A 57,671-nucleotide genomic window follows, 5' to 3' on the forward strand; every position below is an offset into this window, starting at 1 on the left:
AACCGAACCAAGCAGAAGCTGTCAGGCGTCCCCGGCTCATCTGGCCGGTGTTAAGCGGCGTTGCCCTTGCCGCACTGCTCGCCGCGGCCGCGTTTCTGATGTCCTATAAAGTCGAGCAGCCGCCGGATAACGCCAAGGTCATCGCCGACGATCTGCGGATGACTTACGCCAGCACGCCATGCGTGGTGTTCAACACGCTGGACCGGGAACTGATCGCCAACCGCGCCGAGATCAGCGACTCATCGAAACCGCTGCAGCTCTATTCCTATGCGAGCGAGAAGACCTTTGCCGATGTCAGGGCCGACGCGAAGTGGAAGCGCGACAAGGCCTGCGATTATGTGACCGGGTTCGACCAGATCGTGACCCGCTGGATGCGTCTTGTCGGCCACCGCTCCCGCTGGACGGCCGACGGCCAGTGGCGCTGGTAGCAAATCCCTGTTCAAGCCGCTTTCATTGGACCACATTCCGGCTTCATATCGCGTGCCTGCCGGTCCATTAATGATCCAGCTCTTTCGGGGATTTCTGTTTTGAATACGACGACCGACAAGCCCGCCAAACGATCCCTGCTGTCGGCCGACGGTATTGCAGCCCCCCTGCGCCACGCGGTGTTCCGGCGGATCTGGCTGGCCAGCCTGCTGACCAATCTCGGCCTGATGATCAACGGCGTCGGCGCCGCCTGGTCCATGACGCAGATGACATCGTCGGCCAGCATGGTGGCGCTGGTCCAGACTGCGCTGATGCTGCCGATCATGCTGCTGTCGCTGGCGGCGGGCGCCATCGCCGACATGTACGACCGCCGCATCGTCGGCCTCACCGCGCTGTCGCTCGGGTTGCTGGGCGGCGTGACGCTGGCCGGGCTCGCCTATCTCAACGCGATCACGCCCCACAGTCTGCTGCTGTTCTGTTTCCTGATCGGCAGCAGCATGGCGCTGTTCGGCCCGGCGTGGCAGGCCTCGGTCAGCGAGCAGGTGCCCGCCGAAACGCTGCCCTCGGCGGTCGCGCTGAACGGCATCAGCTACAACATCGCGCGCAGTTTCGGCCCGGCGCTGGGCGGCATCATCGTCGCGGCGGCGGGTGCGGTGGCCGCGTTCATCTGCAACGTGCTGCTTTATGTTCCACTCATTGTGGTGCTCTACTTCTGGCAGCGCACGCTGGAACCATCGCGATTGCCGCCGGAGCGGCTGCGCCGCGCGGTCGTGTCGGGCGTGCGCTATATCATTCACTCTCCGCCGATCCGTATCGTGCTCTACCGGACACTTGTGACCGGCATCGCGGGCGGTTCGGTGCTGGCACTGCTGCCGCTGGTGGCACGCGACATCCTGCACGGCAGCGCCCAGACCTACGGCATCATGCTGGGCTGTTTCGGCATGGGCGGCGTGCTCGGCGCCCTCAACATATCGAGTGTGCGCGCGCATCTGAGCGGTGAATACGCGGTTCGCCTGTGCGCGCTGACCATGGGCGTTGCGATCGGGGTCCTCGCGCTCAGCCGGTGGCCAGCGCTGACCGGCGCGGCGCTGGTTGTAGCCGGCGCGTCATGGATGATTGCGGTCACGCTGTTCAACATCGGCGTGCAGCTTTCGACACCGCGCTGGGTCGCGGGCCGCGCGCTGGCCGCGTATCAGGCTGCGATCGCGGGCGGCGTCGCGATCGGTAGCTGGCTGTGGGGATATGTCGCCAACGGCGTCGGCGTGGACAAGGCGCTCATGATTGCCGGTGCGGTGATGTTCGTCTCGCCGATCCTTGCGATCTGGCTGCGCATGCCGTCGACCGAAGGCGCCAACAACGACGCGGTGGATGCGCTGGCCGAGCCGGAGGTGAATTTGTCGATCACACCGCGCAGCGGACCGATCGTCATCGAGGTCGAGTATCGCGTGGCCACCGAACGGGCACGTGAATTCTACGACGTCATGCTGAAAGTCCAGGCGACCCGCCAGCGCAACGGGGCCTACGACTGGTCTCTTTCCCGCGACATCGCCGATCCTGAGCTATGGACCGAGCGATACCACTGCCCGACCTGGCTCGACTATCTGCGCCAGCGCAACCGCTCGACCCAGTCCGAGCGCGATCTGCATCTGCGCGCGATCGAATTTCACACCGGGCCGGAGCCGATCAAGGTTCATCGCATGCTGGAACGGCCGCTGGGATCGGTGCGGTGGAAGGACGAGACGCCGGATCGCACCCGTACGAACGATGTGCAGATCGAGACGCCAGCCAGCAGCGGCGTGTGAGCGCGGCTGCTCCGAGGCGCGGGCAGGGATTTAAACAGCGTCATTGCAAGCGAAGCGAAGCAATCCTTCAGAAGCAAGGATTGGATTGCGTCGTCGCTTCGCTCCTCGCAGTGACGAGCAGAAACATCAGTCCTTCGAGGAGGACGACTTGCTCTCGTGCCAGCGGTTGGCGCGCTCGAACATGCGCCAGTGAATGGCTTCGGTCTCTGCGAATTTTTCCGGGCTGAGCCACGGCTTGAGCGCCTTGAGTGTCTTCTCCCACTCGGCGCGGTCCGGCTTCGGTACGTCGCCGAACAACTTCGACAACTCGTTCGAAACAAAACCTTTCGGCGAAACAATTTTGTTCATGATCGTCGCCCCGCACACGAACGCTACAGTCACGCAAGCGTCACATCTGAAACCATCTCCTATCGCGAAGCGAGAATGATTCGAAAGAGTCGCTCAAACGCCTGTTGATAACTTGATTCGGTCAGCTTTACTGACCGATTGAGTCTGCGGTGAGTCCAAGCGACATTGCGCGAGAAGTTCTGCTGCGCGATTCGCAAGATTGAGCGATCATGGCAGCCATGCCCGCGGCTCGCGGCGCGGTTTTGAGGAGCAGGCGCAGCACGATGATCGATTTCACCGCACTGATGGACACCATAACGGTCAGCGGCGAGACCTGTTCGGTCACGGCAACAGAGGACTGGCTTCAGGGCCGCACCATCTATGGCGGCCTGTCCGCGGCCTTCTGCCTTGAGAGCGTGGCGCGCCAGTTCGGGGAACTGCCGCCGTTGCGCTCTGCACAATTCGGGTTCGTCGGCCCGGCAACCGGCACGGTCACGATCAAGCCGGCCGTTCTGCGCAAGGGCAAGTCGACGATCTTCGTCGGCGTCGACCTGTTCGGCGAAGCCGGCCTCGCGACGAGGGCCACGCTTTGCTACGCCACAGCCCGTCCGTCGGCCGCGGCATACAGCAGCCTGGCAGCGCCTGCGGTGCCGGAACCGGACACGTGTCCGCCGTTCTTCCGCAAGATTCCCGGATTGAACTTCATCCAGCACTTCGAGGGACGTTTCGCGGGAGGCAGCCCTCCGTTCAGCCAGAGCCAGCAGCCGAACTTTTCGATCTGGCTGCGGCATCAGGATGAAGCAAAACCGGCGTCGATCGCGGCTCTGGTCGCGCTCACCGACGCGCCGCCGCCCGCGGCGCTGGTGCTGTTCGAGCGGCCAGGACCGATGAGCACCATGACCTGGACAATCGATCTGCTGACCGACAGGCCGGAGACCAGAGACGGCTGGTGGTTGCTCCAGACCAAGGCCGAAAACGTGGTGGGCGGATATTCCAGTCAATCCACGACCCTGTGGAATGCGGATCGACAGCCGGTGCTGGTCAGCCGGCAGAACGTCGCGGTGTTTATGTGAGACCTCTCCGGCGGACGATGTCATGGATTTCCATCGCCCTGCTCGCGGCGACGCTGTCGTCCGGTTCCGTCGCGCAGACGCCGCAGGCGATGGCGGAGTACCGCCGCAAGCTTGCCGAATACAACGCCGTGCGCCAGCCGTTCGATGAAAAGGCGTCCGCCTACTGGACATCGATCAGCGACAAGCGGCGGGCGCGGAACGCCAAGCGGCGCAGCGGCGAGACCATCGTCGCCGAGGACTATGTGCTGACCCAGCCGCCGGTCTATAACGGCCCGCCAAAGCCAATCGATCCCTCGGCACCGGCCAAGCCGCCGTCAGAGCGCAAGCCGCTTCCCGTCGTCGCGGATTTTCTGAGCAACGCGCAGGAGCATTTCCAGTTCGCGCCCCGCAAGCCCGCCTCCGAGATCGAATACAAGCGCGCCTACGCGCAGGTGGCGTCGAGCTTCGGCCTGACCAAAGATCAGGCTGTGCGGATCTACAGCTTCGAATCCGGCGGCAACGGCAAGTACGACGTGCAGGCCGGACTGGAGAGCCCTCGCCCGGGCGCCCGCGCGATCTCCACCGCACTCGGCTACAACCAGTTGCTCACCACCAACACCATCGACCTGCTCGCAGAACATGGCGGCCTTATCCTGAAGACCCTCGGCGAAAAGATCCGTCAGGCATCAGGCCCGCAGAAGGCCGCGCTTGAGCGCAAGACCGCGATCGTCCAGCAGATGATCGCCTTCTGCAAAACCGTGCCCAATGAATGGAGCGCCCACGAAAAACTCGGCGTCACGCCGCGCGGCATCGCCGTTCATGCGCTCAATCTCGATGTCGATGTCGGGCCGCTGTTGCAGACGCTGAAACTGATGGACTCGGTCAATTTCGCCAGGCGCAAGGGCTACACCGCGCCGCTCACCGCCGCCGAACTCGAGATGATGAACCTGACCGGCGACGGCAACGGGTTCGACATGGTGTCGATGCCGCAGGCGATGCGCGCTGTCGTCCCGACGTCGAATTTCTTCCAGCGCAACGGCTATGAGCGCAATCCGGTGGCGATCCGCAACAACACCGTCGCCAAGCTGCTGGCGGCGACGGATGCGCGGATGGACAACCAGGTCAACCTTCAGGGCGCCAAGGATCTGGCCGCGGCGTTCTGACCATCGATTGCACGGTTTCCAATCACCTGACTCTTTGACCCGCGTACGAATGAACCCGCGGACGAATGCGTACCCCAAATGGGGTACGTGAATCGGAAGTAGCATTTCAAGATCATCGCGTTGGTCGAGCGTGCATTAATCGAAAAGTACCATTTTGCCGGTAACGTGGTCCGCATCATTTAAGTGCATATACGCTTCGGCATTCACGGACCGATTTCAAAGTCAGTCACTGTTTTTTAAGATTCACCGTCCGCGCAATGCCGGCCAAGAGATTGCCGGTCATGCAAAGCCCCGCGTCATCCTTGTTTGATGAACTCGACGCCGCATTGCAAAGCGGATCGTCGGAAAAGCGCATCGCTATCCTTCGTCGCGTCACCGACCTTTTTCTCTACGACGCAAATCGCCTTAATGAGGACCAGATCCGCGTATTCGACGATGTACTCGGGCATCTGATCCTGAAGGTCGAAACCAGAGCGCTGGCGCAACTCAGCACGCGCCTTGCTCCGGTCGACAACTCCCCGCGCGAGATCACCCTGAAGCTGGCGCAACATGATGAAATTACGGTCGCCGGTCCCATTCTCACAAACTCCACGCGCCTGACAACGCATGAACTTGTTGAAATCGCAAAAACGAAAAGTCAGGGCCACCTGTTCGCGATTTCGGAACGCGCCAATGTCGAGCCTGCAATTACCGATATCCTGCTCGATCGCGGCAACCGGGCAGTCAGGCACAGCGTCGTCAACAACGCAGGCGCACAAATATCAGAGCATGGCTTTGCGACGCTGCTGAAAGCAGCCGAAACCGATGACGCGCTGGCCGAGAAAACCAGCCTGCGTCTCGATTTGCCGTTGCAGCTCCTGCGCGAACTCCTACTGCGGGCCACCGAAGCCGTTCGCGCGCGGCTGATGGCCAAAATGCCGCCCGAGCTTCAGGACGAGGTCGACCGCACGCTCAAGGAAATCGCCGAAAAGGTCGCGCGCGACTCCAACAAGATTCATAACTTCGATACTGCTCTGCGTCTGACGAAACTTCTGAAAGAGCGCGGCGAACTGACCGACGGCAAGCTGCGGGCATTCGCTGCGGACCGTCAATACGAAGAGGTTGTGGCTGGCCTTTCAGTTCTGTGCGCGGCGTCCATCGAAATCATCAAACCCCTCATGGAAAGCCCGCGCGACGAGGGACTTCTGATCGCGTGCAAGGGAGCGGGTCTCAGCTGGCAAACGACCCACGCGGTTCTGGCGTGCAAATATCCGCCCGAATCCATGCCGCTAAACCTGACGGATAAACTGGAAACCGAATTTGCAAAATTGACCAGACCGAATGCGGAACGACTGCTTCGATTCTGGCAAATCAGGCAATCCTGAAAGCACCTTCCGGATATCGAAGACCTGTTACACCCCATCCAGAATGATGACCGTCGGCTTCTTCGGCAGCGTGTCGCGCGAGACCGACAGCGAGCGCTCCGGCCGGATGTCCATCTCGAACTGCCCGTTCATCCGCGAGATGAAATCGCTCAGCGGCGTCGAGAAGCGATGCATCGGCAGCACGATGGAGGAGCGCAGCCGCCGCGTGATCTCCGACATGCCGTCGAGCGACAGGGTGTAGGTGCCGTCGATCGGTACCATCACGATGTCGAGGCGGCCGATCGCGGCATAATGCGTCTCGTCGAGTGGATGATGCAGATGGCCGAGATGGCCGATGCACAGGCCCGCCACCTCGAAAATGAAAATCGAGTTGCCGTCCTTCTGCATCACCGTGTCAGGTCCGGAACGCCAGCCGCCGCGAATGTCGGTCGGCACATTGCGGATCAGGGTGTCTCCGACGATCAGCGCGTGACGGGCCGGACCTTCGCCGTCGTTCCAGCCGCGCAGCACATGAGCGATGCGCGGATCGGGATTGAGGGTGTAGTGCGTCGAATGCGCGCGGTTCATCGTCACGACGTTGGGTGACTTGCCCGCAGTGTAGGCGCCGCTGAAATCGGTGGCGATGGTGACGTTGCCCGGCGTCTCGATGATGTAGGTCGAGTGACCGGCGTAGGTGATCGTCACCTCACCCTTCTCCGCAGCGACGGTGGACAGGCTCGCGAACATGACACGGGGAATGGACTTCGCGATCGCGAGACACTCGCTCGGCGGCGGTTTGACCTGCGCGACGCCGGTATCGATCGGCAGGACGATGCCAATCAACGCGAGGATCAGGCGCAATCGAACCATCGAAAGACTCCCGGCAAGGCTCAGGATTTCGCCGATCTTTTCAGGAAGCTGCGGCAATCGCAATACGTTGCGATGCGGCACATCCGCCGTGCGATGAGTGAAGCTCGCCGCGCAACGCTGCTCGTCCCTATCAACGGGCACGTTCGTGCTTTATGAATTTCAGCAAGGAAACACCTATGGGAGAAACTTTGTATGAAACAGGCTCACGCGTACGTCCCGCGAACCACCAACTACAGCCTCAACCCGGGCGATGAACTGAACGATCTGCGCATGTCGGATCAGGTCCGGCCGCTGTTTGAACACGTCAAGAAGTTCATCCGCGAGACCGTCGATCCGATGCTGGTCGAATACACCCGGCACGGCGAGGGCAAGACCGACCGCTGGAGCTTCACACCCGGACAGATCGAGGTGCTGGAAAAAGCGAAGGCGAAGGCCAAGCAGGAAGGTCTCTGGAACTTCTTCCTGCCGGACAGCGAAACCGGCGAAGGCCTGAAGAATCTCGATTACGCCTATATCGCGGTCGAGCTCGCGAAAAATCCGCTGGCGTCCGAAACCATGAACTGCTCCGCGCCGGACACCGGCAACATGGAAGTGCTGGAGCGGGTCGGCACCAGGGAGCAAAAGGAAAAGTGGCTGAAGCCGCTCCTGAACGGCGAAATCCGTTCGGCCTATGCCATGACCGAGCCGGGCGTTGCATCCTCGGACGCCAAGAACATCACGACCACCGCAAAGCTCGACGGCAACGAGTGGGTGATCAACGGCGAGAAGTATTACATCTCCGGCCTCGGCGATCCGCGCTGCAAGATCATGATCGCGATGGTGCAGACCAATCCCGATGCACCGCGGGGCAAGCAGCAATCCCAGATTCTGGTGCCGGTCGACACACCCGGCGTTGAAATCATCGGGCCGATGCATGTGTTCGGCGCCGACCACGCACCGCGCGGCCACATGCATATGCGGTTCAACAACGTCCGCGTGCCGAAAGAGAATATCCTGCTCGGCGAAGGCCGCGGCTTCGAAATTTCTCAGGTCCGTCTCGGACCGGGCCGCATCCATCACTGCATGCGCACGATCGGCAAGGCTGAAAAGGCGCTCGACCTGATGGTGTCGCGCGGCCTGACGCGGGAAGCCTTCGGCAAGCCGATCGCGCATCTCGGCGGCAACATGCAGATCATCGCGCAGGCCCGCTGCGAGATCGAGGCGATGCGGCTGATGGTGCTGAAGGCCGCCAAGGCGATGGACGTGCTCGGCAACAAGGAGGCCCGCGTCTGGGTCAGCATGGTCAAGGCCATGGTGCCCGAGCGCACCTGCAAGATTATCGACCAGGCGATCCAGATTCACGGCGCGACCGGTATTTCGGAATGGACACCGCTCGCCGACATGTACGCCGACGTTCGGCATCTGCGCTTCGCCGACGGCCCCGATGAAGTGCACTGGATGGTTGTCGGCCGCCACGAACTGAGCATGGCGTAAGCCGGGATCGGAGCGCGGTAATTTACCGTTATCGCGCTCCGCGCTTGCGGCGTTTGCGCAGAAGCGCAAATGCCGTTCTTCCGATCGGCGGACAGGACCGCTCAATCCCGGCCGGGACGGGACCAAGCGTCGATCAATCAGCTGATCTTCGAAGCCAGATCGATCCAGACCGGCGATTCCCGTGCATACAGCGCACGGGTGGCCGCAAGGTCCATCGCGCCTTCATCAATGCCAAACATCTTGAACATCTCGAGAGCCTTCTCGCTCTTTCCGCCCTGAACGAGAATCTGGGACAGGCGCTCAATGACCTCTTGCGGCGTTCCCTTGGGAACGGCGCAGCACTGATACGTCGTGAGATCGAACAGCGGAGCGGTCGCCCCCTGCTCCTTGAATGTCTTGACGTCGGGAAGAACAGTCAGCCGCTTGCGCGGCACCGCGATCGCAACTCCCGCGCCGCTCTGAAGAACGGATTGGGCGCCGATATAACTTCCGATGCCGCCGTCGATGACCTGCCCGACGATATCGGTAAACATCGGAGCTTCGCCGCGATAGTGAACCGGCTCGATCTTAAGATCGTACTGCTTGTTGAGTTCGATGATCGTCAGGTGTCCCGGAGATCCGACGCCGAACGTGCCAAGGCTGACGCGGGGCGCGGACTTCGCATACTGAACAAACTCACCGAGTGTTTTGACCCCGAGCTTGCTGCTCGCGAACATTGGAAGACCACCGGTCGGCATCGCGGCCACCAGTTCGAAATCGCGGTCCGTATCGTAGGCAAGGTCCTTGATCAGAACCCGGTTCACCGTCATCGCGCCGGAGGTATTGAAGAGCAGCGTGTATCCATCCGCCGCGGAGCGCTTGACCTCCGTTGCAGCCAGCGCGCCCAAGGCTCCGGTTTTATTTTCGACAACGACCGACGCGCCGGTCTGCTTGCCGATGAATTCGCCGTAGGTTCTCGCGAAAATGTCGGTCTGTCCTCCCGGAGCAAACCCGACAACGATCCGGATGGCCCGCTCAGGCCATTGAGGCGCCGCATACGCAGCAGCCGGCAGCAGAACGGAGGCTGCGCCAGCGCGCAGGATTTGACGGCGATTGAACTGCAAGACGTATCTCCGTGACAACGCATAATCATTAAGTTCTTTAATAGAACTACATGGTGCTGCACAACAACCGCTGCGGCGACAAACGCCTGATGCAATATGTCGCATGCATCGAGGCCATTCGTCACGAGTGAGTATTGAAAAGGAATGTTTGCAGGCTATCCGCTGCGGCGGCGGGATGACGGCTTATTGTGTTGATGATCCGGAACGGAAGCGGGATGCTCCTCCCGGAAGTCACCTGAGCAGCGGTCGCACATGTCCCGACGGAGGTCCGCATGCGAACATTCCTGACGCAGGCAATCGCGATCATGCTGTCCCTTGCGCCGGTCCATGCAGCGCCGCCCGATAATGCGGACCCGACACTGGCGCCCTGGTTCAAGGGTTTGAGACAGCCGGGAACGGGTGCGGAATGTTGCTCGGTCGCCGATTGCCGCGCCGCCGAGGTGGGGCGGGATGGCCAGGGCTATGAGGTCAAGGTCGACCACAAGTGGCATGTCTCGTCGACGTTCTGGCTCCGGGTGCCGGCGGAGAGAATTCTTGACGAACGCAACAACCCGACCGGGGGCGCGGTGCTCTGCTACACCCCCGAGGCAGGCATCCTCTGCTTCGTTCCGCCGCCCGAAAGCTGAGATTTCCCGGAGCGCAGCATGACTCTCGCAAACGATGTCGATCTGCTTCTTCAGGATCTCGGCGTTCCGCGCCATCTCTATAGCCAGGGTTCACGCGCAGTGCGCTCGCCGCTCACCGGCGAGACGATTGCCCGCGTGCTGGACGCAACCGTCAGCAGCGCGACCGAAGCGATCGCCCGGGCGCAACATGCATTCCTCGAATGGCGAACCATTCCTGCGCCGCAACGCGGCGAGCTCGTTCGTGTTCTCGGCAATGAACTGCGCAGCGCCAAGACCGCATTGGGGCGCCTCGTCACCATCGAGGCCGGAAAGATTCTTTCGGAGGGACAGGGCGAAGTTCAGGAGATGATCGACATCTGCGACTTCGCCGTCGGTCTCTCCCGCCAGCTTTACGGTCTCACGATCGCAAGCGAGCGGCCCAACCACCGGATGATGGAGCAGTGGCATCCGCTTGGTCCCGTGGGAATCATCACGTCGTTCAATTTCCCCGTTGCGGTCTGGTCGTGGAACGCCGCCCTCGCCCTTGTCTGCGGCAATCCGGTGATCTGGAAACCGTCGGAAAAGACGCCGCTGACGGCGCTCGCCGTGCAGGCGCTGTTCGAGCGCGCAGCGGCAAAACTCGACGGCATACCGGCCGGGCTTTCGGCGGTGCTGATCGGCGGGCGGGATGCCGGCGAGCTGCTGGTCGATGATCCGCGCGTCGCGCTGGTCTCGGCAACCGGCTCCATTGCCATGGGACGCATGGTCGGCCCGCGCCTCGCCGCGCGGTTTGCCCGGAGCATTCTGGAACTTGGCGGCAACAACGCCTCGATCGTGTGCCCGTCGGCAGATCTTGACCTCGCCGTTCGCGCCATCGCCTTCGCCGCCATCGGCACCGCCGGCCAGCGCTGCACATCGCTGCGCAGACTGTTCGTTCATTACAGTATTTATGATGCTTTTGTCGGGAGGCTGAAGCAGGTCTATGCATCAGTCCGGATCGGCAATCCTCTCGCGAAGGATGACGTGCTCGTCGGTCCGCTGATCGATGAGATGGCTTTTCAGAAAATGCAGGAAACGCTGGCGGAGGCGCGGACATTCGGCGGAATAGTTTTTGGCGGCGCGCGCGTCGAAGAGAAACAGGATCCCGCCGCGTATTATGTCACGCCCGCGCTCGTTGAAATGCCGGCGCAGACCGGGCCGGTGCTGCGCGAGACATTCGCGCCAATTCTCTACGTCATGAAATATTCGGAGTTCGACGAGGCGCTGGCGCTGCACAACGACGTGCCGCAAGGGCTGTCGTCCTCGATCTTCTCAACCAACATGCATGAAGTGGAAAAATTTCTCTCGGCGAGAGGCTCCGACTGCGGCATCGCCAATGTCAACATCGGCCCGTCCGGCGCGGAGATCGGCGGCGCATTCGGCGGCGAGAAGGAAACCGGCGGCGGACGCGAGGCCGGCTCGGATTCATGGAAGGCCTATATGCGCCGGGTCACCAGCACCATCAATTTCGGCCACGACCTTCCGCTCGCACAGGGCGTGAGGTTCGATATCGATTGATCTATCCACTTGACGCATACGGGCAAAGTGAAGCCGCATAGTGAGCGACAGACATCTGCTCGCACGGTCTATTCCGGTACTCATCGGAACGGGGTGACTATGAAAAGCCTTTCACCGCTGCAGCTCTGGGGCCAGTTTACGGCGGTTCAGGCGGCGGACAGCAGTATCCGATCGACGAGTGCAAGTAACGCACGGATGCGCTCAATAGCGCATTATCTGCGTGATGATCGGGAAACGCCGTGCGTGGGGAGAAATGGTGCCCAGGGGCGGGATGCGCAACAAAACCCGTTATACATTGAAATCATTAACGTTTTTTGTTCGGACGTCAAGAATGTTTACCACCCCTGTTGCACGCCCAGACCAAGGCATCCCGATGGTTGATCATTTGAAGATGTCCCTTGATCTCGCCCGCCCCCCTTGATACTCACCTGCTAGCCATTACCTATTGGGTAACGAATCGGAGTCATCATGCAAATCCGATTCGCGAATGCCAAGCTTCAAAAAACTGTCAGCGTCGAAAAAACGTTGACCAAGGCATTTGGTCCGCAAATGGCCAAACGAATCAAAGCTGGCCTGGCCGTTCTGCAGGCTGCTGATGATCTTGCGCGAGTGCCGACAACGGGCTCGATCCGGTGCCACCAGTTATCGAACAATCGTGACGAACAGTTCGCGATTGATTTAGTGCATCCTAAGCGCTTGGTCTTTGAAGCGGACCACGATCCGATACCACGTAGGGAAGACGGTGGCATCGAGAAGGACAAAGTCTCTCGGATCGTCGTCATTGAAATTATAGACTACCATTGAGGAACGACATGAATCAGTCTGACACTACGATCTTTCGTCCGGACTATGCCGTTCATCCGGGATTGCTTCTTGAGCAAGAGCTTGAGCACCACGAGCTAACTCAAGCTGAATTCGCTCGCCGTATTGCACGTACCCCGAAGCTGGTTAGCGAAATCATCTCTGGGAAAAATCCAATTGAGCCCGAAACTGCGATCCAGTTCGAGCACGTGCTAGGTATAGGTGCAGACGTTTGGCTCCGAATGGAGGCTGATTATCGATTGTATCAGGCGCGTCTTGCTGAAGTCGAGCGACTCGCCGCCTCCGAGACCTGGCTGAAGGCCTTTCCAGTCAAAGAACTCTCAGAATGGGGCGCGGTGCGCCGAACCGGCAGCACTGCACAGAAAGCCCACGACCTGCTAGCTCTCTTTGGCGTAGCGTCCCCCGCTGCTTTCCAGAAACGATACGCTAGCGTTTCCGTGCATTATCGGAGGTCGAAGAAGTTGCGTGCCTCTCGGGAAGCGCTTCTAACTTGGCTTAGATACGGTGAAATCGTTGCCGCCTCTGAGCAAGCCGAAGAGTACAACAAAGATCGCTTTCAAAAGATCCTCCTGAAAATTAAAGGGCTCACAAACGAAAAGATCGAGGAGTTTCACCCCAAGCTGAAAAGTCTGTGCGCTGAGTCTGGCGTCGTTTTCGTTCTAATTCCATCTCTTCCAAAGACGTGCCTAAGTGGCGCGGCCTACTGGACACGTGGCAAGACCCCCGTCATTCAACAAAGCCTAAGGCATAAGACTAACGATCACTTTTGGTTCACGTTCTTCCATGAAGCTGGTCACATCCTCCTTCACAACTCAAAAACAGTTTATGCCGACGATGAAAATGGGACTGAAGATGGGATAGAAAAGGAAGCGAACGATTTTGCTACGGAATTGTTGGTTGGCAAGAAGCGCTTGCGAGAATTTATTGCAAAGGGCCCAGCAACCGGCCAAGAAGTAACGAAGTTTGCAAATGACTGCGGAATTCACCCCGGAATCATCGTGGGAATGTTACAACATCACGGGGCTATATCCTGGGCGCAGTTGAATTTTTTGAAAGCAAAGTCCGAATGGACGAAATGAAATGGCGGATGTTTTGTTCAAGCAAATCGCGATCGACTTAACTGTCCCTCGGTAATCCATCTCATGGAAGAGGCTACGACGCCTCAAGTCTCTAATTAATGCCGCGCATAAGCCCTTTGCGAAAGACCCCAGCTATCATTTTATGAAATTTCGAGGACGCGATGCCAGGTATCCCAATTCGGGTGAGCGAGGTCGGCGAGTTTATTCGATTCCAGAGTTGTGAACGGCGTTTCAAGCTTGGATTAAATAACCGCGAACTTGCTAGGGCCATCCCTTTTTCGGAGCGCTTGTTTAATACGCTTGACCCGGTTCTGCAGGAAATTGGTAGGGAGGCAGAGAATCGATGGGAGTTAGCGCTACAAAATCGAGGCGTCGAGGATCTACTAGGAAGCTCTCCTGAGGAAAACACTTGGGCCGCGTTCAGGGCTGCCTTGGAAGGATTAGCTGAGAATACCAATAAATACGGAAGAGAGATTTCGATAACTGGTACGATTGGTGAGTTCGAGATAAGCGGAAGAATCGATTTCCTGCTAGTGCTTTGGGATCGAGGGACACCTCGCCTCAGAGTTGTTGAGGGAAAGGCCAGCCGCAAAGATCGTACTTATCATAGAATACAGCTGGCAGTTTACGTCTTAATGCTAAGGCGCATCTTGCGTGAAGATCCAATTACAATTGGTGATCACGTACTCGACGCTGATTCTGTTGAGGGTTGCGTCGCCCGAATCGACGAAGACACTAACGAGCCACAGCGAATTCTTGATCTTCAAGCGCTTAACTTAGATAGTGAATTTGCAGACATTACTCGATTGCTTGCATTCGACGGACTCCTTTTTTCCATAAGCGCACGCAACCTTGAGGTGCTTGATTTTCAACTGGATCAGAAGTGCGACAGTTGTGTTTTTTCTGTCCATTGTCTCCCGGAGAGCGCACGAGAACGTCGGCTTGAGCTAATAGGACTTTCTCCATCTACCTGTCGTGCTATTCGTGCAGCGGGCATTAGCAACCTTGATGAATTAGCAAGACTGCAAGTAACAGATGATGCGGCGATTAGAATTCGACAGGCAGAGGGGTTTGACAGAAATTTAGAACAGCTTATCGCGCTTGCTTCTGCTCGTCGATCTACGTTGCCGCGCGGCGATGAAGATCCGGATAATTTCCAGGTTCGACCACTGGCGAACTCCGGCGCTGGCCAATTACCTCTTCACGAGATCGATGGACGGCGACTAGTCCGGGTCTACTTATCGGTTGACTATGACTACTCAGAGAACCGAGTGGGAGCAATTGCGGCCCATGTCACTACAAGTGACTTTGAGGTTCACACTCCATTCGAGCTGAACGATGCGACCGGACGATTCCGGCCATCGCCGGTTTGTGTTGAGCGAAAACCCAATGGGGCAGCCGCCGAAGGGGGAGCCCCGCAATACGATACAAGGCCTCTCTCTGTTGCTGGAAGAGACATTCTGCATTTCCAAACTCAGGAGTGGTCCGGAACCAACGCAGAAGATACCGCGTCCGAGAGGCAACTAATTCAACAGTTTTTGTTTGACCTAATTGACGCTATCGCCGAAACGGCAGCGGCCCCGGAGGCGCCAATACATTTTTACGTCTACTCTCGATCTGAGATGACTCAACTAATTGAAGCATGCACGCGCGTTGGCTCGCGATTACTAAGTCACCTTAGAGAATTATTGGGCTGCCGTGATGGACTAGAGCAATTGATATTCTCATGCGTGCAGCAAGAAATTGACAACCGATACGCGCTCGGCTGGACCGGTCGAGGATTATCGGTAGCCTCGTCATTGACATGGTTTGGTCAGCGGTATCACTGGAATAGGCGCATTTCCGGTACACCAGTCGAGCTTGATCGTGTCTTTGAGCAAGACATATTTGATTTTAAGTCAACGCTCGGAATGACAGAGGAGGGTTCGTGGGCTCGTGATAATCGAAGCGCGAACTCAACGCATCGTTTCGAGATCAGGAGTCGATTTCATGACTCTCTAACTGCGCCCTATTGGAGGGCAGTCTGGAATTCTCTCCCGGAAGCAGACGATCCGCAAATTCGAGATCAACGGACAAAAGCGGCAATCGAGCGATATAAGCGAGTTACCGAGCGACCTGGTTTAATGAGAGCGTATCAAGCTGCCCGCGTTCATGCTCTGCGTTGGCTCGATGAAAGGATCCGCTACAAGAACGCAGAGATAGAAAAACCACTGCTCAACATAGCTGGCCTGAATGAGTTCGAACTTGGAATCGACACCACTGCCCGAGCTGCGATCGACTTCTTACTGTTAGATCACCACGTACGCGTAGCCGATTGGATCACAACACACATCCAGCCTCCCGCTGCTAGGGTGCAAACTGGGCTAACCATACCGGTTAGAAATGTAAGGTCTCTCTCGGATAAATCGCTCGTCGCAGATTTTGACCTAGCGCCCTTTGGTTTAACTACAGCAGAGCTTTCTTTACGCAGTTCCGTCGACGCGTCTTCCTTCGTACGCCTAAGCCCCCGGGACGGAGACCCCAATCGAGGTCAAACTTTTCGGCAGCTCACTCGGGGCGGGATAACTTGCGTTGTACAATCCGTGAATTGGACTTCGGGTACAATTCAACTCGATCCAATTCCTGGCGCAACATCAACCTATGTCCTTGGTAGTTGGAAGCCGGATGCTAACTCTGACGTATTTGACTTTGCAACTATTGACGATAGTCCATCGGATTTCATTGCTGGCAGAGTTGAGGCTCGCCTGAGAGGTGGGCACGGGAGACATGTTTATGACTGGTTTGAACCACAGGACGCACAGATCCCAGTTCAGCCTCCAGTGCCTCCGGCTCGAGAAGCGAGGCTCGCAAGGGTTCTAACAGAGTGGCTCGTTCCACATGCGGGTATCCGTAGCAGGCTACTTGATGATCAAAGTCGCGCTGTAATTCAAGGACTGTCTACACGCGTGCAGCTGTTGAAAGGCCCTCCTGGCACTGGAAAAACAGTCACAACCGCGACTTCGATCCTTACGAAGGCCGCGTCCAGTTTGCGCCCGGGATCGGTGGTCCTGATGGCAGCAAATACCCATCAAGCTATGGACACATTGCTCCGACGAATCGCCCGCTTCACAGACTCGTATCGCCAAGAAGCTCTCCGGCAGGGTTTGGAGCCATCACCCATCATCCTGACGCAGGTTCACTCCAGCAATCCCCCCGCGGATCAAAATGGCATCATTAACTTCGTAGCCAAACCGTGTGCGACAAAGGTAAACCGGTGGATGCAAGAAGGAGTGCTCCTTATCGGAGGCACGACCGGCGCAATTCTAAAAATGGCTCAAGAGCTTTCGCTTCGCAAACCGTTCGCACAACACCCCGGCGGGTTTCAAGCAGACGTTCTGATCGTTGATGAAGCAAGCATGATGCTCTTCCCGCACTTCTTGTCGTTGGCAAGCATTCTGACAGTCAACGGACAAATCATGCTTGCAGGTGATAATCGACAATTAGCTCCTATTGTCGCACACGACTGGGAAGCAGAAGATCGACCGCCAGCTCAATTCTACCAACCTTTTAACAGCGCATATGAAGGTGTACTAAGAATTATTACTGACTCGGGACTAGATTTGGCGGCAGCTCGGCAATCTGCCCTAACGTACACCTTTCGACTACCTCCCTTGATAAGAGAACTTATTGCTCGCGTTTATGACCTCGATGAGATCGAATTGCAGGGTGCTGACGACTTTGCCCCAGTTCGCCCCCGCGAGCCGATGCAAGATAATGGAGAGTGGGATAGGGTCTGGAATGAGCCAACCGGGCTTCTGTTGGTAGTGCACTCTGAGCGGTCGTCGCGGCGGAGCAATGCAGTCGAAGCTTCAATCATTCAACGAATATTGGCTGCCGCGCCCGAGCATCCTGCGGACTCAATCGCAATAATTACCCCGCATCGAGCCCAACGCGCCTTGTTGCGAACAGTCCTTAACCAAGACACCGTTGTTGTAGATCTTATTGATACCGTTGAACGCCTTCAGGGCGGCGAGCGCCCAACGATCCTAGTATCGGGCACCGAGAGCGATCCACACGCAATCGGTGCCTCCGCTAGCTTTATTCTCAATCTTAACCGCGCGAATGTTGCCTTCTCCCGCACTCAGGAACGATTGATCGTTGTCTGCGCAGAAACGCTGCTCGATCATATCCCATCCGATTTAGAAGATTACGATTCCGCGATGCTATGGAAATCTCTCAGAAATTTATGCAGCCGACCGATTTTGGCGACGACCGTTGATGATTTTTCGGTTCGCGTTATGGCCCCGCCGATTCGTACGAATGTTTAGTTTGCGGACACTATTCGATTTCGGCTTGCGCTTGATGAGCAACCCGCGGGGCCCTTTCCCTGTGCCGGGATGCTCGTCAAATCTTTTATCAAGTTTTAGATATTGAGCTTTAACGGGCCCAACTCTATTCGCCTTCGGTGGAGGGAGTCGCTTCAACTTAGTGGAAAACTTCAAATCGCGAGTCGAACAAGTTCTTCCTTCTAGGCTGGCGGCAATTGATCGAGCCACAGCTTCTGCAAGCGCAGGTGGAACAGCATTTCCGACTTGCCGACGAGCTGCGAGATAATCTCCCTCAATAATCCAATCCTTAGGGAAGCTCTGAAGGCTGCACATTTCGCCCACTGACAAGAGGCGGTTATCCCAGTGGAATGGTCCGGTCGCTGGTCCGGGGCTTGCTTGAATGGTCCAGGAAGGTTGATCCTTTGCAAGCTTCAGAAGAAACGACCAATACCGAGTCCGCCACCCAAATAGCGGTAGTCCAGCCCCACGCGCAGTGTGGTGAAGATAGTTTTGTCCCTCTGGAATGGATGAAATAAGGCCAGCCCACTTTCCGCTTGGTTGAAGTTGTTGATCGCGACTCTTAATCGACGTTCCTATAGCGTCCCAAGCAGTCGCAAAACGACGACGATCAGTGCCATGCGTTTTATGGGGCGCAATGAATTTCTGGCCGTCGCGAAATGCAATGATGAATATTCTCTCCCGATACTGCGCAACTCCATAGTCAACTGCGTTGAGGCACACCACAACGGGCGCATAACTTGTTGCACAACGCTTGTTAATAGCCCGAAATCTACTGCGAAGAAGTTTTAGCCCTTCATCTTTTTTTGAGTACGAGATTCCGCGTACGTTCTCGATTACGACAACTTTGGGAAGAACCTCCTCTACGGCGGAGAGCATCGCATTAAGAGTGTCCGCCCGCTCGTCCTTGAGACGTTTTGTGCTGCCCGTAGCCCAATAAGCAGATTTTGAGAAAGGCTGGCAGGGAGGACCACCAAGAATCACGTCCGCTTCACGTCTGCGAAAACCTGACGCTAGCCTCAATGCCTTCGGAGATATCTTGTGAATATCGCCTTCCGCGAGAAGCTTCCATCTCGGGCGATTGCGCTTGATTGTCTTTCGAGCAAGTGGATCAAACTCCACCGCGACAGCCATCGAAAAACCAGCAGCCTCGAAACCCAAATCCAGGCCGCCAGCGCCAGTGAATAATGAGATTACCTTGAACTTCTTTTTCGACAACAGCACACCCAGCGCACGCTTCAATAATCTTCGAACAAAACCACGTCGGATAAAAATTGTCGAGCTCGTTGTGAGCTACGCCCAGACAATTTGAGCTGGAAGGCCAGGCTCCTTGATGCAACACCGAATGCCGGTCCGGCGGATGGATCTGAAGTGACGAGTCCCGGCGTGAAACACCGTGAGGATCGAAAATGCGAGTGGCCACTTCGTTGCGACGGCATTCCGATTTCCCCCGTACCCTTCGGTCGATCCGGCTATGCCTCACTCTCGTTGCGATAATACCGCAACCCGCGCCAGCTATGCGACGCATGTGTTCCTTAGCCACTATCTTTTTGATTCCAAGCCTTTCAGTCAGCTTCGGCTGGATAAGACGTCAAACCGGAGGCTTATGTCTCTGCCATTACGCGGAAGCCCCAGAGACAAAACGCACCTACGGGCTACGAATTCGAATGCAATTATCTCAGCTTTAGTCGCCTCCATTTGGCGAACATTGTTCAACACCAATATCTTCTTCTTCAAGTACCCCCCCAATTTTATACCGCACCTTCCTCGTAACCCATGTGTTCGACTCCGTCCCGATCGAGATAGATTGTTGTAAACCCATCGTCGAGAAACTTGAATTTCTTCATGAAAAGAGAGGCAAGTTTCGAATTTGCCGTAGCGAAGAATATCTGCCGGTCGCCTCTAATTGCCAGTTCCCGCAAATAGTCTAAGAAGGATAGCGAATTTAGATCATCAATGTGAGCGATTGGATCATCAATAAGCATGACCGGAGGCGCGGTCTCCAGTTGAGCATTCTGCGCAAGAAAAATTGCGAGCGCTAAAGCTGCACGCTGCCCCGTACTGACCTCGCTCAATTTCACCTCAGATTGGTCGATGGCCTTCGTCAGTGTTAGCAACGTAGAACCGATACCGGAAAATTCGCGCGGAGAATGGATCGTCGAAAATATCCTCTCAATGGCAGCTTTGCTCGACATCAAAGCATTCTCCACCTCCGACGAAAGTGAACTCTCCTTCATCAATTTATCTAGGGCGTCATAAGCAATCGAAAATCGTTGCAGCTTAAGAAGCAGCGCTTGAAGCTCCTTATCAACTTTCTCGCGTGACGCTAGCGCCTCTTGCAGTAAGCGATTGTTCTGCAACTCTTCGGACAGCGCCTGTTGGAGATCGGTTGCTAGCCGCTGAACAGTTTTCGCTGCGACAATGAGATCAGATAGTGGGGCTTTCCGGGGCCACCTAAAGCGCAAAAATAGCTTATCCAAATTGCGCTTTATTCGCTCCGTTGTGGCCACCTTCTCTTTGAGGTTGGAAATTTCAACTCGATAACCTGCCAAACTTCCATTCGTTTCCGGAAACTCGGCCCTAAGCCGATCGGTGCAACCAGCCAGATCGTCATTGCTGACGGCAAGTTGAGCGCGGGCTGCTACTGCACGCTCCTCGCAGCTTCGGATTGCATTTGATAATTCCTCAGAATTTGCGTTATCAAAGGTCACGCCATAGACACCGAGCCTCTCCATGATCTCGCTAAGATCAGGATAACTTAATCCGCTCGCCGCTAGGAAGGCCAACCTGCGGTCAATTTCTGCTAGGCGATTACGGATTACAACTTCATTATCAAGTTGAGCGCTGATTAAGTTCCGCAGTTCTAGAACTTGAACGTCCGTTCCAAGGGAGCTTCGTCTACAGTAGTTGGTTAACCAAATATGGTCTGCTTCAACGACTCTGATTTTATCCAAGAGAGTCGAACATCGCTGAACTTCCGCCAAATACTGTTGACCAAGATTCTCCTGCAAAACATCAAGATCCCCAGCTATATGAGACGCTAGCTTCCCGGGAGCGAACTTCGTATGGCATAGAGGACATTCGTCTCTTTCGTCTGCCGTAGATATGAGCTCAGAGGCGATGTGGCGGAGTTGCTGCAACCATCGTTCCGATTGCTCCTTAAGACGGCTAAACGATTGATATACGCCTTCAGCATCTGAAAGTTGAATTTCCGCTTGATACTTAGCTCGCTGAGTAGCATTGATTAACTCATCGAGCGTTTGGCCTTGAAGACCGTCAGTTGCAATCCGCGCCAGCAGTGCCGATGGCATTTGAGGCATCCGATCGGTGATTTCGTCGAGATCTTGCACCAAGGCTGTACGTTCTCTCATCAAGCCGGGTACATTTGCATCGATAATTGCTGCAGCCTTTTCAAGAAGATTGAGAGTCGTCGCGGCCAGCCGCATTTCTTCTTGCCAATGCGCTCGCTGAAGGAGCGCATTTTGCATCTCCGACAAAACCGGCTCACACCTATCTGTCGTTGCACGGCTTTCGTCTAAATACTCATCCACGGCAGCCGCAGTTACTGGAGACGCAATCCAGCCAGCCGCCACGATCTGATCTAACAACGACACAAACTCTGCAAGAGATGAGGCGAGCGCCGATAGAAATTCTCGCTCTTGTCCAGGAGGATTGTACTGCCAGCGATATTCCCTAAATAACTCTAGCATTCTTGGTTGCAGATTTTTGGAACGAGGCTGGAATTCTTGAACCGTATTTAGGTGCTGTCTAATCTCGAAGAGATTCTTCTCCAGTTCAGACTGCGTTTGCCTGCCGCGCTTCAACTCTAGTCTTAAGGCTTCATGCACGCGCTCCATGTCGTGCCAAGTTCGTGCCGCATCGGGACCTATCAGGAGCTTAGATAGATTCTCCGTTAGCCCATCTGCGGAAGATGCTATTGCGACGGCCGCATCGGTATTTAAAAAATTGAATCGCGAGAAGCTTTGATAGAGATTATTCGCCTTTTCTTCGGCCTGACCGTACCAATTTAAATTACGATCACGAAAGATCTGCAACTTCCTACTTTGAGTTGCCGTTTCAGTTCGTCCATCTGACAGGACACCTTCAATCTTATACCGTATATCCGCAATCGGATTTCGATTGTTTCTGCCGCAATAGAATAACTCAATTGCTTCAAGAAGAGACGTCTTGCCCGAAGCGTTTGGGCCATAGATGAGGTTGACCCCAGAAAAGCTAAAGTGTCTCCTGACTGGGAAGCGCCGATATTGAACAAGACTCATTTTAGCCAATCGCGCCGCTCGCTGCTTATCGATAACGGACTGCGTAGGCCGATGGTATTGTTCAGTGGGACTAACGATCCTCTCCAATTTCCGTGGAAGATCCTGCTCGCCTACAACAGCAGCGTACAGCCCCGCTTCCGTCAAACGCTGTATCCAGAGCGAAAGAACGCTGGCATCACGCGCGTTAGGTACTGCCGTCGTGGTCGGCGGAGCCAGTACACTTGAAATCTGGGAGGCGTAGACAACAAATTTTCGCGCATAGGCACGATCCGCCTCAATAAGCGCTTTCGCTTGCTGCAGATCCTCCTTCGAGACCCCATCGTCAACCACAAGATAGAAGTAGATATTCCATTGTAGATTGACGCTCTCCTTGAAGAATTGAGGAGCGAGCCTGCTCTCCTGATAAGAGTCTAGCGCCTTCTGATCGGCGGGTAATTCATTTGCGGCGTCGAATAGATAGATAGCAAACGCCTTTCCATTTTGACTTCTTTCGTACCGGATAAGGGATTCCGTTGTGGTCTTGGCTTCTGGAAAATGCCGCTGCACTTCCGCCAAAAGCTGATCAGAATTCATCATGCTTCTCCTGCGATATCGAAGGCAGGACCACTTTCAACGCGATCGATGTATGTGTACTCTTTGAGATCGAGTAGTTTCACTGCGCCATCGGCGTCTTGGTACCAAACCGCTATTCGCTGTTTCGCATTGCGACTATCTTCTTCATTTTTCGAACTCTGGTGTAAGTGATTTGCAATACGCTTGGCGGCTGCAATTACTTCAATTACACTTTTGTCGTCGCCGAAATTCACAAGCGTCGCTCGCCCGCGATCCGATTTCGCATTTTGGTAAGGTGCCGAGGACTGCCAATCCAAGATTAGGTTTTTGCTCAGATCCGAGAGCGCCTCCGGCACCTGATTGCTCTCGACATATCGAAAAATCTGACCACACCGCCTCAAGCGAATTCCTCTGAATTGCGCTGCGTTAGGATCCTGACAGTAAGTGATCCTATTCACCACTTCCGTCTCGTCCAATTTGCAGGAAGAAAGGTGAGCAACGTTGTACCAACTTGGATGCACACCGAAGTCACCAGCACACAGAGTTATCGCTCTCTCAGCCGCTATCGGGCTTCGATCCGCAAAATCGAGCAACTGCGCCTTCGCCTTACCCGCTTCCGATGCCTGAATAGCGAATCCGCCATCAACCACGATCTGTTCGACCCAATCGCCTACCGCATCATTCCAAGCGAGTGTTCTTGTCAGCCGTGGGCCAAGCCTAGGAGAAATCGGTCCTTTCACGCCGTAATGGTAGACTTTACTAGAAATCAACTCGTAAACGCTTGGATCATAATTGAAGAAGAGGGAATGGGTCCGACTGCACTCAAGCCAGGTGTAGTACAGTCCCCGTCGGTGGTTCTCATTGACAGATTCATCATCGACCGCGCACTGGCGTGACTTAGTATACCATGCGCTCCCGCCTATATTCTTCCATAGGATTCTCTGCTCACTCTCCCAATGACAAATACCACTCGCCCAGTTTAAGCAGACGATCTCCGTCTCATCATTTTGATAGTCAAGGAAGTGATTTTTATAAGTTCGAAAAGTGTGATTACGGGGATCTGGATTCAGCTGAATGTGAATTATCAATGCGCGGTCGTAGAGTTCTTGAGCGTGATCTGAAAAAGCAAAAGCGTCCGAGCAAATGATAGCGGCCATCTTGATGTCGCGGGCCGCATTACCAAATACATAAACGGTGGTTCCCCGTTGGAGGTTGTTAACTTCGAAGTTCTCTTTGTCGCCCATCGGCACGGTTTTAAATTGCACAAGTACAACAAGCCTCTGAGCCCCGTCTGAAGACGTCGCTTGAAAAACGTAAGCAAGCGGGTCCAGGAAGCGTCCTGGAGCCGAACTCAAGTCTTCAAAAATGATCGACATAGACTTTTCGTTATCGACCTTGAGCTGGACGAGATCCTGATAGCTAATACTTTCGCATCCCAAGACCCAAATCTTACCCGCTGCGGGAGAAACATTACTTTTCAGAGAAGCCAAAAGCACTGACCAAGGCATCGAGTATTCAGGAGTAACACAAATATCCGCTGCAGAATTCCGGGCACATCGAAGAAAAGCGGAGAACTGACTATCGGCTTTAGCAGCATGCCTATGGCTAACGCCATCTCGGCTCACATCAAGTTCGCCATGCGGCTGTAGGAGAAGCGACTTATAGCTATCGAGATTGGGTTGAAGGGCAATAAGGCCTGGCTCTTTAAGGCCGTACTTTTCTAAGACTGAAGTAACCGGTACCACGCGCATTGCTGTGTATTCTCATGCAAAAGTTTGAGCGTAAACGAGCCCGCTGATAATCGCGGTCAGATTCGTACATTGTGCAGATATGAATGCGTGCGCCAAGCCCGCGACGTACGCACGCTCTAATGTAGTTGAATCGGACCGTGTAGCCCCGAATATCTTTGCTGCAGGGCAACAAATGCAGGTTTAGCTCTCTCATGCACGCAGTTCTCGGAAGTGAATTGTCCAGATAGGAAGACGAGGCCCTGGACGATATCCGCTAGGGTCGAAAGTTCGTGAATTCACCTCATGGCAACGGCTCGGCAATTTCCCCCCGTGCCCTAGCGGCCGTGGCCTTCGCCTGAAGTCAGTCGAACATGCGAAGTGCGGTGCCGATTACTCGGTGGCTGTTGGTGTTCCGAAATCTCGCCGCAAATTCGGTTGATCCAGCGCCCATTTCATAGACGTTTTGGTACCCGTTACCTCTGTTTCGTAACCATTGCTTATCCGAACCCCGGCCACAAAATTTTGGGTCACCCAGCGGAGCGGTCACCCTGTAGCAGCAGCGCGATAAACTCCCCCGTGGGGTTACATTGATAGGGCGAGCCTCTTTGCAGCGCAGGCGATCCCGACACGAACGGTCTCATCAACGCGGGAAGAATGAGTCAATTTGACTCACTTGAATGCATTGGAGATGTCCTCAGAGAGCCCTAACATTTGTGTCAACGGTCGTTGGCTCAAACGTAAAGGGACGACAGAATGGCTACCAAATGTGTCGCATACTATCGCGTATCGACCATGAAGCAGGGAACGTCGGGGCTCGGTCTTGAGGCGCAGCGGTTCGCTGTAAATAGCTACCTTCTCTCGCTTGGCGGGGAGATCGTTGTCGAATTTACGGAGATTGAGAGCGGTCGAAAGGATGATCGACCCAAATTAGATCAAGCTATAGCCGCAGCGCGTCTACGTCGGCTCCCTCTCCTCGTGGCTAAGGTTGATCGCTTAACTCGGTCCGTAAGTTTTTTGTCGAGATTGCTGGAAGCGGGGGTTGACGTTCGGTTCGCAGACTTGCCCCAAATCGAAGGCCCCACGGGGCGTTTTATTCTTCAACAGATGGTCGCTGTGGCGGAGTTGGAAGCGGGTTTAATATCATCACGAACAAAGACGGCTTTAGCTGCTGCGAAGGCAAGAGGCCAACGGCTCGGTGGCTTTCGCGGAACTCGTGTTTCCGAATCAGCAAGAGCCACCAGTATCCAAACCCGGGTGGAAAACGCGAAGCAACGAGCTTTCGATCTTCGAGCGATAATAGACCAACTTGATGCAGCGGGAATTCGCTCCGCCAACGCGCTGGCCAAGGAGCTAACAACCCTAGGCATCCCAACAGCATCTGGCCTACCTAGTTGGACAGCGACTCAGGTTATCAGGATGCAAAATATTCTACGATCAAAGTAGGTAGAAGTGCGATGCGCACGCCAACTTCAGACCGGCAGCAAGAAGGTGGAAGACAACATCTCACAAAGGAGGAGCGACGCCGGAAGCAGCACCTTAGGAAAAACCGCAAGCGAAAATTGGAAGGGCTGAAGCCGCTCGCCGATCCCAAAAAGGAAAAGCAGCGAATGAAGCGCAAGCGCCTCAAACGACGAAAGCTTCGGTGGTCGAAACAGCGCAGGCGCGTCAAGCAAGCAGACGGAAGACGGAAGTGGGTAAAGGCGCGAAAAGCCGCCGGAACGTGGATCAACTTCGATAAATGAAAATACGCAATAAAACCAATACACTATATGCGCCATACTAGCGCGATATTCTTGTTAAGATTCAGATAGTTAATCGAGCCACCCCATTACGAATACAGAAGCCGTTCGTTAGTGCTTCGATATTCCCCGCCCCAAAACCACATGCCGAGCCAACACTGCGTGTCGCACGCAGCGCGAACTCGTGCGCATTTAGGAGACGAATGATGACACGAACGATTTGGCCAAAACAATTGCCACGACTATCGCGCGGTCACTTTGTTGGATGGATTTTGTCGACAGACCGCCCCAGCTTGTCTGAATGCCCGTCGGCCTGCACTTGGCTTATCCACCCTCTGGACGACAGCACTGAGCCGCATGCTGACGTCAAAATAAGTCAGGGCAACTACAGTGACGAAAAGCGAGCAAACTTGGCGGGCGCTATAGGGGCAGTTGAAGACCTCGAACCGGAATCGTCAATAATTCTATTCACTAGAGAAACCTACGTTAGCGATGGGCTCATTTTAGTCGGGGAGTGGCGTGACAATGGTTGGAAAAATGCAAAAGGAGAGCTGATTAAGAACGACCGCCTCTGGGCGCGCCTTTTGGAAGTTATCGAAGAAAGAGAACTCGATGTCACTGCACGACATTGGCAAGCCGATGAATATCGAGCGACGCACATCAAGTTAAAAAAACTCGCGCAGGCCGCGCTCAACAAGCGGGGCAGATCGTCGTGAGATCGCAAGGGACATCCTCCGCTAGGTCCTTAACGCGGAGAATAGCATCGCGGTCAAATCAAAGTGCACCGGTATGTGCGATACTTGGTTGCGGTAGACCGACAACCGGCGCAGTAGGGAAGGGCCTAGCAGCCTTCCACTGTCGTCGTCATTTGGAGCACCGCTCTCGACACGGCAGCCATTGGCACGGGACTTACCGCGCGGCGGAGTTGAAACCTTATTTAGCGGCAGCACGCTCGTACGTCCGGCTGAGAATGGAATCAGACAGGTTCATTAAGTCTGCCATCGCGGGCATACAATCGATCCTAGAAACGGCAGGCCCCACCGAGCTCGCCACGCGTCTTCGAGGAATGTCGGCGGCCAAGCGTGCAAAGATTGCGCTGGCACGCCTCCGAGTCGCGGGAATCAAACCCGAGCGGTTCATCATTATCGCGCTGGCAATCACCGCATTGATTGAGGACGATCCCGGCTCCCACCGAACCAAAGAGTTTCGAATCGTGCAAACCGCGAAGGCCCTGCATCGGCTTGCGAGCGGCACACATAAGCGTTGGCCCTATCACGATGCCCAAGGCCGCCCCCGCCAAACCGAGATGCACGCCTTTCCTAGGTCCTCTGGTCAGGTCTTACGCATCCTGGGCGGCGCAGTGAATGAGCAGTGCGAGTGGGTTATCGAGAAGCACTTGCCGGGCGTTCTAGCTCTCAAGGTCGAACGCTATGGCCCGCATCCCGCATGTGTCAGCGCTGCGGCACCGCGACGATGATTTGGCACATCGCCCCCTCCCGCGAAAGATCAGGTATCATCCGCGTGGTGTGCGCATGTTGAGCGTCGTGGCCGGTCACTTCGCGCACCAGACACCGGAAGCTTCGGACGGCGTGCAATGACAAGACACTTCCAACCGCTTTGGTTCGATCCTCAATACCGCGCGAGATCGCCTGAGCTCAAGAACTTGATCCGGGAGTTTGCAAAGCATCTCGCGGAAGCGGAGCTCTCGGACGGCTTGCGAGAGAGGGCCCGAACAGACATAGCGCGAAGGAATTTCTTCGAGAGCATAGAGGCCCTCGCCTGCAATCTGATGCTGCTGTCCTTGATGAGTGATGACGTGGCCCTCGCCGTTCCAAGATCGCATGGCTTCATCTGGGCCAAAGGCCGCTATGGCAATCCGGTCTTCGGTCAACACTTTCTAGATGCAGTCGATCTCATGGCGAAGCTGGGAATGCTGCGGAAGATCAGCACCGGCTATCGACGTTCAGCAATGGTGAAAGCTCCGTCGCTCATCGTCCCGATTACACGACTGGCAAAATTCCTCCCGCTTCAAGGCTTCGATCCGAAGGTGGTCAAGCGGCTCGATGAGCCTGAGGTTCTCATCCTGAAGACAGGCAAGGATTCAGAGGGACAATCCAACCCTGTTGATTACCGGGACACGGCGCGAACAAGGCTGATGCGGAGGCAGGTCAATCGTATCAACAAATGGCTCCAAAATGCCGACATAGAAGTTCTGGACGGCGGCGCTGGGGTGCACCTTGGGAAAGATGGTCAGCTTGTCATACTTCACCGGCGATCATTGAGACGTATCTTCAACAACGGCACATGGCAAAACGGCGGACGTCTCGCAGGAGGGTTCTGGATGTCTGCGAGCCGCACGGAACGCTTCGAGCGAATTCGGCTTGATGGTGAGCCCATTGCAGACGTGGACTACCGGCAGCTTTTCCCCCGGCTAGCTTACGTGAGGGCGCAAGCCGAACAACCCGAGGATGACATTTACAATGTGGCTGGCGATGGGAACGGACGCGACGGATGGAAGATGCTGCTCAACGCTATGCTGTTCGCTGACGGCCGCCTTGGGAATTGGCCAAAGGGTGCGCGTGAGCATTTTCCCGCTGGGATGAAACTTCGTGACGCCATCGACATGCTGAAACGAAAGCACGCTCCGATTGCCCATCTCTTCGGAACGGGCCTTGGCTTTGAGCTGATGCGGATCGAGAGCGACATGCTGATCGCGGTGGTCTCGTCCCTGTTCAAACGGGGCATCACCGCGCTCCCTCTGCACGATGCCGTTCTCGTGGCCCATTCCCATGCCGAGACCGCAAAGCAACTGATGCAGGACGAATTTACTCTCCGAACCGGCTCCCGCTGCGCGATTGTTTCCGTCGAGCTTGAGCCCAATTGACGGGCATTTCCTCGCTTACGGCTCCTCTAATGGAAGGGGGGTTTAGGAGGGGTGAGCTTTAAGATCGCGGCTTAGCGGAGTGCCCTTAGGCGGTGATGGTAATCAAGCATTCTATCCTAAAGTTAGTCCCCCACTGTGGATCAACCTAAGCTAAGGCACAGATTGGCATGCCTCTCCAACTGCATGACTTACTTAATGCAAGAACGAGCTGCGATTCCGACTTTGCGGCGATCGCCCGTCAAATTGAACGAAAGCCAGTACGCGAGATTGCCCTCGTTTCTAGAGAACAAGTCGCTACGAAGCTCCAAACGATTTGCATTCTGAATGTCGTACATCGAAGCGCCCACAACCATGGACGACGCCTGAACCATTTGTTTCGCTTCCTTTGGGCTTGTCACCATCGCAAGTTGGAGGGGGAAAACTTTCTCTCCCTTATCGCTTACCAACGCTATCGAGGATTTCTTGAGAATATCGCTCAAAGCTTCGCTTAAATACTCCGCATCTTTGGGATTTTCGTTTGATAGAAAAGCAACAAACGCTTTGTCTGCAACTCCTCGACAGTAAAGTCGTAGCCTGAACGTGTAATAGACGGAGCGGCTTACCGTTTCGACGTAGGCCCCGGATGCGCCAAAGGGCTCCACGCTAAGCGGGGTAAACGACGTTTCCGAATTATCAATTTTGAGATCGATCAACTCAGAACTCGACAGCCATCTCATTTCTCCCCATGGAGGAATTGTACCGGCTAAACTTACAAGCCGCGGATCGATTCCCATTCTCACGATGTATTCAAGAAGAAGGGCTGTAAGCAACTGATCGGCTGAACGATCGACTGAGCTAGCGGTTTTTGCTAACGGTTCAGATACCGACCGCTCATCATAAAACTGGTGAATGCCGATCTTTGATTTGGCCGCGAAGCGCGTTACCCCGCCAACAAATGCGTAGACACAAGCGGACGCACATACTCCGTTTCTTACCTCGTAACTCGTGCCATCAAGCACTTTTTCTAGGATCGTTTCCGGATCAAATGAAGATTCTTCACCGACCGTCTTTCCCACCGAAGTGAAAAGTCCAGCCGCACGAATTACCTCCCCAAGTTTTATGCCTGACAGAAGATTCCCGCCTGGCGAATTGAGCCGCAACGAGGAGCCACGTGGAATCTTTTTTTGATCAATAAACTTTTTCAGCTTTTCTGGCGTATCATTCTCAATCGCGCCTTCTGCGATAATCCATTCGCATCCATTGCAGTTACCGCCGTTGAACGCACTTCGAAAGATCATCGGCCCCTTGATGTCATAGTTGAAAGACTTGCCTGCGGCCGCTTCGTGCGCGGACAACGATCCAAGCGTGACAAAGATGCAAACGAGATTGCGAATATTGGACATCATTTGCGGCTGCTCATGGGTAAAGAATAGTCCTTGCGCCAGATTATATCTTGAAGTTTGGAAATTTAGCGATGGCATTTGCCTTCGCCTTGATCGTCACCTCACCGTAGCCTTCTGAGATATTACGCGGTGCATGGCCTTGTATCGCATCCAACACGCGCATCTCGACGCCTTCGTCGATTCCCACGGTCTTGAAGCGATGACGCCAGCCGTGGCTCGGATCAACGTGCGGGTCCGGTACGACCTCGCGGACGAACATGTTGACCTTGTTCCGCGCGGTCTTCACTGCCTTGCGGACTCCTAGCTCGTCGTTGCTGGGTGAGATGAAAAGGTGGCCTTCGTTGGATCCCTTGACGAAATTCAGAAAGCCCGACTCGACGATCTGCCGATGCAGCACCACGTCTCTCGCCTCATCGGTTTTCACCGGGCCAGCTTCAGGCGTGACGTGAACTATCCAATACTTCCCCTCGCGTCGGACATCCTGTTTCCGTAACTGAAGCATCTCGCCAACACGAGCGCCCGTGAAGGCGCACAGCCACGGCACCCACCGCTTTGCCGCCGCAAGTTTTTGCGCTTCACCACCGGCTTTGTAATTCTTGGCATGCTTCAATATCTGTGCGGCTTCTTTGTGCGATAAACCCTTGGCCCGGAGCTTGCGCGGCTTGGAGGTCTTGATGGTGAGGCCTTCAGCGGGATTGATGGACATCCTCCTGTTCATCACGGCCCAACCAAAAACTGTCTTGAGGCCTGCGAGGTCGCTATCCTTGACGGTCTTCGGACTCACGCCGCTCCCGATACGCACATCCTTGAAACGCACGATATCTTCCGGAGTGACCCTGCTGGCGTCATCATGCTTCAAAACAACAACCAGCTTCGCCATCGTGTTGCGATAGCTTTCGTAAGTGCTGGGCTTGCGGCCCGCTGCCTTAGCTTCCTTCCACCATTCCTCGACCAGTTCTTTTAGCGAAACACCGGGCGCGATTGGAGCAAGCACGGCGCGGTTCGACACTTCCCACAGTGGAAATCTTCTCGCCTTAGGATCGTCGGAGTAATCCCCTTCGATGTTCTTCCTGCGACTCGCAAAGGCGTCCCGTAATGCCATCCAAAACGCTGACAGGAGGATGGCGCGCGTATCACTATCGACGCGACCAATGCCTTTGCTCAACAACAACCGATCAACCAGCGGACCAAGGGGCTTCTCCAGATCGGAAGGATCGCCACTAGCTCCGACCTTTCCCCACATCACCTCAATGGCGGCCCAGTGAGCTTCCTCATCGGTCTGCGTAACGCTAGCGGGCTGCCAACCGCCGCCGGGCTTTTGCTCGATTGCAATGCTCCGGGCGCGATTCTCTCCGTCCGCCCAGATGCGATACAACTCGCCTGCAAGCGCGGTAGCCTGACGATGCGATAGTTTGATGGGAGCTTCTTCGCGGAGCGCCGTCCAGACGCCTTCAAGGTATGCTGCGGCGATGGCCTGACGGCTTTTGACTTGGCTTGGGTCTGCCGTGCGGAGCGAGAATCGGACGGACTGTGCGCGGACACTGACGGTGACGAACGCGAAGCCATCACCCAACGGAATGGCGAGACGTGTCCCCTCCGCGCGGCTCTTCACGTCGGCGGGAATCCGCTGCACGAATATCGGTATGCGAGAGCCATCCCGCTTCATCGGACGCACCACCCGAAACAGCATTGTTACTCACCCTTGTTACACAGTCGGGTAAGCGCAACTCACTGATAGGGCTTAACTTCTTGAAGGGAAAGTCTTTTTGAAGTTGATGGTGCCCAGGGGCGGGATCGAACCACCGACACTGCGATTTTCAGTCGCATGCTCTACCAACTGAGCTACCTGGGCGCCGCCTCGAACGCTGCCAAAACAGCTTGGAGGGAGAGCGCCGGTTTATAGTGAGACGCGGCGGCGCTGTCCAGCCACCGTGCGAATTTTGCGAGGACGACCGCGCCGCCCGGCGGCGGCTCGAAATCCTCCCGAATTCAAGGACTTCGGCGCGGCCGGAAAATGCCCGAAAGACCTATTTCGGCTCGTCCATATCGTCGTCCTCGTCGCTCTCGCGCGCCGGGATGGCATAGGACCCCGACAGCCAGCGATTCAGGTCGACATCGCGGCAGCGTTCCGAACAGAACGGCTTGGAGGCCTCGACCTGCGGCTTGCCGCAGATCGGGCATGGCTTCGCGCGGGGCGCGGATTTCGCGCCATCAACTGGCATTCAGCCAGCCGAAGCGGACCGGAAAACCTTCCCCGCCCAGCAGCGTGGTCGCTTCATAAAGCGGCAGCCCGACCACGTTGGAGTAAGAGCCGACCATCTTCACCACGAACGAACCTGCGATGCCCTGCACCGCATAGCCGCCGGCTTTGCCGCGCCATTCGCCGGAGCCGATATAGGCCTGAATATCGTCCTCGCTCAGCCGCTTGAACCGCACCCGCGTTTCCACCAGCCGCTGACGGAAGGTTTCCTTCGGCGTCACCAGGCAGATCGCGGTGTAGACGCGATGATTGCGGCCGGACAGCAGGCGCAGGCACTGCGAGGCTTCGTCCACCAGTTCCGCCTTCGGCAGGATGCGGCGTCCGACCGCGACCACGGTGTCGGCAGCAAGAATGAAGGACCCGCGAAGATCATCATCGAGCTGCACGGACTTGAGCGCCGCGTCGGCCTTGGCGCGGGCCAGACGATTGGCGCAGGCGCGCGGCAGCTCGCCGCGCTTTGGCGTCTCATCGACATCCGCAGGGCGCAGCGCGTCGGGCTCGATACCGGCCTGATTGAGCAGGCTGAGGCGCCGTGGCGAGCCGGAGGCGAGGACAAATTTGGGACGGCCTAACATGCGAGATTTGTCGTTCGGTCAGGGGTCAATGGGCGCGGAAACTATCCGAAGGGCGTGGCCCCGACAACAGCGCGGCGGCGTGCCCGGGTCCGATTTCTGACGATTTTTCCTACTCGTTCTTGATGGCTGCCGGCGCGAAACGCTCGCGAATACGCTTCTGCAAACTGTCCCGGACATGCCGGTAGGCATCGAGCTGCAACTCGCGGCGGCCTTCGACGCCGACCGGATCGGGCGTCGGCCAGTATTCGACTTCGGTGGCCGAGGTCGCGGTCAACTGGAGCGCCTTGTGATGCGCCTCCGGCGACAGTGTCACGATCAGATCGAAGTTCAGGCCTTCCCAGTCCTCCAGATCGGCGACCGTCCACGGCTTGTGATTGGAAATGTCGAGCCCGATCTCCTTCATCACCGCGACCGCGAACGGATCGAGATCGGCCTTGCTGACGCCGGCGGATTGCACGTAGAGCCCGCGCGGAATGAGATGGCGCAGCAGACAGGCTGCCGTCGGAGAGCGGACACTGTTCTGCCCGCACATGAACAGAACCGCTTGCGGAGAACGCGCCGCCATTCGTCAGGCTCGTCCGGAAATTTTGCGCATGACACTTTTCGGGGTCATGTACTGCCCTCGCCCTTCCAGTGCAGCACAGAAATCAGTGTGAACAGCCGGCGCGCGGTTTCGAAGTCGACGCGCACCTTGCCTTCAAGGCGCTCCATCAAGGTCCGCGAGCCTTCGTCATGGATGCCCTTGCGGCCCATGTCGATGGCTTCGATCTTGTCGGGCGTCGCGGTGCGGATCGCCTGATAGTAGCTGTCGCAGATCATGAAGTAGTCCTTCACGATCCGGCGGAACGGCGTCAGCGACAGCAGATGCACGACGCAGGGCGTGCCGTCCTCGCGCTTGATGTCGAACATCAGGCGGTTGCCGGTAATTCCGATATGCAGCGTGAACGGACCGGTGTGACCGCCTTCCGGCGCGAACAGGTTCTGCTCAATGAGATCGTAGATCGCGATCGCGCGCTCGTGCTCGATGTCCGGCCCGGATCGCCCGATCGATTCTTCATCCAGCGTCACCGCGACGACGCGGTTGTCCCGGTCCTCATCTGTCGGGGGCCTCGTCATGACAGATTAAGCCGCAATCCGACCGACCGCGCATGGGCATCCAGCCCCTCGGCCTTGCCGAGCGTCATCGCCGCCGGTCCGAGGGCGCGAAGCTGGTCGGGTCCGCACTTCAGGATCGAGGTCCGCTTCATGAAATCGAGCACGCCGAGGCCCGAGGAAAAACGCGCCGAGCGCGCCGTCGGCAACACGTGATTGGAGCCACCGACATAGTCGCCGATCGCTTCCGGCGTATGCGCTCCAAGGAAGATCGCGCCGGCATTGCGGATGCGCGCGCTCAAGCCCTCGGGATCGGCGGTGATGATTTCCAGATGCTCGGCGGCAATGGCATCGGCGAGCGCGACCGACTCGTCCAGTGACTTCACCAGAATGATCGCGCCGAAATCGTTCCAGGACGCGCGCGCGATGTCAGCGCGCGGCAGCGTGGTCAACTGTGCTTCGACGGCACGCGCGACATCGTTCGCCAGCGTCTCGTCATCGGTGATCAGGATCGACTGCGCATTGGCGTCGTGCTCGGCCTGCGCGAGCAGATCGGCCGCGATCCAGTCGGGATTCGCGGTGCGGTCGGCGATCACCAGCACTTCGGACGGTCCGGCGATCATGTCGATACCGACCTTGCCGAACACCAGACGCTTGGCGGCAGCAACGTAAGCATTGCCGGGACCGACGATCTTCGCCACCGGCTTGATGGTCGCCGTGCCATAGGCCAGCGCCGCAACGGCCTGCGCGCCGCCCACGCGGTAGATTTCCGACACGCCGCCGAGCTGCGCCGCCGCCAGCACCAGCGGGTTGAGCTTGCCGTCCGGAGACGGCACCACCATCACCACGCGCTCCACGCCGGCGACCTTGGCCGGCACCGCGTTCATCAGCACGGATGACGGATAGGCCGCGGTGCCGCCCGGCACATACAGGCCGACCGCCTCAATGGCGCTCCAGCGCCAGCCGAGTTCAACACCCGCGGCGTCCGTGAAACGCTCATCCTTCGGCAACTGCCGCCTGTGAAAAACCTCGATGCGGTCACGCGCGAACTTCAGGGCGTCGAGCGTCGCGGTATCGCAAGCCTTCACCGCGGCTTCGATCTCCGCCGCCGTAATGCGCAAACCACCTGCGGTGATGTCCAGCCGGTCGAACTTCTTCGTCGCCGCGATCAGCGCCGCATCGCCATGCTTCGCCACGTCGTCGACGATGGCGCGCGCGGACGCGTCGATATCGGCGGAAACCTCCCGCTTCATGTCGAGAAAGGCGTTGAAGCGCTCGCTGAAGTCGGCGCTGTGGCTGGTGAGGCGGATCGGCATTCCAGGGTCCGGCAGGGGATCAATTAAAGGCGTGGTCATTGGCGCGATGCTAGTGTCCTGAATCCGAAGTTCGCCTCATTTTGCGGCACGCTCCATAGCGAACTTCGGATTCAAAAGGGCACTAGAAATTAGTGTTCTAGTGTGGCTTTGGTTCGCAAGTCCGCTAAATGGACGTGCTGACAAATGTTGCGGACTTGCGAACCGCCACACTCGTCACCGTCAACCCCATAACATTCCCGGAATGAAACCGCGAGCGGGACCGCCCGAGTTGGTTGCTAAATGTCTGTGTGCGCTGGCAGATTAGTTGGCTGCGGCCTGATCGACCGGATCGGTGTCCAGATTGTCCGGGCCCAGATCGGCCAGTTCGCATTCGAGGCACTCGACTTCGAGCCGAAGCACCCCGCCGGTAGCGAACAGCAGCAGCACCTGGCCGCCCGGTTTCTTGCCCGGATGGAATTCCAGCCCAAGCAGGGTCAGGGGCAGTTCCGGGGCCGTCATGTCGATCTCGCGCGACTGGCAGGACAGCACGCGGTCAAAACGCAGCGCCGAAATCAGGCGGCGCGGAACGCAATCGCCGGCAAGAATATCCTCACAGTCCATCCGCCGCATGGCAACGACCAGACGCTTCTCGCTCTGCCGCCAGAGGATGTCGCCCGCCACCACCGCCGCATCCTGGATATGGGCGGAGATGACCGCGAGATCGTCTTCATCCAGCGCGGCCAGCTTGCGCCGGGATGTATTTTGCTGAGCCGTTTTGTTCTGAGACATGGCCCCCGCCGTTGCTTCAATTGGGCATGATATTTTCCGAAAACCGGTTTCCACTCTTCGGGATCATGCCCTGCATTACCCGCTGATCCGTTCGATGGTCGCGCCGCAGGCCGAGAGTTTTTCCTCGAGCCGCTCGAAACCACGATCGAGATGATACACGCGATTGACGGTGGTTTCGCCTTCCGCCGCGAGCGCCGCAATCACCAGCGACACCGAGGCGCGCAAATCCGTCGCCATCACCGGTGCACCCTTCAGTTTGGCGATGCCGTCGATGATCGCGGTCTCGCCATCGAGGGAAATACGCGCACCGAACCGCGCCAGTTCCTGAACATGCATGAAACGGTTTTCAAAAATTGTTTCGGTGATGTGCGACGAGCCTTTGGCGCAGGCCATCAGCGCCATGAGCTGCGCCTGAAGATCGGTCGGAAAGCCCGGGAACGGCGCGGTCGTGACCTTGACCGGGCTGATACCCGCGCCGTTGCGCGCAACGCGGATGCCTTCATTGTTCGGCGTGATGGTGGCGCCGGCTTCCGTCAGCACATCCAGTGCCGATTGCAGCAGTTCAGGCCGCGCACCCGCGAGTTGCACATCGCCGCCCGTCATCGCCACCGCCATGGCATAGGTGCCGGTCTCGATCCGGTCCGGCAACACGGTGTGACGCGCGCCGTGCAGTTTCTTGACGCCCTCGATCACGATGCGCGTCGTGCCGGCGCCGGAAATCTTTGCACCCATCTTGTTGAGACAGTCGGCGACATCGAGGATCTCGGGCTCGCACGCAGCATTGGTGATGACCGTCGTGCCTTTGGCGAGCGTCGCAGCCATCAGCGCCACGTGGGTGCCGCTGACGGTGACCTTGGGGAAATCGATCTCCGCGCCGACAAGTCCGCCGGGCGCTTTCGCGATCACGTAGCCGCCGTCGATCTGCAATTCCGCGCCGAGCTTCTCCAGTGCCATGATCAGCAAATCGACAGGGCGGGTGCCGATGGCGCAGCCGCCGGGCAGCGAGACCTTGGCTTCCTTCATGCGCGCGAGCAGCGGCGCGATCACCCAGAAGCTGGCGCGCATCTTCGAGACCAGCTCATAGGGCGCCGTGGTGTCGATGATGTTGGCTGCGGAAATATGCAGGGTCTGGCCCTGATACTCATGGTCCCCCGGACGCTTGCCCTTCGACATGATGTCGAGGCCATGATTGCCAAGAATGCGCTGAAGCTGTGCAACGTCGGCCAGGCGCGGCACGTTGTCGAGAATCAGGGTCTCGTCGGTCAGCAGGCTTGCGATCATCAGCGGCAGAGCCGCGTTCTTCGCGCCGGAAATCGGAATGGTGCCGTTGAGTTTGTTGCCGCCGACAATGCGAATGCGATCCATGCCAAACCTGCCCTGTTGCGGATAAAATGGCTTTTAGCGTGTTTCGGAGGGGGTGGAAACCGCGCGCCGGACGCCCAAGAACCCGGCAGGCAAGCTTAATACCTGAAAAATCGCTCGAATTGTGTCGGTCCGGGCACGGATCGGGAGCTTTCCGGCCGTCCGGCCCGAACGATCAGGCCCCGGCCTTGTGGATGTCGTCCATTTCGAGGATCGGCCTCGGATAACCGCGTTTGGCCACGTTCAGCATGGCGCGGCCGACCTCCTCGGTGGTGGTGACATATTTCGGCGCGACCTGATGCAGGAAACCCAGCAGCGGTCCGGTCATGACATAGAGTGCCTGGACCCAGGCCGTTTTCGACCGCACGCCATGCAAGGGCTGGATCGCACCGGGCCGGAACATGTACGCCGCCCTGAACGGCAGCTTGAGCAGATCGTTCTCGGTCTTGCCTTTGACCCGCGCCCACATCACGCGGCCCTGCTCGGTGCTGTCCGTGCCTGCGCCGGTGACATAGACGAAGGTCATGTCCGGATTGAGCCGCGCCAGCGGGCGCGCCGCCGCCAGCGTGATGTCGTAGGTTAGATGGCGATAGCGCTCGGCGTCCATACCGATCGAAGACACGCCAAGGCAGAAAAAGCAGGCGTCATAGCCCGTGATGTCTTTCTCGATGGCGGAGAAGTCGAGAAAATCCTTATGCACGAGCTCGCGCAGCTTCGGGTGCTGCTGACCGGTGGCGCTGCGGCCGACGGTCAATACTTCCGTCACATCGGGATCGCGCAGGCACTCGATCAGAACGCCCTGCCCGACCATACCGGTCGCGCCGAAGACGATGACTTTCATCGACGCTCCCGTTCCCCAAGTGGAGTGGATCTCCACTAGAAACTTATATTCCCTGGTGGTCCTTTGATTCTAACATTCGCAAGAATACCTTCTGAAACGGGATGCGAATGTTAGAATCGGAACCACTAGCGTGGGTCACGCCGCCTTGAAACGCCTGATGCCGAGGATGATCAAGCCGATGAAAAAAAGCAGCACGATGCCTTGGGTGATCGCAAACGGCGGCTCGGCACCGGTCGGCGCATAGACGTTCAGCAACGCGACCTTCTGGAACGACTGCGCGATCAGCACAAAAACGTTGAACCAGAGCGCGAGCATCGCGGTGACCACATAGACCGTGCGCCAGATCCCGGCGAGGCCTTTTGCGTAGAGCGCGTACACCGCGATCGCCAGCAGCGCGAGCGAGATGAGCGCGACGATGTGCGACGGGAGCAGCTTGGTGAAAGGAAACAGAAAGCCGGTCGCGCTGGTGAGTATCGTCAGGACGAGAAACCAGAGCGTCCAGCCGGGCAGCCTGTTCGATGCAAGCATCCCACCCGCCACCACGAAGCCCAGGCCGATGGCGATCATGCTGATGATGAGATGAAGGACGGTGAAACCCGCTAACGACATGCCTAAAATCATGATGCGCCCCTGGTTAGAATAAATCCAAGGCTACATGATACGCATGGCAGCGCAACAGAAGTTCCGTTTCCGGACGGCCCGCTCACGCAAATTTTTGCAGGATTTGCCGGTTGCGCGATTAGCGGTTGAGAAAATCCACCAGCGTCGGAATCACCTGGCCCGGCGCTTCTTCCATCAGCCAATGACCGGAGCCTTTGATGATAACACCTTCGACATTGGTCGCGACGAGCTTGCCCTGTTCGATCAGGAAGACACCTCCCGCCTTCTCGCCGGAGAGAACGAGCATCGGCATCGGCAGCTTGGTCTTTGCAAAATCCGAAAAGTCGTCGGCGTCTTTCTCGAAGGCGCGGAAGACCTCCATTCCCGCCTTCATGTGGCCCGGCTGTGCATAGGCCTTGGCGTAGATTTTACGATCCTTCTGCGAAATGGATTTTGCGGGATCGGCGGCGAAGTCATTCCAGAAATGTTCGAGATAGATCCGCTCGCGGCCCTGAACCAGCGCCAGCGGCGTTTTGCCGTAGAAATGGAAGTGCCAGAGATCGCGCAGCAGCCAGACGCTCTTCCAGTCGCCGACGCCGGGCAGGAAGGCATCCATCAGCACGATACGATCGACCTCGGCCGGATACTGCGCCGCATAGGCATAGGCGACCATCAGTCCGATGTCGTGGCCGACGATCCTGACCTTGGTAAATCCGAGGCTCTTCACCAGCGCGTGGATGTCCTGCGCCATTTGCTTCTTGGTGTAGCCGCCCTCGGGCGCATCGGATTTGCCGAACCCGCGCAGATCGGGCGCAATCACGGTGTGCTTGTTGACGAGTCCCGGAAACAGCGGCCGCCACATGTGGCTGGTCTCGGCATAGCCATGCAGCAGCACGACCGGATCGCCCTTGCCGGCAATCAGATAATTCAGTTTGACGCCGTTGACGTCGGCGGTCCGGTTTTGCGGCGCCGACTGCGCGGACGCGTAGCCGACTGACACGAGAAAGATGGATGCAGCCATTGCCGCGGCGCAGGCCGCGCCGCGAATGGCTCGCCGGAAATACAGCATGCTAAAAAGTTCCTTTTGAGGATCGGCACGATCCTGACAATCCAAGGGTGGTTGGCAAGCTCAGATACTCGGCAGACGTCGTTCAATAATAACGCGGGATCGGACCGTTATGCGGGGTCTTGCGGTCCGACAGGTCGAACAAGACTTCATCGACGTAGCACCAGCCCCATCCTTCCGGCGGATCATAGCCTTCGATGACAGGATGCTGGGTGGCGCGGAAATGTTTGGTGGCGTGCCGGTTCGGCGAATCGTCGCAGCAGCCGACATGGCCGCAGGTCCGGCAAATTCGTAAGTGCAGCCAGACGCTACCGGTCTTCAGGCATTCCTCGCACCCCAAAGCGCTCGGCGTGACATTCTTGATCTCCGCGATGTGCTTGCAGGGCATGTCATGGTCTCTTGGTCAGAGAATTGTCCGGCCATCGCAGGCTAACGAGGCTGCGCGAGTTTGTCGCCAAGAAAACCATGCAGCGCGGCCACGACCTGCGCGCCTTCGCCGATCGCCCCGCCCATCCGCTTGACCGAGCCTGAGCGCACGTCGCCGACGGCGAAGACACCCGGCACCGAGGTCTCCAGCCCCGAGACCGGCTTGCCTTCCTCGCACTGCGAACCGGTCACCACAAAACCGGTCCGATCAAGCTCGACGCCGCAGCCTTTCAGCCATGCGGTCGCAGGATCCGCACCGACGAACAAAAATACATTGCGGATGTCGCCCGCAGTCTCGATGCCGGTGCGGCGATTGCGCCAGTGCACACGCTCGAGCCCGCCTTCGGCGCCTTCCAGCCGGACGATCTCGGTGTGAATCATCAGTTCGATGTTCGGCGTCGCCATGATGCGGTCAATCAGATAGCGCGACATGCTGTCGGCGAGACCGCCGCTGCGGATCATCATCCGCACCTTGCTGGCATGACCTGACAGAAACACCGCGGCCTGCCCTGCGGAATTGCCGCCGCCGACCAGAATGATTTCCTGCTGCGCACAGAGCTTCCCCTCGATCGGCGACGCCCAGTACCAGACGCCGCGCCCCTCGAACTTGTCGAGATTCTCGATGGCGGGACGCCGGTAGCGTGCGCCGCTGGCGACGACGATGGATTTTGCCTTCAGGAAATGACCGCATTCGGTTGTCAGTCCGAATGCGCCGCCGCTTTTCGAGCAGTCGAGCGATTTGGCCTCGACCGGAATCATCAGATCGGCGCCAAACTTCTGCGCCTGATTGTAGGCGCGTCCTGCAAGTGCCTGACCGGAGATGCCGGTCGGGAAACCGAGATAGTTCTCGATGCGGGCGCTGGCACCGGCCTGTCCGCCGAAATGCCGTGCATCGAGCACCGCCACCGACAATCCTTCTGACGCCGCGTAGACCGCTGTCGCAAGTCCGGCGGGGCCGCCGCCAACGACGGCGACATCATAGAGCTTGTCCTTGATCGGACCGCCGATCATTCCCATCGCATAGGCGAGATCGGTTTCGCTGGGATTGCGCAGCACCGTGCCGTCCGGAGCGACCACGAGCGGCAGATCAGCGGGCGATGGCGAATAGCGCGCGATCAGATCTGCCGCGTCCGTATCGGTAGCAGGATCGAGCACGTGATGCGGAATGCCGTTGCGCGACAAAAAGCCTTGCAGCCGCACCACGCCGACCAGAGACGGCGAACCGATCAGCACCGGGCCGCCGACGCCGGCTTGAATCAGGGCAACACGGCGGAGGATCAACGCGCGCATGATGCGCTCGCCAAGATCGGCTTCGGCCACAAGCAGCGCGCGCAGACTCTGGGATGGAATCAGCAGCGTTTCGACATCGCCTTCGGCGGTGCCGTCCACCAGCGCATGACGGCCGGACAACTGCCCGACCTCGGCGAGAAACTGGCCGGGCCCCTGCTCGATCACAGGCGTGACGTGGCCCAGGCCGTCGCGCTGGGTAATGGAGACGTGGCCCGACAGAATGACGAACATGCCGGGACCGACCTTCCCGGTCTCGAACAGCCGTTCGCCGTTCTTGTACTGACGCACCTCGCCAAACCGGCGCATGCGGTCGATCTCCGTCTCCGTCAATGTCGGAAACGTCTGCTCGAACCGGGGAAATGCCGCACGTGCAGCGTCCGACTGCGGGGCGCCCGGCCCATTTGCTGCTGCCTGGTCCGTCGCCATCTCACGCATCCTTATGCTCGAACAGATCAGCGATATCCCTCGTTGGAGATCGCGTTCATCAAGCTAGATCGTGTCTGTCCGCCAAACAATCAAGCGATGGTTGAAGGCGGCCGGTCATTGGTCGTCATCATGCCGGTGCGAAATTGCGCCCGATGCATCGTCCCGCGCCCTGGCATCGTCATCCGGCGTGACGATCGCCATTCCGGCGCGGCCGCGAGCCTGCGACTTCCGGCGTTTCAAATTGTCGCGGAGCGCCGACTTCAGCCGCTCATGGCGGGCCGATTTGGCGGTGCGCTCATTTTTGACGTCGTCCGTCATGACAGGCCTGCTTGCAGCTTTCCTTGACCGGGTGTCGCCGGTGTGACGAACTATTTTATATCGAATACGGCAGGCAATTGACGGGGAGAATGTGATGACGGCTGACGCACCGGGACTTGCGCCTTGCGCGCAGGAAACGCTCACGGGCTGGCATCGCTTCGTTGAGACCAAGAGCGAGGACGTGCTGCGGCCGCTGCTCGCCGAAACCACCGTGTTCCGCTCGCCGTTCGTGCACCTGCCGATTCCGGGGCGTCCCGCCAGCCTGCTGATCCTCGGCGCGGTCGTGCAGATTTTCGAGAATTTCCGCTATCACCGCACCTTCGTGGCCGGATCGCACGATGTGGCGCTGGAATTCAGCGCCACTATCGGCGATCTGCAATTAAAAGGCATCGATCTGGTGAAATTCGATTCCGCCGGGAAAATCATCGAGTTCGAGGTGATGATCCGTCCCTTCAAGGCCCTGGAGGGATTGAGCACCCGGATGAGCGCCCGGATCGGCCCTGAACTGGCAAAATACAAGCCCGCCAGGGCTGTTTCAGCCTGAGTTCCGGCGGTTGGGACAAGAACGGCCGCTCCGTGCTTGCACCGCCAGTTGCCTTATGGCAAAGGAACGCGCGCCTTTAAGGCTTTTTAGCTGATTCACGTACCCGGTACGGTTCTGGCTCTTTCTTGTCTGGCGTTCGCTGCCGTAGCTCAGTGGTAGAGCACTCCATTGGTAATGGAGAGGTCGACAGTTCAATCCTGTCTGGCAGCACCAGCCCTCTTAAAAGCCTCGCATTGCAGCTCTGCACGAAATTTTTGGCAGAAAACGCCCCTATTCCCGAAATTTTTAACCAGGCGTCACGATACTCCGCCCGCACGTGCTTTCACGGGGAATCGGGGGATTCGGGGTTATGGCTTTGCGGTTCAAGGTCGGAAAAAATCTGTTTCGTTTCAAACTGCCGAACGTGAAGGTTGGCGTCCGGGGAAGTCTCTTCCTGGCCTTCGCGGTCATCGCCGGCATGGCGATCGCAATCAGCGCGGGAGCGAGCCTGCTGCTTGGCCAGCTCGGCGGCATGATGAACGAACTGAGCAGCCAGAACATTCCTCGTCTGACAGCAAGTCTCCAGTTGTCCGGGTTGAGCCAGAGTCTCGCCGCCCGCGGTCCCGCGATGCTGGCTTCTGACGATGAAAGCACCCTTCAATCCCGCACCCAGGGCCTGAAAGAGGTCCAGGCCGCGGCGCTGGCCAAACTTCAGGAGATCAAGACTCTCAAGGCCGATCCTGGCGTGGTGTCCGCGCTGGAAGAAAACGTCAAAATGCTCGACGACACCATCAACAGCCTGCGCGCGGCCGCAAAGGAGCGGCTGGATCTCGCCGCCGAGCACAACAAGAAGTTCGAGGCCGCCCGCGCCGCCCATAGCGCCGTCGTCACCATCATCAGCAGTGCGGCCGAAGATGCAAAAGCCGCCGTCAATTCGGCTTTGGTGAATCCGAATGCGGAGCCGAAGGAAGCCATCAAGGCCATGCGCGGCGTCGATATGCTGGCCAGCCTGCTGGCAGATATCAATTTCGCCGCGAGCAACATCAGCGCCGCTGCAAACGCCAACAACGCCGAGACGCTCAGCGATCAGGAATATGCATTCTCGGTCACGTACGACAGCATCGAGATTTCCCTCAAGGCGCTTGGTCATACCGGCGACGGCGACAAGCTGAAGGACGCCGTCACGCAGATGATGGCGTTCGGCAACAAGAAGAGCGGCCTTTTCAAGCTGCGCCAGAAGGAACTGGATTCCGCCGATTACGGGCGGCTAATTCTGGAAGAGACCGGCAAGCTGAACCGCGGCCTCGAAATGAGCATCAAGCGGCTGGTCGATGACGTGCAGGTCGCGACGGACGCCGCTGCCGCCAAGGCAAACAACACGATCACGCTGGGAACGGCGACCATGCTCGCGCTCGGCGTGCTGACGCTGATCGGATCGGCGCTGTTCGTCTGGCTCTATGTCGGCCGCAACATCCTTGGCCGCATCGGCAACCTGCAGGACGTGATGCGCCGCCTGTCCGAGGGCGATCTCAATGCCGAGGTCAAGCGCGGCCGCCAGCAGGACGAAATCGCCGTGATGGCCGACTCGCTCGAAGTGTTCCGCGACAGCATGATCCGCTCGCGCACGCTGAGCAGCGAACAGGACCAGGACCGTATCGCCAAGGCCGAACGTGCATCGCGCATCGAAAAGCAGATCGTGAGTTTCGAAGACAAGGTCCGCGCCGCGCTCGACAGCCTGATGACCTCCGCCAATGTCATGCAGGCGACGGCGGAGAGCATGTCGACATCTGCCGAGCATTCCAGCGCGCTGGTGAACACCGTTGCGTCGGCGGCTGAAGAAACCTCGGTCAACGTGCAGACGGTTTCCGCCGGCACCGAGGAACTGTCATCGTCGATCCAGGAGATCAGCCGCCAGGTCACGAATTCGACCAAGATCGCCGCCAACGCGGTCACCGAGGCGGGCAAGACCGACACGACCATGCAGGGTCTCGCCGACAACGCCAACCGCATCAGCAGCGTCGTCGACCTGATTCAGGAGATCGCATCGCAGACCAACCTGCTCGCGCTCAACGCCACCATCGAGGCCGCGCGTGCCGGCGAAGCGGGGCGCGGTTTCGCGGTCGTGGCGTCGGAAGTGAAAAGCCTCGCCGAGCAAACCGCAAAGGCGACCGACGAAATCCGCACCCAGATCGCCAGCATGCAGAACGTCACGGCATCGGCGGTCGGCGCCATCCGCAACATCGGATCGACCATCGGCGAGATCAACGAGGTCACCACGGCGATCGCCGCGGCCGTCGAGGAGCAGGGTGCGGCGACCCGCGAGATCGCGCGCAACATCCAGCACGCCGCGAGCGGCACCCAGGAAGTATCGAGCAACATCGTCGGCGTGAGCCGCGCCTCGAGCGAGGCCGGAACCGCAGCCGGCGAAGTGCTGAATGCATCGAACGAACTTCGCCGCGAAGCCGATACGCTGCGCGCCGAGGTAGATGCCTTCCTGCTCAACATCCGGGCGGCGTAATTGCGTTTATGCGCTATGCCGTGAGGCATAGCTGCTTTCACCCGGCGGCCGGGCCCAGATTGACTCTTCTGGGCCCCCATGATCCTTGGTAACCTCTCTGGACATGAAGGACGCCGGTCGCCTCAGGGCATCCCGTGCTGTCCGCCAGAATGAGACTTTGGGTTTCGCACGCAAGGGGTTAGCGCATGAGCATGGTGCCGGGTTCGGATGTGAAAGGCGGAGTTTCGGTCGGGCGCGATGCGCTGATCGAGCCGCGCAACGACTGGACCCGCGCCGAAGCGCAGGCGCTGTACGATCTCCCCTTCGCGGATCTGATCTTCCAGGCGCAGAGCATTCACCGCCGCAACTTCGATCCCAATCACGTCGAGACCGCGAGCCTGCTCAGCATCAAGACCGGCGGCTGCCCCGAGGACTGCGGCTACTGCTCGCAGAGCGCGAAATACGACACCGGCCTCAAGGCATCGAAGCTGATGGATCACGACGATGTCGTGGCCACCGCGAAGCGCGCGAAGGAAGCCGGCGCGGAACGCTTCTGCATGGCGGCGGCGTGGCGCAATCCGAAAGACAAGGATCTCGACAAGGTCTGCGACATGGTCAGCGCCGTGAAGGATCTCGGCATGGAAACCTGCGTCACGCTCGGCATGCTGACCGACGCACAGGCCAAGCGGCTGCACGATGCCGGCCTCGACTTCTACAACCACAACGTCGACACCTCGCCGGAGTTCTACGGCAAGATCATCACCACCCGCACGATGCAGGATCGCATCGACACGCTGGCCTCCGCGCGCGAAGCCGGCCTCAAGGTCTGCTGCGGCGGCATCATCGGCATGGGCGAGCAGGTCGATGACCGTCTCGGCATGCTGGCTCTGCTGGCGAATCTTCCCGAACACCCGGAGAGCGTTCCGATCAACATGTGGAACGAGGTCAAGGGCGTGCCGGTCAACGACACCGCCGAGCGTCCCGATCCGATCGCGCTGGTGCGCATGATCGCAGTCGCGCGCATCATGATGCCGCGCAGCGTCGTTCGCCTGTCGGCCGGCCGTCAGTACATGACCGACGAATTGCAGGCGCTGTGCTTCGTCGCCGGCGCGAATTCGATCTTCATCGGCGATGTGCTGCTGACCACGAAGAACCCGCAGACCGTGCGCGACGCCGATCTGCTCGATCGCCTAGGCATCAAGTCGAAGCTCGACGACGCCAAGCCGCACAACCATACGCATGTGGACGCGAAGCCAGCCGCGGCCACGGTGTCCGGCGCGGCCGCGTCCTGACCCTGTTTGAAACGCCAAAGCATGGCTGCCTGCATGGCAACCATGCCGGCACGCCTCGTAAAACGTGAGTTTTGGCTGGTCAGGACACTAGCGCAGCACCGATTGCCGCGTTAAGCCGGACCTGAAAAACACGATTGCGAGACGATGCACACCAGGACCGCCACCTTGCCCGCAGCCGCCGATGGCCTGCGCTACCCCTTCGAAACCCCGCCGAAACCCGACGAGGCAATCGAGGTTGCGCCCGGTTTGATGTGGGTCCGGCTGACTCTGCCGTTCCGTCTCAACCATGTGAACATCTATCTGCTCGCTGACGGCGACGGCTGGGCAATGGTCGACACCGGCATCGGCAACGAAGCCACCATCGCCGCATGGACGGCGCTGTTCGAAGGTCCACTCAAGGGCTTCAAGATCACCAAGCTGATCGTCACCCACGCGCATCCCGATCACGTCGGTCTCGCGGGGTGGATCGTCGAGCGTTTCAATTGTCCGCTCCACATGTCGCAGGTCGAATACCTGCAAGCCGCGTATCATCAGCATCGCGGTTCGCCGGAGCGCAAATTGGCGCAGCGGCTGTTCTTCCGGCGCCACGGTATGAACGAAGAGATCACCGAAGCGCTGCTGGGGCGGGGCATGGACTACCTCGCGCGGGTGTCGATACTTCCGGCCTCCTACAGCCGCCTGTCGAAGAACGACGAGATCACGATCGGGGCGCGAAAGTTCAGGGTCATCACCGGCGGCGGTCATGCGCTCGATCAGGTGATGCTGTATTGCGCGGCCGACAACATCTTCCTGTCGGCGGATCAGGTGCTGAGCAAGATTTCGCCGAATGTCAGCGTGTGGGCCGTCGAGCCCGATGCGAATTCGCTCGGCGAGTATCTCACATCGCTTGCAGAACTCACCGGCCTGCTGCCGGACGATGTGCTGGTGCTGCCGGGACATGGCGTGCCGTTTTACGGCGTGAAGACCCGCATCAAGCAGCTGGCCGATCATCACGAAGAGCGCTGCCAGTTGATCGCCGACGCATGCCGCACATCGCCGAAGACCTCGGCTGAACTCGTGCCGGTGGTGTTTCACAAGCATGTGCTCGACGCCCATCAGACCGGCTTTGCCGCCGGCGAACTGATCGCGCATGTCAATCACATGCTCGCCCACGGCCGGCTGAAATCCAGTGTCGGCGCGGACGGCGTGCTGCGCTTCACCGCGGCCTGATCTCGGTACCGCACGCTGACTGGCGGGATTGATCTCGATCAACTCCGCGCCAGCCGCATGGAAGAACCGCAAAAACAGCCTCGACACTAAACCTGGAAAAGCTCTAAAAAGATCCTGCGCGCGACAGAAGACCCCTCGGTAAATCCCTGGGCCGGCTGCCGTAATCCGGGTCCCCATCCAGGGTTTTTGTGATGGATTACAACAAGTTCTTCGACGATGCCCTCGGCCGCCTCCATAACGAGCGGCGTTACCGCGTTTTCGCGGATCTGGAACGCATCGCCGGCCGTTACCCGCACGCGGTATGGCACTCGCCCAAGGGCCAGCGCAACGTCGTGATGTGGTGCTCGAATGACTATCTCGGCATGGGTCAGCATCCCAAGGTGGTGGGCGCGATGGTCGAGACCGCCACCCGCACCGGGACCGGCGCAGGCGGCACCCGCAACATCGCCGGCAACAACCATTCGCTGATCCAGCTTGAGCAAGAGCTCGCCGATCTGCATGGCAAGGAAGCGGCGCTGGTCTTCACCTCGGGCTACGTTTCCAACCAGACCGGCATCGCAACGCTCGCGAAGCTGATTCCGAATTGCCTGATCCTCTCGGACGCGCTGAACCATAATTCGATGATCGAGGGCATTCGCCAGTCGGGCACCGAATACCTCGTGTTCCGCCATAACGATGTTGCGCATCTCGAAGAGTTGCTGCGCGCCCATCCAGGCCGGCCGACGCTGATCGTGTGCGAAAGCCTTTACTCGATGGACGGCGACGTCGCGCCGCTGGCGAAGATCTGCGATCTCGCCGAGCGCTATGGCGCGATGACCTATGTCGACGAGGTTCATGCGGTCGGCATGTATGGTCCGCGCGGCGGCGGTATCGCCGAGCGCGATGGCGTGATGCACCGGATCGATATTCTCGAAGGCACGCTGGCCAAGGCGTTCGGCTGCCTCGGCGGTTACATCGCCGGCAGCGCCAAGGTGGTCGATGCGGTCCGCTCCTATGCGCCGGGCTTCATTTTCACCACCGCGCTTCCACCCGCGATCTGCGCGGCCGCGACCGCCGCGATCAGGCACCTGAAATCATCGAGCTGGGAGCGTGAGCGCCATCAGGACCGCGCTGCGCGGGTGAAAGCCATTCTCACCGCGGCCGGTCTGCCGGTGATGTCGAGCGACACCCACATCGTGCCGCTGTTCGTGGGCGATCCGGAACGCTGCAAGAAGGCCTGCGATCTCCTGCTCGAAGAGCACGGCATCTACATTCAGCCGATCAACTATCCCACAGTGCCCAAGGGCACGGAGCGTCTTCGCATCACGCCGTCGCCGTATCACGATGATGCCCTGATCGATGGACTCGCCGAGGCGCTGGTTCAGGTCTGGGAGCAACTCGAACTGCCGCTGTACGCCAAGCCCATGGCAGCGGAATAACTCAGCTGCTGAATCAAACGGCTCTGACGAATTGCCGTGCCATTGCCGGTGCCGGTGCATTCGATAATACGATCCGCATCAGGTCGGCGGCATTGCGTGCACCCAGCTTGTCCATGATGCGCGCGCGGTGAACCTCGATGGTGCGCGGGCTGATGCCGAGCCGCCGTCCCGCCTCCTTGTTCGATGCGCCGTGGGCGACCTGCCCCAGCACATCCCGCTCGCGCCGGGTGAGAAGCTCGATCCCCGGAAAATCGGCAAGACCGTCGATGTGCCCGGTGGCCGACCGGCGATAAAACAGAGCGGCCTCGCGCACGCGCTCGATCATGGCGCCGGCGGAAAACGGCTTCTCAAGAAAATCCAGCGCACCGAGCTTCATGGCTTCCACGGCCATCGCGACATCGGATTGGCCGGAGATCACAAAGACCGGCGGCGCAAAATGGATGTCGGAAAGCTGCCTCAGCACCGCGAGACCGGAGCGGCCGGGAAGCTGAAGATCGAGGATGACGCAACACGGCGTGGACGATTGGAGCCATCCAAGAAATGACTCCCCGTCTGCAAAAGCCTCCGGGGCGAAGCCCTCGATTTTCAGCAACAACGATAGCGCGTCGCGGACTGAAGTGTCGTCGTCAACGATGGCGATTGGAGCATCCCAAATAGGTAGCATCTGGCCCATGATCCGCCCCTGAGTGCGTTATATTGGTAATACAACCATTACGTGTAGTACCTGATTCGACCACTCGCGCCAATACTTTGTTCGTTCAGCGGACAGCATCTCACTCCGGGTGCGTGCGACAGCGGACCGGGTTAAGGTCGTACCGGGCGTTGGCCAAGGCTCGGTCCCGAAAAGCGGGAACCGGTTTTCGGAGAGGATCGTGCCCTGACGACAGGGATCAACTCGATGCTGCATGACTGGGGCGTGATCGCAGCCGCTTTCGGCTACATCGGCCTGCTGTTCGTCGTCGCGAGCTACGGCGAGCGGCTGACGCAGGTTCAGCGCGGCCGCCTCGGCACGATCATCTATCCGCTGTCGCTGGCGATCTACTGCACGTCCTGGACATTCTTCGGCTCGGTGGGACTCGCGACCCGCACCAGCGTCGAATTTCTCGCAATCTATGTCGGCCCGATCCTGATGATCGCGTTCTGCACGCCGCTCCTGATGCGCGTCATCCAGTTGGCGAAGTCGCAGAACATCACGTCGATCGCGGACTTCATCGCCGCGCGCTACGGCAAGAGCCAGGCTGTGGCCGCCACCGCCGCCGGCATCGCCATCATCGGCTCGGTTCCCTATATCGCGCTGCAATTGAAGGCCGTCGCGTCGTCACTGGAAACGATCCTCAATCAGGATCAGGACGTTTCCAGCATTCCCTATATCGGCGACATCGCCTTCATCGTCACGGTTACGCTCGCCGCTTTCGCCGTGCTGTTCGGCACGCGTCAGACCGACGCCACCGAACACCAGCACGGCCTGATGCTGGCGGTTGCGACAGAATCGCTGGTCAAGCTGGTGGCCTTCATCGCAGCCGGCGTGTTCGTGACCTTCGTCATGTTCGGGCCGGCCGATCTGTGGGAGCGCGCCATGAAGACGCCGGAGGCGGTGCGTGCCATCGAGACCGCGCCGTCGATCGGCAACTTCGCCGCCATGACGTTGCTGTCGTTTCTGGCAATCATGCTGCTGCCGCGGCAATTTCACGTCAGCGTCGTCGAGAACTCCACCGAGGCCGAGGTTCGCCGCGCACGCTGGCTGTTTCCGCTCTATCTGATCGCCATCAACCTGTTCGTGATCCCGATCGCCATTGCCGGCCTTGTCACCTTTCCGTTCGGCGCATCGGACAGCGACATGTACGTGCTGGCCCTGCCGATTCAGGCAGGCGTCACATGGCTCAGCGTGATCGTGTTTATCGGCGGCCTGTCCGCGGCCACCGCGATGGTGATCGTGGAATGCGTGGCGCTCGCGATCATGGTGTCGAACGACATCGTGGTGCCGCTGGTTTTGAAACGGCGGCCTGCCGCGCAGGCGGGGAAGGCGAACTTCGGCGGCTTTCTGCTCAAGGTGCGCCGCGTCGCGATCTTCGCCATCATGGCGATGGCGTATCTCTACTACCACGCGCTCGGCAACGCGCAGCTCGCCGCCATCGGCCTGCTCTCGTTCGCAGCCGTCGCCCAGCTGGCGCCGGCGTTTTTCGGCGGACTGTTCTGGCGCCGCGCCACAGCGCGCGGCGCGATGGGCGGCATGATGATCGGCTTTGCGGTGTGGGCCTATACGCTTTTCCTGCCGAGCTTCGCCGACGTCGATCCGCGCGGCGTGATCTGGCTGAATGAAGGCCTGTTCGGCATCGCGGCGCTGCGTCCCCGCGCGTTGCTCGGCACCGAGATGGCCCCGCTGATCCATGGCGTGTTCTGGAGCCTGTCGCTCAACCTTCTGACCTATATCGTGCTGTCGCTGCTGCGTCAGCCGACATCGATCGAACGGGTGCAGGCCGATCTGTTCGTGCCGAACGAACTGGCGCCAATCGCGCCGAATTTCAGGCGCTGGCGCACGACGGTGACGGTGCAGGATCTGCTCACCACGGTCGCCCAGTATCTCGGCCCGGAACGCGCGCAGCAGTCGTTCGAAACCTTCGCCGTCAGCCACCACGTCAACATCGATCGTGCGGCGCCTGCGGATTTCCGCCTGCTGCGCCATGCCGAACATCTGATCGCGTCATCGATCGGCGCGGCGTCGTCGCGGCTTGTGCTGTCACTCCTGCTGCGCAAGCGCGCAGTGTCCGCCAAGGCCGCGCTGAAACTGCTCGACGACGCGCACACCGCCCTGCATTTCAATCGCGAGATGTTGCAGACCGCGCTCAACCACGTCCGCCAGGGCATCGCGGTGTTCAATCCGGAATTGCAGCTCATCACGTCGAACCAGCAGTTCGGCGAGATTCTCGACCTGCCTGCGCAGTATTCTCAAATCGGCATTCCGCTGGCCGAGATTCTGGAATTCATCGGCAGCAACGGACAGGACGCAAATGCCGATCCCGCCATGCTGCAACGACGGCTCGCCGCCTACACCACCGAGGGCGAGCCCTATCTGGAGCGGCTGACCGATCGCAACATGGTTGTGGAGGTTCGCGCCAACCGGATGCCGGGCGGCGCGCTGGTGATCACCTTCTCCGACATCACGCCGAGCTTTGAAGCAGCGGAAGCGCTGGAGCGCGCCAACGCGACGCTGGAAAAACGCGTCCGCGAACGCACCGAGGAACTGACACGGCTCAACAGCGAACTGGCGCGGGCCAAGAGCACCGCCGAGGAAGCCAATATTTCCAAGACGCGCTTCCTTGCCGCGGCCAGCCACGACATTCTCCAGCCGCTCAATGCGGCGCGACTGTATGTCACCAGCCTTGTCGAACGGCAGGACGGCGGCGAGGACGCCCGCCTTGTCGGCAACATCGACGACTCGCTGGAAGCTATCGAGGAAATTTTGGGTGCGCTGCTCGACATCTCGCGGCTCGACTCCGGCGCCATGACGCCGTCGATCTCCAGCTTCCGCATGAGCGATCTGATGCGATCGCTGGAAGTGGAGTTCACACCGATCGCGAAGGCACGAAAGCTGAAGCTTACTTTCATGCCCTGCTCGCTGGCGGTTTCCTCCGACCGCGTGCTGCTGCGGCGGCTGCTGCAAAACCTGATCTCGAACGCCATCAAGTACACGCCCAAGGGCCGGGTTCTGGTCGGATGCCGCCGGCGGGGCAAATCGCTCGAGATCGGAATCTACGATACCGGCCTCGGGATTCCGGTTCAGAAGCGCGCCGAGATCTTCAAGGAGTTTCACCGCCTCGATCAGGGCGCCCGGATCGCGCGCGGATTGGGGCTCGGCCTGTCGATTGTCGAGCGGCTGGCGCGGGTTCTGAATCACCGGATCGTGGTGGACTCGAACCGCAGTGGCGGGTCGCGGTTCTCCGTCACGATGCCGATTGCGAAGACCGCCACCCATACGGCGACCATGTCCGGCACCAGTATCTCGTCCAAGGCGCCGATGAGCGGCACCCTCATCGTTTGTATCGAGAACGACCGCGCCATCCTCGACGGCATGAAAACGCTGCTGACCGGCTGGGACGCCAAGGTAATCGCTGCTGTCGATCCGGTGACCGCAGCGGAGGCCATTGCCGCGACCAATGAGCGCGTGACCGGATTGCTGGTCGATTATCATCTCGACCGCGGCAACGGCATCGCGGCGATCCGCGACATCCGCCAGCGATTCGGCGATGGAATTCCAGCCATTCTGATTACCGCGGACCGCAGCCCGCATGTGCGCGACGCCGCGCGCGAGGATGGAATCGTCGTGCTCAACAAGCCGGTCAAGCCGGCGGCGCTTCGCGCGCTGCTCGCGCAATGGCGCGCACAGCAGATGGTCGCTGCCGAATAAACCGGCTCACGCCCGCACGAGATCGCCGAGCGCGAGGCCGGTTGCGGCTTCAAGGTCCCGGATCGCCTGCGGAGCGTCGATCACCTTGATGGTGGTCATGCCCATTTCCCGCGCCGGCTTCAGGTTGACGCCGAGATCGTCGAGATAGACGCACTTCTTCGGATCGACGTCCAGCGCCGCGACCATCATTTGATAGATACGCGGATCGGGTTTGCGCAGGCCGATCTTCGCCGACTCGATGACATGATCGAACAGCGCCATGGTTTCCGCGACATAGAGCGCACGGCCGCCCGAGCTGCCCATGGCGTTCGCGGGAAGATTGTTGGTGATGCAGCCGGTCTTGAAATGCTGCTTCACCCGGCGGAGCGCCTCGACCATTTCCGGACGCGGATCGCCCGACAGCAGCGGCACGACATCGCGTCCCCGCACCTCGGCGCCGAGCGCGAGCGATTCGGCGGCAAACAGTTCATCGAAGGTTGCAAGATCCACCTCGGCGCGCTCGAACTTCGCCCACGCATTCTCGAAGTGGTTCGCGGCGTTTGTCCGCCGGATAATATCGACGGGAAGCCCGCGCTCCTTTTCATACCGCGCAAAAGCCTCGAACGGCGACGTGGTCAGCACCCCGCCAAAATCCCAAATCACTGCTTCAATCATGATCCACCGCTTTTGCCGGAGTCGTTTCGCGCGCGGGCACCTGCGGCACTATTTCGCCGGGTCGGCCTGTTTCCACTCTCCGCCCGCGATTTTGGCGGCGGCGATCACGGCCTGGGTCCGGCTTTCGACGCCGAGCTTTTGCAGAATGGCGGACACATGCGCCTTGATGGTGGCTTCCGACACCCCAAGCTCGTAGGCGATCTGCTTGTTGAGCAGGCCTTCCGACAGCATCATCAGCACCCGCACCTGCTGCGGCGTCAGCGTCACCAGCCGGTCGCGCAATTTGGTCATGTCAGGATCAGCCGCGGCGGAGAGATCGACATCAGCCGGAATCCAGACGTCGCCGTTCATCACCTTGCCGATCGCCTCGCGCAAGGTCTCAACGCCAAAGCGCTTGGGTATGAAGCCGGACGCGCCGAATTCCATCGACCGGCGGATGGTACTGGCGTCGTCGCTGGCCGACACAATGACGACCGGGATCGCCGGGAATTGCGCGCGCAGATAAATCAGCCCGGAGAAACCGCTGATTCCCGGCATCGACAGATCGAGCAGGATCAGATCGACGTCGGATTCGCGATCCAGCAGCGCCGTTAACTCCTCAAACGACCCCGCCTCATCGACCCGCGCCGACGCGACGACGGTCGCGACGGCTTGTCGCAGGGCGTCGCGAAAGAGCGGATGATCGTCGGCGACAACGAGATGTGTGCTGGTAACGATGGTCATTTATCCCGCATGCAATAGCTGATTAAGCCCGACAACGATATTGGATTCCGAGTGTTTACCGTGCCGTTCAGTCATGCAACCCGGGAACAAAAACAACAAGCTCACGGTCTCCGATCGCAACGATTGTGCACTGCACGGTGTCCCCTCCCGCCAATTTGGCTGGCCGAAAGTCTTATAGGGCTGAGTTTCACGCCGATGTTACCTTGATTGCGAACTTCTCGCACTTTTTCAGCCGGCGAAAGAGCGGCGCGCAGAAGCGAATTTTTCAGCAACACGTTTGGGGAGCTTTGAAATGGCCACAATGACTACGACCTCGCCACGAGCGGGCGGCATGACGAAGGACGAACGTTTCGTCATCTTCGCATCGTCGCTCGGCACCGTCTTCGAGTGGTACGACTTCTATCTTTACGGATCGCTCGCCGCGATCATCGGTGCGCAGTTCTTCAGCGCCTATCCGCCGGCGACCCGTGACATCTTCGCACTGCTGGCTTTCGCCGCCGGCTTCCTGGTGCGCCCGTTCGGCGCCATCGTGTTCGGCCGCATCGGCGATCTCGTCGGCCGCAAGTACACCTTCCTCGTCACGATCCTCATCATGGGTCTGTCGACCTTCATCGTCGGCCTGCTCCCGAACGCTGCCACCATCGGCATCGCGGCTCCGATCATCCTGATCATTCTGCGCCTGCTGCAGGGCCTCGCGCTCGGCGGCGAGTACGGCGGTGCTGCGACTTACGTCGCGGAGCATTCGCCTCCCGGCAAGCGCGGCTACTACACCTCGTTCATTCAGACGACCGCGACACTCGGCCTGTTCCTGTCGTTGCTGGTCATTCTCTTCACCCGCACCATTCTCGGTGAAGCCGAATTCGCGGCATGGGGCTGGCGCATTCCGTTCCTGCTCTCGGTCGTTCTGCTCGGGGTCTCCGTCATCATCCGGCTCAAGCTGAATGAATCGCCAGTGTTCCAGAAGATGAAGGATGAAGGCAAGGGCTCGAAAGCACCTTTGACCGAAGCCTTCGGCAACTGGAGCAACGCCAAGCTCGTGCTGATCGCGCTGCTCGGCGGCGTGATGGGCCAGGGCGTGGTTTGGTACACGGGCCAGTTCTACGCACTGTTCTTCCTGCAATCGATCCTGAAGGTCGACGGCTACACCGCGAACCTCCTGATCGCGTGGTCGCTGCTGCTGGGTACCGGCTTCTTCATCGTGTTCGGCGCACTGTCGGACAAGATCGGCCGCAAGCCCATCATCCTCGCAGGCTGCCTGATCGCGGCGCTGACCTTCTTCCCGATCTTCCGCATGATCTCCAGCAACGCCAACCCGGCGCTGGAAAAGGCCATCGAGACGGTGAAGGTCTCGGTCGTTGCCGATCCGAAGGCCTGCGGCGACTTGTTCAACCCGGTCGGCACCCGCGTGTTCACAGCGCCTTGCGACCTTGCCCGTGACTTCCTGGCGAAGTCCTCGGTCAAGTATGACACCGTCGCCGGCGCACCTGGCTCGCCTGTGCTGATCAAGATCAACGGAACCGACGTGCCTTACACCACGCCGGCAGCATCGAACGCTGGCGCGACCGCTGCCCTCCAGGCAGCCGGTTATCCGAAGCCCGGCGCTGCCAATACGACGATCGTGAAGATGTCGAACCCGTTCGATATCTTCAAACCGCAGGTGGCCGCGATCATCGGACTGCTGTTCGTCCTCGTGATCTACGTCACCATGGTGTACGGCCCGATCGCCGCGATGCTGGTCGAACTGTTCCCGACCAAGATCCGCTACACCTCGATGTCGCTGCCCTACCATATCGGCAACGGCTGGTTCGGCGGTCTGTTGCCCGCGACGTCTTTCGCGATCGTGGCATCGACCGGCGATATCTACGCAGGTCTCTGGTATCCGGTGATCTTCGCCTTGATCACCGTGGTGATCGGCTTCTTCTTCCTGCCGGAAACCAAGGACGTCGATATCAGCAAGTAACGATTGAAGGTCAGGCGGCTCGCTCCGCCTGACCTTTCAAACACAACGGCCGCGGAGCAATCCGCGGCCTTTTTTTTGCGACATTGGATTTCAGGATTCTGGAATTTCAGATTTTCTCTGACAGTTTCTTCTGCAT

The 57,671-nt window shown here is 58.5% G+C and carries 48 protein-coding genes and 2 tRNA genes (2 of these 50 only partly in view); 24 read left to right on the forward strand and 26 right to left on the reverse strand.

Going from position 1 to position 57,671, the window contains the following annotated elements; all coding sequences use genetic code 11:
• Nucleotides 1-428, forward strand: the 3' portion of a protein-coding gene (locus HMPREF9695_RS20595) for a hypothetical protein (RefSeq protein ID WP_006022833.1). 7 nt of this gene lie to the left of the window's left edge; only the last 428 of its 435 coding nucleotides appear in the window; its start codon lies off the left edge, out of view; the stop codon is at nucleotides 426-428.
• A 99-nt stretch (nucleotides 429-527) separates the two neighbouring features.
• Entirely contained in the window at nucleotides 528-2,228 is a 1,701-nt protein-coding gene (locus tag HMPREF9695_RS20600; RefSeq protein WP_006022834.1) for an MFS transporter, read from the forward strand.
• 126 nt (nucleotides 2,229-2,354) lie between these two features.
• Here HMPREF9695_RS20600 and HMPREF9695_RS20605 read toward each other — a convergent pair whose 3' ends face one another.
• A complete protein-coding gene (locus tag HMPREF9695_RS20605) occupies nucleotides 2,355-2,576 on the reverse strand; it encodes a hypothetical protein (protein WP_083875212.1) in 222 nt (73 codons plus the stop codon).
• Between the two features lie 263 nt (nucleotides 2,577-2,839).
• Between HMPREF9695_RS20605 and HMPREF9695_RS20610 the strand changes: the two genes are divergently transcribed.
• The 3 genes from HMPREF9695_RS20610 to HMPREF9695_RS20620 all read left to right on the forward strand — a co-directional run bounded on the left by HMPREF9695_RS20610 (nucleotide 2,840) and on the right by HMPREF9695_RS20620 (nucleotide 6,134).
• On the forward strand, nucleotides 2,840-3,628 hold the full coding sequence (locus HMPREF9695_RS20610) for a thioesterase family protein (protein ID WP_006022836.1): 789 nt from the start codon (nucleotides 2,840-2,842) through the stop codon (nucleotides 3,626-3,628).
• Between the two features lie 17 nt (nucleotides 3,629-3,645).
• The gene (locus HMPREF9695_RS20615) at nucleotides 3,646-4,770 is read left to right on the forward strand and encodes a hypothetical protein (RefSeq protein ID WP_006022837.1); all 1,125 of its coding nucleotides are present in this window, start codon (nucleotides 3,646-3,648) and stop codon (nucleotides 4,768-4,770) included.
• Between the two features lie 281 nt (nucleotides 4,771-5,051).
• Nucleotides 5,052-6,134, forward strand: a complete 1,083-nt coding sequence (locus tag HMPREF9695_RS20620; protein ID WP_006022838.1) for a DUF2336 domain-containing protein — start codon at nucleotides 5,052-5,054, stop codon at nucleotides 6,132-6,134.
• Nucleotides 6,135-6,161: 27 nt separating this feature from the next.
• Here HMPREF9695_RS20620 and HMPREF9695_RS20625 read toward each other — a convergent pair whose 3' ends face one another.
• The gene (locus HMPREF9695_RS20625; protein ID WP_006022839.1) at nucleotides 6,162-6,983 is read right to left on the reverse strand and encodes an MBL fold metallo-hydrolase; all 822 of its coding nucleotides are present in this window, start codon (nucleotides 6,981-6,983) and stop codon (nucleotides 6,162-6,164) included.
• Between the two features lie 192 nt (nucleotides 6,984-7,175).
• Here HMPREF9695_RS20625 and HMPREF9695_RS20630 point away from each other — a divergent pair, with 192 nt between their 5' ends.
• Nucleotides 7,176-8,456: an acyl-CoA dehydrogenase family protein gene (locus HMPREF9695_RS20630; protein ID WP_006022840.1), complete on the forward strand. Its 1,281-nt coding sequence runs from the start codon at nucleotides 7,176-7,178 to the stop codon at nucleotides 8,454-8,456.
• Between the two features lie 137 nt (nucleotides 8,457-8,593).
• Here the strand turns inward: HMPREF9695_RS20630 and HMPREF9695_RS20635 are convergent, their stop codons facing one another.
• The gene (locus HMPREF9695_RS20635; protein ID WP_006022841.1) at nucleotides 8,594-9,559 is read right to left on the reverse strand and encodes a Bug family tripartite tricarboxylate transporter substrate binding protein; all 966 of its coding nucleotides are present in this window, start codon (nucleotides 9,557-9,559) and stop codon (nucleotides 8,594-8,596) included.
• 272 nt (nucleotides 9,560-9,831) lie between these two features.
• Between HMPREF9695_RS20635 and HMPREF9695_RS20640 the strand changes: the two genes are divergently transcribed.
• The 5 genes from HMPREF9695_RS20640 to HMPREF9695_RS25970 all read left to right on the forward strand — a co-directional run bounded on the left by HMPREF9695_RS20640 (nucleotide 9,832) and on the right by HMPREF9695_RS25970 (nucleotide 17,929).
• Nucleotides 9,832-10,185 (forward strand): hypothetical protein, encoded by a 354-nt coding sequence (locus tag HMPREF9695_RS20640; protein ID WP_006022842.1) that lies wholly within the window; start codon nucleotides 9,832-9,834, stop codon nucleotides 10,183-10,185.
• Nucleotides 10,186-10,203: 18 nt separating this feature from the next.
• A complete protein-coding gene (amaB, locus tag HMPREF9695_RS20645; RefSeq protein ID WP_006022843.1) occupies nucleotides 10,204-11,721 on the forward strand; it encodes an L-piperidine-6-carboxylate dehydrogenase in 1,518 nt (505 codons plus the stop codon).
• Between the two features lie 468 nt (nucleotides 11,722-12,189).
• Complete coding sequence (locus HMPREF9695_RS20650) at nucleotides 12,190-12,525, forward strand: hypothetical protein (RefSeq protein WP_006022844.1); 336 nt, start codon at nucleotides 12,190-12,192, stop codon at nucleotides 12,523-12,525.
• 8 nt (nucleotides 12,526-12,533) lie between these two features.
• Nucleotides 12,534-13,622, forward strand: a complete 1,089-nt coding sequence (locus tag HMPREF9695_RS20655) for a HigA family addiction module antitoxin (protein ID WP_006022845.1) — start codon at nucleotides 12,534-12,536, stop codon at nucleotides 13,620-13,622.
• A 161-nt stretch (nucleotides 13,623-13,783) separates the two neighbouring features.
• Nucleotides 13,784-17,929, forward strand: a complete 4,146-nt coding sequence (locus tag HMPREF9695_RS25970; protein WP_006022846.1) for an AAA domain-containing protein — start codon at nucleotides 13,784-13,786, stop codon at nucleotides 17,927-17,929.
• Here the strand turns inward: HMPREF9695_RS25970 and HMPREF9695_RS25975 are convergent.
• From HMPREF9695_RS25975 to HMPREF9695_RS20675, 3 genes are all read right to left on the reverse strand, one after another.
• Entirely contained in the window at nucleotides 17,846-19,189 is a 1,344-nt protein-coding gene (locus HMPREF9695_RS25975; protein WP_208856408.1) for a DNA cytosine methyltransferase, read from the reverse strand. The two genes, HMPREF9695_RS25970 and HMPREF9695_RS25975, sit on opposite strands and share 84 nt — an antisense overlap.
• A gap of 509 nt (nucleotides 19,190-19,698) precedes the next feature.
• Nucleotides 19,699-22,800, reverse strand: a complete 3,102-nt coding sequence (locus HMPREF9695_RS20670) for an AAA family ATPase (protein WP_006022848.1) — start codon at nucleotides 22,798-22,800, stop codon at nucleotides 19,699-19,701.
• Nucleotides 22,800-24,530 (reverse strand): hypothetical protein, encoded by a 1,731-nt coding sequence (locus HMPREF9695_RS20675; protein ID WP_006022849.1) that lies wholly within the window; start codon nucleotides 24,528-24,530, stop codon nucleotides 22,800-22,802. Before HMPREF9695_RS20675 ends, HMPREF9695_RS20670 begins: the two co-directional genes overlap by 1 nt.
• Nucleotides 24,531-25,262: 732 nt before the next feature.
• Between HMPREF9695_RS20675 and HMPREF9695_RS20680 the strand changes: the two genes are divergently transcribed.
• From HMPREF9695_RS20680 to HMPREF9695_RS20700, 5 genes are all read left to right on the forward strand, one after another.
• Nucleotides 25,263-25,952 (forward strand): recombinase family protein, encoded by a 690-nt coding sequence (locus tag HMPREF9695_RS20680; protein WP_006022850.1) that lies wholly within the window; start codon nucleotides 25,263-25,265, stop codon nucleotides 25,950-25,952.
• On the forward strand, nucleotides 25,901-26,251 hold the full coding sequence (locus tag HMPREF9695_RS26475) for a hypothetical protein (RefSeq protein ID WP_167540061.1): 351 nt from the start codon (nucleotides 25,901-25,903) through the stop codon (nucleotides 26,249-26,251). Before HMPREF9695_RS20680 ends, HMPREF9695_RS26475 begins: the two co-directional genes overlap by 52 nt.
• A gap of 203 nt (nucleotides 26,252-26,454) precedes the next feature.
• Nucleotides 26,455-26,964 carry an RNase H family protein gene (locus HMPREF9695_RS20690; RefSeq protein ID WP_006022851.1) on the forward strand — a complete coding sequence of 170 codons (510 nt, stop codon included), beginning with the start codon at nucleotides 26,455-26,457 and terminating at the stop codon, nucleotides 26,962-26,964.
• A gap of 254 nt (nucleotides 26,965-27,218) precedes the next feature.
• Nucleotides 27,219-27,725, forward strand: coding sequence for a hypothetical protein (locus HMPREF9695_RS20695; RefSeq protein WP_006022852.1), 507 nt, complete (start codon nucleotides 27,219-27,221; stop codon nucleotides 27,723-27,725).
• 117 nt (nucleotides 27,726-27,842) lie between these two features.
• The gene (locus HMPREF9695_RS20700) at nucleotides 27,843-29,132 is read left to right on the forward strand and encodes a hypothetical protein (RefSeq protein ID WP_006022853.1); all 1,290 of its coding nucleotides are present in this window, start codon (nucleotides 27,843-27,845) and stop codon (nucleotides 29,130-29,132) included.
• A gap of 188 nt (nucleotides 29,133-29,320) precedes the next feature.
• Here the strand turns inward: HMPREF9695_RS20700 and HMPREF9695_RS20705 are convergent, their stop codons facing one another.
• From HMPREF9695_RS20705 to HMPREF9695_RS20780, 16 genes are all read right to left on the reverse strand, one after another.
• Complete coding sequence (locus tag HMPREF9695_RS20705) at nucleotides 29,321-30,592, reverse strand: COG3904 family protein (RefSeq protein ID WP_157224005.1); 1,272 nt, start codon at nucleotides 30,590-30,592, stop codon at nucleotides 29,321-29,323.
• On the reverse strand, nucleotides 30,558-32,204 hold the full coding sequence (locus tag HMPREF9695_RS20710; RefSeq protein WP_006022855.1) for a tyrosine-type recombinase/integrase: 1,647 nt from the start codon (nucleotides 32,202-32,204) through the stop codon (nucleotides 30,558-30,560). The genes HMPREF9695_RS20705 and HMPREF9695_RS20710 overlap by 35 nt, the downstream gene beginning before the upstream one ends.
• Nucleotides 32,205-32,290: 86 nt before the next feature.
• A tRNA-Phe gene (locus HMPREF9695_RS20715) sits at nucleotides 32,291-32,366 on the reverse strand.
• A 175-nt stretch (nucleotides 32,367-32,541) separates the two neighbouring features.
• Entirely contained in the window at nucleotides 32,542-32,736 is a 195-nt protein-coding gene (gene yacG / locus HMPREF9695_RS20720) for a DNA gyrase inhibitor YacG (RefSeq protein ID WP_006022856.1), read from the reverse strand.
• On the reverse strand, nucleotides 32,726-33,349 hold the full coding sequence (locus HMPREF9695_RS20725) for a Maf-like protein (protein ID WP_006022857.1): 624 nt from the start codon (nucleotides 33,347-33,349) through the stop codon (nucleotides 32,726-32,728). Before HMPREF9695_RS20725 ends, yacG begins: the two co-directional genes overlap by 11 nt.
• Nucleotides 33,350-33,458: 109 nt before the next feature.
• Nucleotides 33,459-33,914, reverse strand: coding sequence for an arsenate-mycothiol transferase ArsC (locus HMPREF9695_RS20730; RefSeq protein WP_006022858.1), 456 nt, complete (start codon nucleotides 33,912-33,914; stop codon nucleotides 33,459-33,461).
• Between the two features lie 44 nt (nucleotides 33,915-33,958).
• Complete coding sequence (locus HMPREF9695_RS20735; protein WP_006022859.1) at nucleotides 33,959-34,465, reverse strand: UPF0262 family protein; 507 nt, start codon at nucleotides 34,463-34,465, stop codon at nucleotides 33,959-33,961.
• Nucleotides 34,462-35,757, reverse strand: coding sequence for a histidinol dehydrogenase (gene hisD, locus HMPREF9695_RS20740; RefSeq protein WP_006022860.1), 1,296 nt, complete (start codon nucleotides 35,755-35,757; stop codon nucleotides 34,462-34,464). Before hisD ends, HMPREF9695_RS20735 begins: the two co-directional genes overlap by 4 nt.
• Before the next feature lie 300 nt (nucleotides 35,758-36,057).
• Nucleotides 36,058-36,525 carry a DUF2948 family protein gene (locus tag HMPREF9695_RS20745; RefSeq protein WP_006022861.1) on the reverse strand — a complete coding sequence of 156 codons (468 nt, stop codon included), beginning with the start codon at nucleotides 36,523-36,525 and terminating at the stop codon, nucleotides 36,058-36,060.
• Nucleotides 36,526-36,600: 75 nt separating this feature from the next.
• Entirely contained in the window at nucleotides 36,601-37,890 is a 1,290-nt protein-coding gene (gene murA, locus HMPREF9695_RS20750) for a UDP-N-acetylglucosamine 1-carboxyvinyltransferase (protein ID WP_006022862.1), read from the reverse strand.
• A gap of 172 nt (nucleotides 37,891-38,062) precedes the next feature.
• Nucleotides 38,063-38,728: an NAD-dependent epimerase/dehydratase family protein gene (locus HMPREF9695_RS20755; protein ID WP_006022863.1), complete on the reverse strand. Its 666-nt coding sequence runs from the start codon at nucleotides 38,726-38,728 to the stop codon at nucleotides 38,063-38,065.
• A gap of 135 nt (nucleotides 38,729-38,863) precedes the next feature.
• Nucleotides 38,864-39,349 carry a hypothetical protein gene (locus HMPREF9695_RS20760; protein WP_006022864.1) on the reverse strand — a complete coding sequence of 162 codons (486 nt, stop codon included), beginning with the start codon at nucleotides 39,347-39,349 and terminating at the stop codon, nucleotides 38,864-38,866.
• A 118-nt stretch (nucleotides 39,350-39,467) separates the two neighbouring features.
• Nucleotides 39,468-40,397 (reverse strand): alpha/beta fold hydrolase, encoded by a 930-nt coding sequence (locus tag HMPREF9695_RS20765; protein WP_006022865.1) that lies wholly within the window; start codon nucleotides 40,395-40,397, stop codon nucleotides 39,468-39,470.
• An 82-nt stretch (nucleotides 40,398-40,479) separates the two neighbouring features.
• The gene (locus HMPREF9695_RS20770) at nucleotides 40,480-40,782 is read right to left on the reverse strand and encodes a UBP-type zinc finger domain-containing protein (RefSeq protein ID WP_006022866.1); all 303 of its coding nucleotides are present in this window, start codon (nucleotides 40,780-40,782) and stop codon (nucleotides 40,480-40,482) included.
• 41 nt (nucleotides 40,783-40,823) lie between these two features.
• A complete protein-coding gene (locus HMPREF9695_RS20775; RefSeq protein WP_006022867.1) occupies nucleotides 40,824-42,536 on the reverse strand; it encodes an FAD-dependent oxidoreductase in 1,713 nt (570 codons plus the stop codon).
• Between the two features lie 114 nt (nucleotides 42,537-42,650).
• Nucleotides 42,651-42,854: a hypothetical protein gene (locus tag HMPREF9695_RS20780; protein WP_006022869.1), complete on the reverse strand. Its 204-nt coding sequence runs from the start codon at nucleotides 42,852-42,854 to the stop codon at nucleotides 42,651-42,653.
• 94 nt (nucleotides 42,855-42,948) lie between these two features.
• Between HMPREF9695_RS20780 and HMPREF9695_RS20785 the strand changes: the two genes are divergently transcribed.
• The 6 genes from HMPREF9695_RS20785 to hemA all read left to right on the forward strand — a co-directional run bounded on the left by HMPREF9695_RS20785 (nucleotide 42,949) and on the right by hemA (nucleotide 49,793).
• Nucleotides 42,949-43,398, forward strand: coding sequence for a hypothetical protein (locus HMPREF9695_RS20785; RefSeq protein WP_006022870.1), 450 nt, complete (start codon nucleotides 42,949-42,951; stop codon nucleotides 43,396-43,398).
• A 138-nt stretch (nucleotides 43,399-43,536) separates the two neighbouring features.
• Nucleotides 43,537-43,611: transfer RNA gene (locus tag HMPREF9695_RS20790), tRNA-Thr, on the forward strand.
• Nucleotides 43,612-43,747: 136 nt separating this feature from the next.
• Nucleotides 43,748-45,895, forward strand: coding sequence for a methyl-accepting chemotaxis protein (locus HMPREF9695_RS20795; RefSeq protein ID WP_006022871.1), 2,148 nt, complete (start codon nucleotides 43,748-43,750; stop codon nucleotides 45,893-45,895).
• Nucleotides 45,896-46,086: 191 nt separating this feature from the next.
• Entirely contained in the window at nucleotides 46,087-47,166 is a 1,080-nt protein-coding gene (bioB, locus tag HMPREF9695_RS20800; RefSeq protein WP_081758575.1) for a biotin synthase BioB, read from the forward strand.
• A 144-nt stretch (nucleotides 47,167-47,310) separates the two neighbouring features.
• Nucleotides 47,311-48,375 carry an MBL fold metallo-hydrolase gene (locus HMPREF9695_RS20805; protein WP_006022873.1) on the forward strand — a complete coding sequence of 355 codons (1,065 nt, stop codon included), beginning with the start codon at nucleotides 47,311-47,313 and terminating at the stop codon, nucleotides 48,373-48,375.
• A 191-nt stretch (nucleotides 48,376-48,566) separates the two neighbouring features.
• Complete coding sequence (gene hemA / locus HMPREF9695_RS20810) at nucleotides 48,567-49,793, forward strand: 5-aminolevulinate synthase (protein ID WP_006022874.1); 1,227 nt, start codon at nucleotides 48,567-48,569, stop codon at nucleotides 49,791-49,793.
• Nucleotides 49,794-49,806: 13 nt separating this feature from the next.
• Here the strand turns inward: hemA and HMPREF9695_RS20815 are convergent, their stop codons facing one another.
• Nucleotides 49,807-50,466 (reverse strand): response regulator transcription factor, encoded by a 660-nt coding sequence (locus HMPREF9695_RS20815; protein WP_006022875.1) that lies wholly within the window; start codon nucleotides 50,464-50,466, stop codon nucleotides 49,807-49,809.
• Nucleotides 50,467-50,691: 225 nt separating this feature from the next.
• Here HMPREF9695_RS20815 and HMPREF9695_RS20820 point away from each other — a divergent pair, with 225 nt between their 5' ends.
• A complete protein-coding gene (locus tag HMPREF9695_RS20820; protein WP_006022876.1) occupies nucleotides 50,692-54,198 on the forward strand; it encodes a PAS domain-containing hybrid sensor histidine kinase/response regulator in 3,507 nt (1,168 codons plus the stop codon).
• A 6-nt stretch (nucleotides 54,199-54,204) separates the two neighbouring features.
• On the opposite strand, the gene HMPREF9695_RS20825 is transcribed toward HMPREF9695_RS20820, so the two are convergent.
• Nucleotides 54,205-54,852 carry an HAD-IA family hydrolase gene (locus HMPREF9695_RS20825; protein WP_006022877.1) on the reverse strand — a complete coding sequence of 216 codons (648 nt, stop codon included), beginning with the start codon at nucleotides 54,850-54,852 and terminating at the stop codon, nucleotides 54,205-54,207.
• 48 nt (nucleotides 54,853-54,900) lie between these two features.
• Nucleotides 54,901-55,575 carry a response regulator gene (locus HMPREF9695_RS20830; protein ID WP_006022878.1) on the reverse strand — a complete coding sequence of 225 codons (675 nt, stop codon included), beginning with the start codon at nucleotides 55,573-55,575 and terminating at the stop codon, nucleotides 54,901-54,903.
• Nucleotides 55,576-55,867: 292 nt separating this feature from the next.
• On the opposite strand from HMPREF9695_RS20830, the gene HMPREF9695_RS20835 reads away from it, so the two are divergent.
• Nucleotides 55,868-57,535: an MFS transporter gene (locus HMPREF9695_RS20835; RefSeq protein ID WP_006022879.1), complete on the forward strand. Its 1,668-nt coding sequence runs from the start codon at nucleotides 55,868-55,870 to the stop codon at nucleotides 57,533-57,535.
• Nucleotides 57,536-57,641: 106 nt separating this feature from the next.
• On the opposite strand, the gene HMPREF9695_RS20840 is transcribed toward HMPREF9695_RS20835, so the two are convergent.
• Nucleotides 57,642-57,671, reverse strand: the final stretch of a protein-coding gene (locus tag HMPREF9695_RS20840) for a hypothetical protein (RefSeq protein ID WP_006022880.1). 474 nt of this gene lie beyond the right edge of the window; only the last 30 of its 504 coding nucleotides appear in the window; the start codon falls outside the window, past its right edge; the stop codon is at nucleotides 57,642-57,644.

The organism is Afipia broomeae ATCC 49717, assembly GCF_000314675.2.
GTDB classification, from domain to species: Bacteria; Pseudomonadota; Alphaproteobacteria; order Rhizobiales; family Xanthobacteraceae; genus Afipia; species Afipia broomeae.

Coding starts and splice junctions, on each gene's coding strand:
- HMPREF9695_RS20605 (WP_083875212.1), bottom strand. CDS start 2,576: ATGAACAAAATTGTTTCGCCGAAAGGTTTTGTTTCGAACGAGTTGTCG.
- HMPREF9695_RS20610 (WP_006022836.1), top strand. CDS start 2,840: ATGATCGATTTCACCGCACTGATGGACACCATAACGGTCAGCGGCGAG.
- HMPREF9695_RS20615 (WP_006022837.1), top strand. CDS start 3,646: ATGTCATGGATTTCCATCGCCCTGCTCGCGGCGACGCTGTCGTCCGGT.
- HMPREF9695_RS20620 (WP_006022838.1), top strand. CDS start 5,052: ATGCAAAGCCCCGCGTCATCCTTGTTTGATGAACTCGACGCCGCATTG.
- HMPREF9695_RS20625 (WP_006022839.1), bottom strand. CDS start 6,983: ATGGTTCGATTGCGCCTGATCCTCGCGTTGATTGGCATCGTCCTGCCG.
- HMPREF9695_RS20630 (WP_006022840.1), top strand. CDS start 7,176: ATGAAACAGGCTCACGCGTACGTCCCGCGAACCACCAACTACAGCCTC.
- HMPREF9695_RS20640 (WP_006022842.1), top strand. CDS start 9,832: ATGCGAACATTCCTGACGCAGGCAATCGCGATCATGCTGTCCCTTGCG.
- amaB (WP_006022843.1), top strand. CDS start 10,204: ATGACTCTCGCAAACGATGTCGATCTGCTTCTTCAGGATCTCGGCGTT.
- HMPREF9695_RS20650 (WP_006022844.1), top strand. CDS start 12,190: ATGCAAATCCGATTCGCGAATGCCAAGCTTCAAAAAACTGTCAGCGTC.
- HMPREF9695_RS20655 (WP_006022845.1), top strand. CDS start 12,534: ATGAATCAGTCTGACACTACGATCTTTCGTCCGGACTATGCCGTTCAT.
- HMPREF9695_RS25970 (WP_006022846.1), top strand. CDS start 13,784: ATGCCAGGTATCCCAATTCGGGTGAGCGAGGTCGGCGAGTTTATTCGA.
- HMPREF9695_RS20670 (WP_006022848.1), bottom strand. CDS start 22,800: ATGAATTCTGATCAGCTTTTGGCGGAAGTGCAGCGGCATTTTCCAGAA.
- HMPREF9695_RS20675 (WP_006022849.1), bottom strand. CDS start 24,530: ATGCGCGTGGTACCGGTTACTTCAGTCTTAGAAAAGTACGGCCTTAAA.
- HMPREF9695_RS20680 (WP_006022850.1), top strand. CDS start 25,263: ATGGCTACCAAATGTGTCGCATACTATCGCGTATCGACCATGAAGCAG.
- HMPREF9695_RS20690 (WP_006022851.1), top strand. CDS start 26,455: ATGACACGAACGATTTGGCCAAAACAATTGCCACGACTATCGCGCGGT.
- HMPREF9695_RS20695 (WP_006022852.1), top strand. CDS start 27,219: ATGGAATCAGACAGGTTCATTAAGTCTGCCATCGCGGGCATACAATCG.
- HMPREF9695_RS20700 (WP_006022853.1), top strand. CDS start 27,843: ATGACAAGACACTTCCAACCGCTTTGGTTCGATCCTCAATACCGCGCG.
- HMPREF9695_RS20705 (WP_157224005.1), bottom strand. CDS start 30,592: ATGCCATCGCTAAATTTCCAAACTTCAAGATATAATCTGGCGCAAGGA.
- HMPREF9695_RS20710 (WP_006022855.1), bottom strand. CDS start 32,204: ATGCTGTTTCGGGTGGTGCGTCCGATGAAGCGGGATGGCTCTCGCATA.
- yacG (WP_006022856.1), bottom strand. CDS start 32,736: ATGCCAGTTGATGGCGCGAAATCCGCGCCCCGCGCGAAGCCATGCCCG.
- HMPREF9695_RS20725 (WP_006022857.1), bottom strand. CDS start 33,349: ATGTTAGGCCGTCCCAAATTTGTCCTCGCCTCCGGCTCGCCACGGCGC.
- HMPREF9695_RS20730 (WP_006022858.1), bottom strand. CDS start 33,914: ATGGCGGCGCGTTCTCCGCAAGCGGTTCTGTTCATGTGCGGGCAGAAC.
- HMPREF9695_RS20735 (WP_006022859.1), bottom strand. CDS start 34,465: ATGACGAGGCCCCCGACAGATGAGGACCGGGACAACCGCGTCGTCGCG.
- hisD (WP_006022860.1), bottom strand. CDS start 35,757: ATGCCGATCCGCCTCACCAGCCACAGCGCCGACTTCAGCGAGCGCTTC.
- HMPREF9695_RS20745 (WP_006022861.1), bottom strand. CDS start 36,525: ATGTCTCAGAACAAAACGGCTCAGCAAAATACATCCCGGCGCAAGCTG.
- murA (WP_006022862.1), bottom strand. CDS start 37,890: ATGGATCGCATTCGCATTGTCGGCGGCAACAAACTCAACGGCACCATT.
- HMPREF9695_RS20755 (WP_006022863.1), bottom strand. CDS start 38,728: ATGAAAGTCATCGTCTTCGGCGCGACCGGTATGGTCGGGCAGGGCGTT.
- HMPREF9695_RS20760 (WP_006022864.1), bottom strand. CDS start 39,349: ATGATTTTAGGCATGTCGTTAGCGGGTTTCACCGTCCTTCATCTCATC.
- HMPREF9695_RS20765 (WP_006022865.1), bottom strand. CDS start 40,397: ATGCTGTATTTCCGGCGAGCCATTCGCGGCGCGGCCTGCGCCGCGGCA.
- HMPREF9695_RS20770 (WP_006022866.1), bottom strand. CDS start 40,782: ATGCCCTGCAAGCACATCGCGGAGATCAAGAATGTCACGCCGAGCGCT.
- HMPREF9695_RS20775 (WP_006022867.1), bottom strand. CDS start 42,536: ATGGCGACGGACCAGGCAGCAGCAAATGGGCCGGGCGCCCCGCAGTCG.
- HMPREF9695_RS20780 (WP_006022869.1), bottom strand. CDS start 42,854: ATGACGGACGACGTCAAAAATGAGCGCACCGCCAAATCGGCCCGCCAT.
- HMPREF9695_RS20785 (WP_006022870.1), top strand. CDS start 42,949: ATGACGGCTGACGCACCGGGACTTGCGCCTTGCGCGCAGGAAACGCTC.
- HMPREF9695_RS20795 (WP_006022871.1), top strand. CDS start 43,748: ATGGCTTTGCGGTTCAAGGTCGGAAAAAATCTGTTTCGTTTCAAACTG.
- bioB (WP_081758575.1), top strand. CDS start 46,087: ATGGTGCCGGGTTCGGATGTGAAAGGCGGAGTTTCGGTCGGGCGCGAT.
- HMPREF9695_RS20805 (WP_006022873.1), top strand. CDS start 47,311: ATGCACACCAGGACCGCCACCTTGCCCGCAGCCGCCGATGGCCTGCGC.
- hemA (WP_006022874.1), top strand. CDS start 48,567: ATGGATTACAACAAGTTCTTCGACGATGCCCTCGGCCGCCTCCATAAC.
- HMPREF9695_RS20815 (WP_006022875.1), bottom strand. CDS start 50,466: ATGGGCCAGATGCTACCTATTTGGGATGCTCCAATCGCCATCGTTGAC.
- HMPREF9695_RS20820 (WP_006022876.1), top strand. CDS start 50,692: ATGCTGCATGACTGGGGCGTGATCGCAGCCGCTTTCGGCTACATCGGC.
- HMPREF9695_RS20825 (WP_006022877.1), bottom strand. CDS start 54,852: ATGATTGAAGCAGTGATTTGGGATTTTGGCGGGGTGCTGACCACGTCG.
- HMPREF9695_RS20830 (WP_006022878.1), bottom strand. CDS start 55,575: ATGACCATCGTTACCAGCACACATCTCGTTGTCGCCGACGATCATCCG.
- HMPREF9695_RS20835 (WP_006022879.1), top strand. CDS start 55,868: ATGGCCACAATGACTACGACCTCGCCACGAGCGGGCGGCATGACGAAG.